The sequence below is a fragment of the Desulfitobacterium chlororespirans DSM 11544 genome (genome assembly GCF_900143285.1).
GTDB lineage: Bacteria > Bacillota > Desulfitobacteriia > Desulfitobacteriales > Desulfitobacteriaceae > Desulfitobacterium > Desulfitobacterium chlororespirans.
Genome location: NZ_FRDN01000003.1, coordinates 461,372 through 517,590, shown reverse-complemented (window position 1 = coordinate 517,590; position 56,219 = coordinate 461,372). Strand labels below are relative to the sequence as shown.

At 48.1% G+C, this 56,219-nt stretch carries 65 protein-coding genes, 2 tRNA genes and 2 other annotated features (2 of these 69 running past the window's edge); of the genes, 64 read left to right on the top strand and 3 right to left on the bottom strand.

From position 1 onward, the window contains the following. Positions 1 to 1,173, top strand: partial view of a DNA repair protein RadA gene (gene radA / locus BUA14_RS02315; protein ID WP_072771079.1) — the 3' portion only. The gene continues 177 nt to the left of window position 1, outside the view; the window shows 1,173 of its 1,350 coding nt (coding positions 178–1,350); its start codon lies off the left edge, out of view; it ends in the stop codon at positions 1,171 to 1,173. A 135-nt stretch (positions 1,174 to 1,308) separates the two neighbouring features. On the opposite strand, the gene BUA14_RS02310 is transcribed toward radA, so the two are convergent. Next, entirely contained in the window at positions 1,309 to 1,701 is a 393-nt protein-coding gene (locus BUA14_RS02310) for a nucleoside triphosphate pyrophosphohydrolase family protein (RefSeq protein WP_072771078.1), read from the bottom strand. Positions 1,702 to 1,902: 201 nt separating this feature from the next. On the opposite strand from BUA14_RS02310, the gene BUA14_RS02305 reads away from it, so the two are divergent. The 20 genes from BUA14_RS02305 to rplL all read left to right on the top strand — a co-directional run bounded on the left by BUA14_RS02305 (position 1,903) and on the right by rplL (position 15,993). Then, positions 1,903 to 2,379: a CarD family transcriptional regulator gene (locus BUA14_RS02305; protein WP_072771077.1), complete on the top strand. Its 477-nt coding sequence runs from the start codon at positions 1,903 to 1,905 to the stop codon at positions 2,377 to 2,379. Positions 2,380 to 2,460: 81 nt separating this feature from the next. Beyond that, positions 2,461 to 3,627, top strand: coding sequence for a PIN/TRAM domain-containing protein (locus BUA14_RS02300; RefSeq protein ID WP_072771076.1), 1,167 nt, complete (start codon positions 2,461 to 2,463; stop codon positions 3,625 to 3,627). Then, a complete protein-coding gene (ispD, locus tag BUA14_RS02295; RefSeq protein WP_072771075.1) occupies positions 3,620 to 4,327 on the top strand; it encodes a 2-C-methyl-D-erythritol 4-phosphate cytidylyltransferase in 708 nt (235 codons plus the stop codon). The genes BUA14_RS02300 and ispD overlap by 8 nt, the downstream gene beginning before the upstream one ends. Positions 4,328 to 4,450: 123 nt before the next feature. Then, complete coding sequence (ispF, locus tag BUA14_RS02290) at positions 4,451 to 4,927, top strand: 2-C-methyl-D-erythritol 2,4-cyclodiphosphate synthase (RefSeq protein WP_072771074.1); 477 nt, start codon at positions 4,451 to 4,453, stop codon at positions 4,925 to 4,927. 29 nt (positions 4,928 to 4,956) lie between these two features. Beyond that, positions 4,957 to 6,423, top strand: coding sequence for a glutamate--tRNA ligase (gltX, locus tag BUA14_RS02285; protein WP_072771073.1), 1,467 nt, complete (start codon positions 4,957 to 4,959; stop codon positions 6,421 to 6,423). 190 nt (positions 6,424 to 6,613) lie between these two features. After that, positions 6,614 to 6,819 (top strand) — a binding site (T-box leader). Between the two features lie 88 nt (positions 6,820 to 6,907). Continuing rightward, a complete protein-coding gene (gene cysE / locus BUA14_RS02280; RefSeq protein ID WP_072771072.1) occupies positions 6,908 to 7,579 on the top strand; it encodes a serine O-acetyltransferase in 672 nt (223 codons plus the stop codon). 5 nt (positions 7,580 to 7,584) lie between these two features. Beyond that, positions 7,585 to 9,018: a cysteine--tRNA ligase gene (gene cysS, locus BUA14_RS02275; protein ID WP_072771071.1), complete on the top strand. Its 1,434-nt coding sequence runs from the start codon at positions 7,585 to 7,587 to the stop codon at positions 9,016 to 9,018. Positions 9,019 to 9,048: 30 nt separating this feature from the next. Further along, positions 9,049 to 9,522: a Mini-ribonuclease 3 gene (locus BUA14_RS02270; protein WP_072771070.1), complete on the top strand. Its 474-nt coding sequence runs from the start codon at positions 9,049 to 9,051 to the stop codon at positions 9,520 to 9,522. Positions 9,523 to 9,553: 31 nt separating this feature from the next. Continuing rightward, positions 9,554 to 10,252 carry an FAD-dependent thymidylate synthase gene (gene thyX / locus BUA14_RS02265; protein ID WP_072771069.1) on the top strand — a complete coding sequence of 233 codons (699 nt, stop codon included), beginning with the start codon at positions 9,554 to 9,556 and terminating at the stop codon, positions 10,250 to 10,252. Further along, positions 10,249 to 10,989: a 23S rRNA (guanosine(2251)-2'-O)-methyltransferase RlmB gene (gene rlmB / locus BUA14_RS02260; protein ID WP_072771068.1), complete on the top strand. Its 741-nt coding sequence runs from the start codon at positions 10,249 to 10,251 to the stop codon at positions 10,987 to 10,989. Before thyX ends, rlmB begins: the two co-directional genes overlap by 4 nt. Before the next feature lie 261 nt (positions 10,990 to 11,250). Further along, positions 11,251 to 11,904, top strand: coding sequence for an RNA polymerase sporulation sigma factor SigH (gene sigH, locus BUA14_RS02255; RefSeq protein WP_015942746.1), 654 nt, complete (start codon positions 11,251 to 11,253; stop codon positions 11,902 to 11,904). Between the two features lie 141 nt (positions 11,905 to 12,045). After that, positions 12,046 to 12,129: transfer RNA gene (locus BUA14_RS02250), tRNA-Tyr, on the top strand. An 11-nt stretch (positions 12,130 to 12,140) separates the two neighbouring features. Continuing rightward, positions 12,141 to 12,215: transfer RNA gene (locus BUA14_RS02245), tRNA-Met, on the top strand. Positions 12,216 to 12,368: 153 nt separating this feature from the next. Beyond that, a complete protein-coding gene (rpmG, locus tag BUA14_RS02240; protein WP_005810204.1) occupies positions 12,369 to 12,518 on the top strand; it encodes a 50S ribosomal protein L33 in 150 nt (49 codons plus the stop codon). 109 nt (positions 12,519 to 12,627) lie between these two features. Next, a complete protein-coding gene (secE, locus tag BUA14_RS02235; RefSeq protein ID WP_072771067.1) occupies positions 12,628 to 12,846 on the top strand; it encodes a preprotein translocase subunit SecE in 219 nt (72 codons plus the stop codon). 119 nt (positions 12,847 to 12,965) lie between these two features. Next, positions 12,966 to 13,493, top strand: coding sequence for a transcription termination/antitermination protein NusG (gene nusG / locus BUA14_RS02230; RefSeq protein WP_005810198.1), 528 nt, complete (start codon positions 12,966 to 12,968; stop codon positions 13,491 to 13,493). A 47-nt stretch (positions 13,494 to 13,540) separates the two neighbouring features. Next, positions 13,541 to 13,969 carry a 50S ribosomal protein L11 gene (rplK, locus tag BUA14_RS02225; protein WP_005810197.1) on the top strand — a complete coding sequence of 143 codons (429 nt, stop codon included), beginning with the start codon at positions 13,541 to 13,543 and terminating at the stop codon, positions 13,967 to 13,969. A gap of 48 nt (positions 13,970 to 14,017) precedes the next feature. After that, positions 14,018 to 14,710, top strand: a complete 693-nt coding sequence (gene rplA / locus BUA14_RS02220; RefSeq protein ID WP_072771066.1) for a 50S ribosomal protein L1 — start codon at positions 14,018 to 14,020, stop codon at positions 14,708 to 14,710. A gap of 65 nt (positions 14,711 to 14,775) precedes the next feature. Then, positions 14,776 to 14,910, top strand: a sequence feature (ribosomal protein L10 leader region). Between the two features lie 27 nt (positions 14,911 to 14,937). Next, entirely contained in the window at positions 14,938 to 15,462 is a 525-nt protein-coding gene (gene rplJ / locus BUA14_RS02215) for a 50S ribosomal protein L10 (protein ID WP_005810195.1), read from the top strand. Positions 15,463 to 15,618: 156 nt separating this feature from the next. Continuing rightward, positions 15,619 to 15,993 (top strand): 50S ribosomal protein L7/L12, encoded by a 375-nt coding sequence (gene rplL, locus BUA14_RS02210; RefSeq protein WP_072771065.1) that lies wholly within the window; start codon positions 15,619 to 15,621, stop codon positions 15,991 to 15,993. Between the two features lie 74 nt (positions 15,994 to 16,067). Here the strand turns inward: rplL and BUA14_RS02205 are convergent, their stop codons facing one another. Both BUA14_RS02205 and BUA14_RS02200 read right to left on the bottom strand, forming a co-directional pair. After that, entirely contained in the window at positions 16,068 to 17,198 is a 1,131-nt protein-coding gene (locus BUA14_RS02205) for a response regulator (protein WP_072771064.1), read from the bottom strand. 57 nt (positions 17,199 to 17,255) lie between these two features. Beyond that, entirely contained in the window at positions 17,256 to 20,312 is a 3,057-nt protein-coding gene (locus BUA14_RS02200; protein WP_072771063.1) for an ATP-binding protein, read from the bottom strand. 205 nt (positions 20,313 to 20,517) lie between these two features. Between BUA14_RS02200 and BUA14_RS02195 the strand changes: the two genes are divergently transcribed. The 43 genes from BUA14_RS02195 to BUA14_RS01985 all read left to right on the top strand — a co-directional run. Then, positions 20,518 to 22,521, top strand: a complete 2,004-nt coding sequence (locus BUA14_RS02195) for a methyl-accepting chemotaxis protein (RefSeq protein ID WP_072771062.1) — start codon at positions 20,518 to 20,520, stop codon at positions 22,519 to 22,521. A 70-nt stretch (positions 22,522 to 22,591) separates the two neighbouring features. Next, a complete protein-coding gene (locus tag BUA14_RS02190) occupies positions 22,592 to 23,785 on the top strand; it encodes an EAL and HDOD domain-containing protein (RefSeq protein WP_072771061.1) in 1,194 nt (397 codons plus the stop codon). Positions 23,786 to 24,285: 500 nt separating this feature from the next. Further along, positions 24,286 to 27,633, top strand: a complete 3,348-nt coding sequence (gene rpoB / locus BUA14_RS02185; RefSeq protein WP_072771060.1) for a DNA-directed RNA polymerase subunit beta — start codon at positions 24,286 to 24,288, stop codon at positions 27,631 to 27,633. 24 nt (positions 27,634 to 27,657) lie between these two features. Further along, entirely contained in the window at positions 27,658 to 31,125 is a 3,468-nt protein-coding gene (gene rpoC / locus BUA14_RS02180; RefSeq protein ID WP_072771059.1) for a DNA-directed RNA polymerase subunit beta', read from the top strand. A gap of 93 nt (positions 31,126 to 31,218) precedes the next feature. Continuing rightward, complete coding sequence (locus tag BUA14_RS02175; RefSeq protein WP_072771058.1) at positions 31,219 to 31,470, top strand: ribosomal L7Ae/L30e/S12e/Gadd45 family protein; 252 nt, start codon at positions 31,219 to 31,221, stop codon at positions 31,468 to 31,470. Positions 31,471 to 31,570: 100 nt separating this feature from the next. Beyond that, positions 31,571 to 31,993, top strand: coding sequence for a 30S ribosomal protein S12 (rpsL, locus tag BUA14_RS02170; RefSeq protein WP_011459097.1), 423 nt, complete (start codon positions 31,571 to 31,573; stop codon positions 31,991 to 31,993). 51 nt (positions 31,994 to 32,044) lie between these two features. Beyond that, the gene (gene rpsG / locus BUA14_RS02165; protein ID WP_072771057.1) at positions 32,045 to 32,515 is read left to right on the top strand and encodes a 30S ribosomal protein S7; all 471 of its coding nucleotides are present in this window, start codon (positions 32,045 to 32,047) and stop codon (positions 32,513 to 32,515) included. 68 nt (positions 32,516 to 32,583) lie between these two features. Next, on the top strand, positions 32,584 to 34,662 hold the full coding sequence (fusA, locus tag BUA14_RS02160) for an elongation factor G (RefSeq protein WP_072771056.1): 2,079 nt from the start codon (positions 32,584 to 32,586) through the stop codon (positions 34,660 to 34,662). 122 nt (positions 34,663 to 34,784) lie between these two features. Beyond that, positions 34,785 to 35,987, top strand: coding sequence for an elongation factor Tu (gene tuf / locus BUA14_RS02155; protein ID WP_072771055.1), 1,203 nt, complete (start codon positions 34,785 to 34,787; stop codon positions 35,985 to 35,987). Positions 35,988 to 36,214: 227 nt separating this feature from the next. Continuing rightward, entirely contained in the window at positions 36,215 to 36,523 is a 309-nt protein-coding gene (gene rpsJ / locus BUA14_RS02150; protein WP_005810163.1) for a 30S ribosomal protein S10, read from the top strand. A gap of 256 nt (positions 36,524 to 36,779) precedes the next feature. After that, the gene (rplC, locus tag BUA14_RS02145) at positions 36,780 to 37,409 is read left to right on the top strand and encodes a 50S ribosomal protein L3 (protein WP_072771054.1); all 630 of its coding nucleotides are present in this window, start codon (positions 36,780 to 36,782) and stop codon (positions 37,407 to 37,409) included. 24 nt (positions 37,410 to 37,433) lie between these two features. After that, positions 37,434 to 38,057: a 50S ribosomal protein L4 gene (gene rplD / locus BUA14_RS02140; RefSeq protein WP_015942754.1), complete on the top strand. Its 624-nt coding sequence runs from the start codon at positions 37,434 to 37,436 to the stop codon at positions 38,055 to 38,057. After that, a complete protein-coding gene (locus BUA14_RS02135) occupies positions 38,057 to 38,344 on the top strand; it encodes a 50S ribosomal protein L23 (RefSeq protein ID WP_005810158.1) in 288 nt (95 codons plus the stop codon). Before rplD ends, BUA14_RS02135 begins: the two co-directional genes overlap by 1 nt. 24 nt (positions 38,345 to 38,368) lie before the next feature. Next, positions 38,369 to 39,199, top strand: coding sequence for a 50S ribosomal protein L2 (gene rplB / locus BUA14_RS02130; RefSeq protein ID WP_072771053.1), 831 nt, complete (start codon positions 38,369 to 38,371; stop codon positions 39,197 to 39,199). Between the two features lie 19 nt (positions 39,200 to 39,218). After that, positions 39,219 to 39,500: a 30S ribosomal protein S19 gene (rpsS, locus tag BUA14_RS02125; protein WP_005810155.1), complete on the top strand. Its 282-nt coding sequence runs from the start codon at positions 39,219 to 39,221 to the stop codon at positions 39,498 to 39,500. Between the two features lie 17 nt (positions 39,501 to 39,517). Then, complete coding sequence (gene rplV, locus BUA14_RS02120) at positions 39,518 to 39,862, top strand: 50S ribosomal protein L22 (protein WP_005810154.1); 345 nt, start codon at positions 39,518 to 39,520, stop codon at positions 39,860 to 39,862. A 3-nt stretch (positions 39,863 to 39,865) separates the two neighbouring features. Continuing rightward, positions 39,866 to 40,525 (top strand): 30S ribosomal protein S3, encoded by a 660-nt coding sequence (gene rpsC / locus BUA14_RS02115; RefSeq protein WP_072771052.1) that lies wholly within the window; start codon positions 39,866 to 39,868, stop codon positions 40,523 to 40,525. Continuing rightward, positions 40,526 to 40,963: a 50S ribosomal protein L16 gene (rplP, locus tag BUA14_RS02110; protein WP_005810150.1), complete on the top strand. Its 438-nt coding sequence runs from the start codon at positions 40,526 to 40,528 to the stop codon at positions 40,961 to 40,963. After that, the gene (rpmC, locus tag BUA14_RS02105) at positions 40,953 to 41,156 is read left to right on the top strand and encodes a 50S ribosomal protein L29 (protein ID WP_072771051.1); all 204 of its coding nucleotides are present in this window, start codon (positions 40,953 to 40,955) and stop codon (positions 41,154 to 41,156) included. The genes rplP and rpmC overlap by 11 nt, the downstream gene beginning before the upstream one ends. Before the next feature lie 23 nt (positions 41,157 to 41,179). Beyond that, a complete protein-coding gene (rpsQ, locus tag BUA14_RS02100) occupies positions 41,180 to 41,440 on the top strand; it encodes a 30S ribosomal protein S17 (protein WP_011459100.1) in 261 nt (86 codons plus the stop codon). 34 nt (positions 41,441 to 41,474) lie between these two features. Continuing rightward, positions 41,475 to 41,843: a 50S ribosomal protein L14 gene (gene rplN / locus BUA14_RS02095; RefSeq protein WP_011459101.1), complete on the top strand. Its 369-nt coding sequence runs from the start codon at positions 41,475 to 41,477 to the stop codon at positions 41,841 to 41,843. Positions 41,844 to 41,870: 27 nt separating this feature from the next. After that, positions 41,871 to 42,209 carry a 50S ribosomal protein L24 gene (rplX, locus tag BUA14_RS02090; RefSeq protein ID WP_011459102.1) on the top strand — a complete coding sequence of 113 codons (339 nt, stop codon included), beginning with the start codon at positions 41,871 to 41,873 and terminating at the stop codon, positions 42,207 to 42,209. 21 nt (positions 42,210 to 42,230) lie between these two features. Beyond that, complete coding sequence (rplE, locus tag BUA14_RS02085) at positions 42,231 to 42,770, top strand: 50S ribosomal protein L5 (RefSeq protein WP_011459103.1); 540 nt, start codon at positions 42,231 to 42,233, stop codon at positions 42,768 to 42,770. Between the two features lie 20 nt (positions 42,771 to 42,790). Further along, on the top strand, positions 42,791 to 42,976 hold the full coding sequence (locus BUA14_RS02080; protein WP_011459104.1) for a type Z 30S ribosomal protein S14: 186 nt from the start codon (positions 42,791 to 42,793) through the stop codon (positions 42,974 to 42,976). Between the two features lie 25 nt (positions 42,977 to 43,001). Further along, complete coding sequence (gene rpsH, locus BUA14_RS02075; protein WP_011459105.1) at positions 43,002 to 43,400, top strand: 30S ribosomal protein S8; 399 nt, start codon at positions 43,002 to 43,004, stop codon at positions 43,398 to 43,400. A gap of 24 nt (positions 43,401 to 43,424) precedes the next feature. Further along, on the top strand, positions 43,425 to 43,979 hold the full coding sequence (rplF, locus tag BUA14_RS02070) for a 50S ribosomal protein L6 (RefSeq protein ID WP_005810135.1): 555 nt from the start codon (positions 43,425 to 43,427) through the stop codon (positions 43,977 to 43,979). 52 nt (positions 43,980 to 44,031) lie between these two features. Continuing rightward, on the top strand, positions 44,032 to 44,400 hold the full coding sequence (rplR, locus tag BUA14_RS02065) for a 50S ribosomal protein L18 (RefSeq protein WP_072771050.1): 369 nt from the start codon (positions 44,032 to 44,034) through the stop codon (positions 44,398 to 44,400). 24 nt (positions 44,401 to 44,424) lie between these two features. Next, positions 44,425 to 44,925, top strand: a complete 501-nt coding sequence (gene rpsE / locus BUA14_RS02060; protein WP_005810132.1) for a 30S ribosomal protein S5 — start codon at positions 44,425 to 44,427, stop codon at positions 44,923 to 44,925. A gap of 11 nt (positions 44,926 to 44,936) precedes the next feature. Further along, the gene (gene rpmD / locus BUA14_RS02055; protein WP_072771049.1) at positions 44,937 to 45,119 is read left to right on the top strand and encodes a 50S ribosomal protein L30; all 183 of its coding nucleotides are present in this window, start codon (positions 44,937 to 44,939) and stop codon (positions 45,117 to 45,119) included. A gap of 18 nt (positions 45,120 to 45,137) precedes the next feature. Beyond that, the gene (gene rplO, locus BUA14_RS02050; RefSeq protein WP_015942765.1) at positions 45,138 to 45,581 is read left to right on the top strand and encodes a 50S ribosomal protein L15; all 444 of its coding nucleotides are present in this window, start codon (positions 45,138 to 45,140) and stop codon (positions 45,579 to 45,581) included. Between the two features lies 1 nt (position 45,582). After that, positions 45,583 to 46,872 carry a preprotein translocase subunit SecY gene (gene secY, locus BUA14_RS02045; protein ID WP_072771048.1) on the top strand — a complete coding sequence of 430 codons (1,290 nt, stop codon included), beginning with the start codon at positions 45,583 to 45,585 and terminating at the stop codon, positions 46,870 to 46,872. 13 nt (positions 46,873 to 46,885) lie between these two features. Further along, complete coding sequence (locus tag BUA14_RS02040; RefSeq protein ID WP_072771047.1) at positions 46,886 to 47,539, top strand: adenylate kinase; 654 nt, start codon at positions 46,886 to 46,888, stop codon at positions 47,537 to 47,539. Continuing rightward, complete coding sequence (gene map / locus BUA14_RS02035) at positions 47,532 to 48,278, top strand: type I methionyl aminopeptidase (protein ID WP_072771046.1); 747 nt, start codon at positions 47,532 to 47,534, stop codon at positions 48,276 to 48,278. Before BUA14_RS02040 ends, map begins: the two co-directional genes overlap by 8 nt. Before the next feature lie 34 nt (positions 48,279 to 48,312). Continuing rightward, complete coding sequence (infA, locus tag BUA14_RS02030) at positions 48,313 to 48,531, top strand: translation initiation factor IF-1 (protein ID WP_005810121.1); 219 nt, start codon at positions 48,313 to 48,315, stop codon at positions 48,529 to 48,531. Positions 48,532 to 48,553: 22 nt separating this feature from the next. Then, entirely contained in the window at positions 48,554 to 48,667 is a 114-nt protein-coding gene (rpmJ, locus tag BUA14_RS02025) for a 50S ribosomal protein L36 (RefSeq protein ID WP_005810119.1), read from the top strand. Between the two features lie 176 nt (positions 48,668 to 48,843). Then, positions 48,844 to 49,215 (top strand): 30S ribosomal protein S13, encoded by a 372-nt coding sequence (gene rpsM, locus BUA14_RS02020; RefSeq protein ID WP_005810116.1) that lies wholly within the window; start codon positions 48,844 to 48,846, stop codon positions 49,213 to 49,215. A 19-nt stretch (positions 49,216 to 49,234) separates the two neighbouring features. Next, a complete protein-coding gene (gene rpsK / locus BUA14_RS02015) occupies positions 49,235 to 49,624 on the top strand; it encodes a 30S ribosomal protein S11 (protein WP_072771045.1) in 390 nt (129 codons plus the stop codon). Between the two features lie 12 nt (positions 49,625 to 49,636). Next, positions 49,637 to 50,263, top strand: coding sequence for a 30S ribosomal protein S4 (gene rpsD / locus BUA14_RS02010; protein WP_072771044.1), 627 nt, complete (start codon positions 49,637 to 49,639; stop codon positions 50,261 to 50,263). A gap of 63 nt (positions 50,264 to 50,326) precedes the next feature. After that, complete coding sequence (locus BUA14_RS02005; RefSeq protein WP_005810110.1) at positions 50,327 to 51,274, top strand: DNA-directed RNA polymerase subunit alpha; 948 nt, start codon at positions 50,327 to 50,329, stop codon at positions 51,272 to 51,274. A gap of 26 nt (positions 51,275 to 51,300) precedes the next feature. Beyond that, a complete protein-coding gene (rplQ, locus tag BUA14_RS02000) occupies positions 51,301 to 51,639 on the top strand; it encodes a 50S ribosomal protein L17 (RefSeq protein ID WP_072771043.1) in 339 nt (112 codons plus the stop codon). Positions 51,640 to 52,154: 515 nt separating this feature from the next. Beyond that, positions 52,155 to 53,588 (top strand): glutamate synthase-related protein, encoded by a 1,434-nt coding sequence (locus BUA14_RS01995; RefSeq protein ID WP_207649521.1) that lies wholly within the window; start codon positions 52,155 to 52,157, stop codon positions 53,586 to 53,588. Between the two features lie 307 nt (positions 53,589 to 53,895). After that, positions 53,896 to 54,939, top strand: coding sequence for a 4Fe-4S binding protein (locus tag BUA14_RS01990; RefSeq protein WP_143153411.1), 1,044 nt, complete (start codon positions 53,896 to 53,898; stop codon positions 54,937 to 54,939). Between the two features lie 324 nt (positions 54,940 to 55,263). Next, positions 55,264 to 56,219, top strand: the 5' portion of a protein-coding gene (locus BUA14_RS01985; protein ID WP_072771040.1) for an ABC transporter substrate-binding protein. It continues 625 nt past the right edge of the window; the window shows 956 of its 1,581 coding nt (coding positions 1–956); its start codon is at positions 55,264 to 55,266; its stop codon lies off the right edge, out of view.

The following is a 56,219-nucleotide window of genomic DNA, read 5'->3' as shown; positions in this document are numbered from 1 at the left end:
ATCCGGGAGGAAGAACGGGTCAGCTCGGGCAGTCAGGAGCTGAATAGGGTCTTGGGTGGGGGAATCGTCCCCGGCTCCTTTGTTCTTCTGGGCGGTGAGCCGGGCATCGGCAAATCCACCCTGCTTCTGCAAACGGCGGGATTATTGGCCAAGGGCATGGATGTATTGTATATCTCCGGAGAAGAATCGGAGAAGCAGATTAAGTTGAGAGCAGAGCGGCTGGGCATTAAGGAATCCCGTTTGCATATTTTAACAGAGACCCGGCTGGAGGTGGTCCGGGACGTGGCTTTGGCTATGCGGCCGGGTCTCTTAATCGTCGACTCTATCCAAACCATGGTATTAGAAGAGCTGCAGGCCGCCGCAGGCAGTGTGAGCCAGGTGCGGGAGGGCGCGGCCTTTTTGATGCGGTTAGCCAAAGAGGAGGAGATCTCCATCTTTCTTGTCGGCCATGTGACCAAGGACGGAGCTATCGCCGGACCGAGAGTCCTTGAACATATTGTGGATACGGTGCTTTATTTTGAAGGGGACCGTCATCATGTTTATCGTTTGTTAAGGGCAGTGAAGAATCGTTTCGGCTCCACCAATGAGATCGGTGTTTTTGAGATGCATGAAGATGGTTTGGTGGAGGTTCCCAATCCCTCAAAAGTGTTCTTGGGAGAGAATTCAGCCACGGCGCCCGGCTCCTCGGTGGCGGTGATCGTGGAAGGTTCCCGGCCTTTGCTGGTGGAGATTCAGGCTCTCGTGACTCCCACCACCTATGGACCGCCTCGCCGTACGGCTACGGGAATCGACTACAACCGGATTTTAATGCTCCTGGCTGTTTTGGATAAAAAGGTAGGCCTTCATCTGGGAGCTCAGGATGTGTTTATCAATATTGCCGGCGGTATCCGCATCGATGAACCGGGAGTGGATCTGGCCTGCATTGCAGCTATTGCCTCCAGCCTGGGGGAACGACCGGTGAAGCGCTATGCTTTGATTGGGGAAGTGGGGCTTACCGGGGAAGTGCGCGGGATTTCTCAGATCGAGAATCGAGTGAAGGAAGCTGTGAAGCTGGGCTTTGAAGGCTGTATTATTCCCCGTATTAATGTCTCAGCGGTGAAGGTTCCCGGGAACTTTACGGTGATTCCGGTGAAGACGGTGGAGGAGGCTGTCCAGGTTATGTTTGAGCAGTAATCTTGCTGTGCTTGAAATGGATATAAAATAAGCCGCATCCTGAAGATACGGCTGTAACAGATTTTTCACTAAAAGTTAAGAGAATGTTTATGGTTTATTTAAGGTTCACATGGTAACATCAGAATTGAGCGGGTTCTAGGTGAGGTTAAAGATGGTCAGGGTAGCAAGTCGTGTTTCTTCTTTTTGGATGACGTCGTCAAGAGAAATTCCCAGGGTGTTTGCTAAGGCGGCTATGTAGAAGAGCTGCTTACCCAGTTCCGTTTCGATGATGTCTTTGCAGCTTTCGCAAAGCTCGCCGTCAAGCTGGCTGTCCAGCAAACTCTTTAAGTCGCTAAAACTCGCTTCTTCCGGGATAGGTTTCTTGCGGGCGTCTATGCTTAAGCAGCCACAATCGGTTACCGTCTTGACCACAGCCCGATTGACCCGAGCAGAGGCTTCCTGACCCTTGGTCAGGATATCCAAGACACTTTGGTGGCGGATTAAGAGAGATTCAACGAGTATTTGATAGCGATCCGTGAGATTTTCCATGAGTTATTTCCTCACTCCTTTCTGACACCTTAATTATAGCGAGCGGTTGGTGGAGTTGTCAATTTTCTACAATCCTCTAATTCCGATAAATAAAACTCGAAGAAAACAAGAAATTGACAGAATAGCTCGTCTGTGATATAATTAAAAAATTTTTGACCCCCTATTTAAATATTGCTATAATGAGTATAAGGGGGGATCTGAATGTTTGATATCGGAGATAGAGTAGTTTACCCTATGCACGGGGCAGGTGTCATCGAAGCTATCGAAGAGCGAGAAGTTCTTGGCGAGTCCCATCAGTACTATGTCATGAATATTCCGGTAGGGAATATGAAGGTTTATATACCTTTAAAAAATGTGAATCAATTGGGCATACGGGGGGTTATCTCTTCCGAAGAGGTGCCTCAGGTTTTGAAAATTCTAGAAAATGAAAGCACTCTGCCTGCTTTGGCCTGGAACAGAAGATACCGGGCCAATATGGATCGAATAAAAAGCGGGGATATATATTCTGTTGCGGAGGTGGTGCGCAGTCTTTCTCAGAGGGATAGGGAAAAGGGACTATCGACAGGTGAGAAGAAAATGTATGATAATGCTTATCAGATTCTCGTCAGCGAATTGATTCTGGCTGAGGGTGTGAAAGCAGATGAAATGTCTGAGAAAATTAAGGGACTTCTTGCCTAAATTTTAGAATTGAAAATATATGGTAATTTCTTGTATAATGAAAAAAGGTTTCAGCCAAAATATGATAAAGGAGGTGAAATGATGATTCGCAACATTGTGCGCGTTATCATCACGGTTTTAGCAGGTGCCATAGGTTTTTACCTTAATGTTATTCTTATGAGACTTGAGGTGCTCCAGTCTCTGGGATGGCAGATTTCTCCCATTTGGACTTTTGTGGCGATGATAGCAATTTTTGCTATTCTCGGCTTCCTGATTGCTCCGGCGAGCATGCGAGGTTTTTTGAAGATGATTTCCTGGTTCGATGCCCGCATGACTAAAGTGCCTACACACGATTTGATTGGTGGAGCAGTTGGTGTTATTATCGGACTTATAATTGCTAGTTTATTAAGCAGTGCCTTGAGGGGCATCCCCATTATCGGCTCTGTACTATCCATTATTTTAAGCGTTTCCTTTGGTTATTTAGGTTTGATCATTGGGGTAAAACGCAAAGAGGAGGTTTTGGGCTTCTTCACCTTTCTCCCGAAATTTAAAGGGGATAAAGGAGAGAAAGGCAAGGGTAAGGATGGCAATAGACAAAGTCTTGGAGCAGCTCTGCCCAATTATAAAATTTTGGATACCAGTGTGATTATCGATGGGCGTATTGCGGACATCGTTCAGACCGGCTTTCTTGAAGGCACACTTCTGATCCCGGGCTTTGTTCTGGAAGAGCTCCAGCATATCGCTGACTCCTCCGATCTGCTGAAGCGCAACCGCGGTCGTCGGGGCCTGGATATCTTAAACCAAATCTCCAAGGAAGAGTTGGCTAACAATGTGGAGATCATGGAAATAGATTTCGAAGATATTTCTGAAGTGGACAGCAAATTGGTCCGCTTAGGGCAGAATCTTGGCGCCCCTATTCTCACCAACGATTATAACCTTAATAAGGTAGCGGAACTGCAAGGGGTCAAGGTCCTCAATATCAATGAGCTGGCCAACGCAGTGAAACCCATTGTCCTTCCCGGAGAAGAAATGGAAGTTCAGGTGATGAAAGAGGGCAAGGAGCCGGGACAAGGGGTCGCCTATCTGGATGACGGCACCATGATCGTTGTGGATACCGGCCGGCGTTATATGGGGCAAACCATCACTGTGTTGGTAACAAGTGTACTGCAGACTGCCGCGGGACGGATGATCTTTGCTAAACCCAAAGCCCTTGTTGAAAAAAAGTCGATTGGCCTGTCAGGGACGAATGAGGTGAATGCGCTTGGTTAAGCTGGGTGTCATCATCCCTGCTGCAGGTCAAGGAAAACGCATGGGAGCCTCCGTCAATAAACAATTCCTCCCTTTGCAGGGACGCCCGCTTCTCGCCCATACTCTCTCGCTCTTTGAGCGGTCCGAGGCTGTCGCTGAGATTGTAATTGTTAGTTCAAAAGAGGATAGAGAACGAATCGGTGCATTGGTTCGTACAGAAGATTTTCAGAAGGTCTCCGCCATTGTCTTAGGCGGAGAAGAACGTCAGGAATCAGTATTTGCGGGAGTAAAGGCTCTTAGCTCGTTAATCCAAAGGGTGGCGGTCCATGATGGGGCCCGCCCCCTTTTGACTTGTCTGGAATTAAACCGGTTTTTTACAGAGGCGGAAAAGTTTGGGGCAGCCATTATGGCTGTTCCGGTCAAGGATACGATTAAACGAGTCGATGCCCAGGGTAAGGTCTTGGAGACACTTCCCCGGGAAACCCTAAGGGCTGTCCAGACTCCCCAAGTCTTTGACCGCTCTCTCCTGGAAGAAGCCCACCATAAAGCAAGAAAAGCAGGGTACCTCACCACGGACGATGCCGCTCTGATTGAATGGCTGGGTCACCCCGTCCAAACCCTGCCGGGCTCCCTGGAAAATATCAAAATCACCACTCCCGAAGACCTGGATCTGGCTGAAACAATTCTCGCCAAGCGTTTAAATTACGTGAACCATGAATGAATCACGGGGACAGGTCCCTTGATTCACTCTAGTTCATAGAACGAATGAAGTAAGTGAACCGCCCCCTAGCACGATAAATTAAATCAATAAAGTTAGATTAGCAAGTTCAAAAGGAGATAATCCATGCTAAGAGTAGGAATTGGCTATGACGTTCATGCCCTGGTGGCGGGACGTCCTCTGATACTGGCTGGAATAGACATCCCCCATGAAAAAGGATTGCTGGGTCATTCCGATGCCGATGTCTTAACCCATACCCTGATGGATGCCCTCTTAGGGGCCTTGGCACTGGGGGATTTGGGGAAGCATTTTCCGGATACTGATGAGCGATATCGGGGGATTTCCAGCATGAAGCTGCTTGAACAGGTTATGAAGCTGCTGGAGGAACGAGGCTATGCCATTGGCAATGTTGACTGCATTATCGCGGCCCAGCGGCCGAAGCTCGCTCCCTATATTCCCCAAATGCGGGAGAATCTCGCCCGTGCTCTCAAAACCGATCTGGAAAACGTTTCAGTAAAAGCAACCACCACGGAGCGCCTGGGTTTCGAAGGCCGTGAAGAAGGAATCAGTTCTCAGGCTATTGTGTGCCTGGTTAAGGTTTGAGTTAAACTATTTATTCGAGGAGGATACCTATGCTTAAAGTTCGTTTTGCCCCCAGCCCGACGGGCCCCTTACATATCGGCGGTGCGCGTTCCGCCCTCTTTAATTACCTGCTCGCCCGCAGAGAAGACGGGGTTTTTATCGTCCGCAGTGAGGATACCGATCTGGAGCGCTCCAGCCGGGAATCGGAACACAATATTATGGAGGCTCTGCGCTGGCTCAACATTCAATGGGATGAAGGACTCGAAGTCGGCGGCGACAACGGACCTTACCGCCAGACCGAGCGTCTGGCTCTTTATCAGGACTATACGGACAGGCTTTTAGCCAGTGGAGACGCCTATTATTGCTATTGTTCAGAAGAAGAGCTGGAGCAGGAACGCCAGGACTTGATGGCTAAAGGAGACACTCCCCGTTACCTGGGTAAATGCCGTCATCTTCCCGCAGAAGAGCGCCAAACATACGAAGCGGCGGGCCGTAAACCTGTGGTTCGTTTTCGGGTGCCTGAAGGCCGGCAGATTCTGATTAACGACCGGGTGCGGGGAGAAGTGGTCTTTGACAGCGATGGCATCGGCGATTATGTCATCGTTAAGTCCGATGGCATTCCCACCTATAATTTTGCCGTGGTCATCGACGATACCACTATGAATATCACCCATGTCATCCGTGGGGAAGAACATCTCTCCAATACTCCCCGTCAAGTGCTGATTTACCAGGCTTTAGGCCTCCCCACTCCGGAATTCGCTCATATCTCCCTGATCCTCAACACTGAAGGGAAAAAAATGAGCAAACGGGATGGGGATACAGCGGTTATTGATTATCAGGCCAAAGGATATCTGCCGGAGGCTGTGGTGAATTTCATTGCCCTGATGGGCTGGTCTCCCCCAGGGGAAGAAGAATTCTTTACCCTGGAGGAAATGACCCAAGCCTTCTCTTTGGAGCGGGTCTCCAAGAGTCCGGCGGTTTTTGACTTGAATAAATTAAACTATATGAACGCTCATTATATTAAGCAGGCGGACCCCGAGCGGCTCACAGATTTGGCTGTGCCTTATCTCCGGGAGATGGGAGCCATTTCCCAAGGAACCCTCTCCGAAGGGGAACGGGCCTGGGTGACTCACTACGTTCAGGCGATCATTAATCATCTTTCCTATATGGCTCAGGTTAAGGATTTCGTCCATTATGTACAAGGGGGAGAAGCCCCCGCTCCGGAAGGGGAAGCACTGGAGATCCTGCAAGGGGAACAAGTTCCGGCTGTTCTGGACCTCTTTGTGGAAAAATTAAAGAGCCTGGAGGCAATTCGTGTCGACACGGTGAAGCCTTTATTTAAGCAGATCACCAAAGAAACGAAGTTGGGCGGCAAACAAGTCTTCATGCCCATCCGGATCGCACTGACCGGACAAATGCATGGACCGGAGCTCTATGACATTGTCCCGCTGCTGGGGCTGGAGAATGTGCTGAGCCGCTTGGCGGGGACGAAGGCTTTGCTTGCTGGCAGCCGCTAATAGGATGTGGCTGCACTGAAAATAGACCCGTGAGTTTGGTCTCTAGGATTTTGATTTACACCGGTCGCTCCATAAGCTGCGCGGCCCAACTTACTTACTCTGTTGACAGGTTCTCAAGGATTCTCTATACTAACACCATGAGTTGCATTTGCATATAATGCAATAGATCCTTTTTGTTTGTGAATATGAAAGGTACGTCATGAAGGGAAAGAGTAGAAAGAGACCTTTGTCAAAGAGAGGATGGAAAAGGTGGAAGCCATCCCGAAGGAGCTTTTGAAGTGCGTCCTGGAGCGTTTGAAGGGTGAACAGATCCTTCCGTAAGGCTGCGTTAAGGCTATGAGTGGAGCAGGAAACTGTTCAATCAGAGTGGAACCGCGGAAATCCTTCGTCTCTGGACGGAGGGTTTCTTTTTATATTGAGTTATATTGAGTTGGTTTTCTGTGCCCTGTGGATTTAAGATGGATTTATCTGTAGAAGGTGATATGTGGTGTTTAGCCAAATTAAGCAAGACATTAAAGTGATTATTGAGAGAGATCCGGCGGCCAAAACGATAGTTGAGATTATCCTGTGCTATCCGGGTCTTCATGCGCTGATCGCCCATCGTCTGGCACACTGTCTGTATAAAAAGAATATGGTTTTAATCCCGCGATTAATCTCCCAGACCTCCCGTTTTTTTACAGGGATAGAAATTCATCCCGGTGCGGAAATCGGCCAGGGGCTCTTTATTGATCACGGGATGGGAGTGGTCATCGGGGAGACGGCCGAAGTGGGGGATAATGTGACCATCTACCAAGGGGTCACTCTGGGCGGAACAGGTAAAGAAAAAGGCAAAAGACACCCTACTGTTGGGAATAATGTTTTTATCGGTTCGGGAGCTAAAATATTAGGTTCCATTAAAATTGGAGATAATGTTAAAATCGGGGCAGGATCTGTGGTCACGAAGCCTGTTCCCAGCAATACCACGGTGGTGGGTGTTCCCGGAAAGGTTGTCTCCCGCCACGGAATGCCCTTAAAGGAATTGCATGTAGTTACGAAATCCGTATCTAATAAAGAGATCCGGGCAGAAGAAATGCCGGATCCTGTACAGGAAACATTGCAAATCCTCATGGAACGGATTAATTATCTGGAGAAAAAACTAGGGGAAAAGGAGAGCTGAATGCAATGGCGTTAAGGTTATTCAACACCATGAGCCACCAAAAAGAGGAGTTTAAGCCTCGGGAAGAAGGCAAAGTAGGCATGTACACCTGCGGCCCAACGGTATACAACTACTTCCATGTGGGCAATGGACGGATGCTTGTTGTTTTTGATATGATCCGCCGCTATCTTTTATATAAAGGCTATGATGTGACCTTCGTGCAAAACTTTACCGATATTGATGATAAGATTATCAAGCGGGGCCAGGAAGAGGGGAGAGATCCCCTGGAGCTGGCCCAGGGCTATATCGAAGAGTATTTTAAGGATGCCGGAGCTCTTAACCTGATGCCGGCCTCCATACATCCCAAAGCCACCGATCATATTCCAGAGATGATAGAGATTATTAAAGGCCTGGAAGAGCAAGGCTTAGCTTATGCTGTGGATGGGGATGTTTATTTTGCCGTGGACAAGCTTCCCGCTTATGGTAAGCTTTCCGGCCGGACGCTTGAGGATATGCAAGCAGGTGCCCGGGTGGAAGTAGGGGAACGCAAACGGAACCCCATGGATTTTGCACTGTGGAAAAATGCCAAACCCGGGGAGCCCTTCTGGGAAAGCCCTTGGGGAAAAGGCCGTCCCGGCTGGCATATTGAGTGTAGTGCCATGTCCTTGAAGTACTTAGGCTCCGGCTTTGATATTCACGGGGGAGGGGGAGATTTGGTCTTCCCTCACCATGAAAATGAAATTGCCCAAGCGGAAGGTTATCTTCATGGCGAGACCTTTGCCCGGTATTGGATGCATAATGCCTTTTTAACCATCAATCAACAGAAAATGTCTAAATCTCTGGGGAACTTTTTTACGGTTCGGGAGATTCTTGAACATTTCCCTGGGGAAGTGATTCGTTTTTATCTCTTGGGTACCCATTACCGCAGCCCTTTGGACTTTGATGATGAGAATCTGCGGATGGCTCAGAAAGGTCTGGAGCGTCTGCAGACCAGCATCCGCCTGGCCGACGAAGCACTGGGCCGACAAGGAAAAAATTCCGCAGATGCCGCCCCAGAGCAAAAGCTGAAGGCGGCGGCAGCAGAAGCCCGCCGGGAATTCGAAGAGGCTATGGATGACGACTTTAACTCCGCCCTGGCTTATGCCAGCCTCTTTGAGTTGGGGAAAGCCATTAACGCTCATGTGCAAGCTTATCCCTACAGCTCGGAAGGTCTGTTAAAGGCCAGAGCTACCCTTTGGGAGCTGGCTGATGTCCTGGGTTTTGATCTGGCTAAGCCTGCCAACCAAGCTGAAGCCGGCAACGAAAAACTGGATCAAGTCATGGAACTTCTCCTGGAAGTAAGAGCCATTGCCCGGAAAAAGAAAGATTGGGAAATGTCCGACCTGATCCGGGACCGGCTGAAAGATCTGGGAATTGTTCTGGAAGATACTCCTCAAGGGGCGCGTTGGACCCTGAAATAGAAAGGAGGGAAGGGCATTCTGCCCGCTCCCATGCCAAGATCCTGGCAGGAAATGAATGCCCTTACCCTGGCCTATCTGGGAGATGTGGTCTATGAGCTTTGGGTCAGGACCCATCTTCTCAATAATGGCTATGAAAAGGTTAATGAGCTTCACCGCCTGGCTACCCAATATGTCCGGGCGGGGACCCAAGCCAAACTTCTTCACCATATTCTCCCTCATCTCGATGAGCAGGAGCTCTCGGTGGTTCACCGGGGCAGAAATGCTAAAGGGGGCCACCCTAAAAGCACCGATGTCGTAACCTACCGCTATGCCACCGGCTTTGAAGCGCTGGTAGGCTATTGGCAGCTGACCGGCAGGACAGAGCGTATGCTGTGGGCCTTTGAGCAGGTGGACCAATTTGTTGGGGAAGAGGATGAAGGAAAAGGCAAGGGAGAAACAGTCAAGGAAGAAGAATCCATCACAGATGCATTGAGCTCGGCGGAGCAGTCAGAGAGGGACTGCTGAAGTCGAGGGAGGAATATAGGGGGAGAGAGAAGTGAATGTCGAACTGATTCAATACACACCGGATCCGGAAAAAGTCATTGCCGCCGCCGCTCGTTTATGCTATTCGCCTGATCCGGTTCCGGAGCTCATGGAAAAGTTGGATGAGGAAAAGGTAGCCAATTTTGTGCAGAAGCTTCGCGCCATGGGTCATCTTTCGCCCTTTGAGCATATTAGCTTTCAATTCTCGATCGATGGGGTATCTCGTGCGTTATCCCATCAATTGGTTCGCCATCGGATCGCAAGCTATTCTCAACGATCACAGCGGTATGTAAAAGAAGAGGGGTTTGACTTCGTCACCCCCCCGACCATACACCGTAATCCCCAAGCCTTGGAACGCTTCGAGAATATTATGGCTACGCTGCAAGAGGAATACCAAGCCCTGTTGGCGATGGTTCCCGCAGAGGATGCCCGTTATATCCTTCCCAATGCCTGCACCACCTCGTTGATGGCTACCTTTAATGCCCGCTCTTTAATGAATTTCTTCGAACATAGAACCTGCATGCGCGCCCAATGGGAAATCCGCATCCTGGCCGAAAAAATGCTGGAGCTGGTCCGGGGAGTTGCCCCTAATGTTTTTGGCCAAGCCGGGCCTACCTGCGTCACACAAGGGATTTGCCATGAAGGAGCTATGAGCTGCGGGCGGATTAAGGCGCTGAAGAAGGAAAAAGGAAAGGATGACCCCAACCTATGACAGATGAAATCGTATATGGACGCAACGCTGTTTGGGAACTTCTCCAATCGGGCAAACCCGTCAATAAGCTCCTCCTGCAAGGGGAAGGCACGGCCGGCCGCTTCCAGGACATAGTCAGCCATGCCCGGGCTCAGAAGATTCCCTTTCAATTCGTGGATAAAGCGGCTCTGGATCGTTTAACCGAAAAAGCCAAGCATCAAGGAATCCTGGCCTACGTCGCCCCCCGGGAATATGCCGATGTGGACGATATCCTCGCTTTGGCCGGAGAGAAAGGGGAAGATCCTTTTATCCTTGTTCTGGACGAAGTGGAAGATCCCCATAATCTGGGTGCCCTTATTCGGACAGCCGATGCTGCGGGAGTCCACGGGGTAATTATCCCCAAGCGGCGCAGTGTATCTCTGACCGCCACAGTAGCGAAGACCTCAGCTGGTGCCGTAGAGCATGTCCTGGTAGCCCGGGTAGGGAATCTGGTTCAGACCCTGAAGGACCTCCAAAAGGCAGGGTGCTGGGTCTCCGGGGCTGAAGCAGAGGGAACGGAAGTCTACCGCTCCGACCTCACAGGGGCGCGGGTCATCGTCATCGGAAGTGAAGGGAAGGGATTGAGCCGGCTGGTCAAGGAGACCTGTGATGAGATCGTCAGTCTGCCTATGAAGGGACGGATCAATTCATTAAATGCCAGTGTGGCGGGTTCCATTCTCATGTACGAGGTTCTTCGTCAGCGGGACGGCAGGAATTAGTTTATAAAGGATAAACCCATAATGGATTTGTATTGCAAAAATATTGTAAATCAACCTAAACTATGGGATAATTGGAGCCAATCATGCAAAGGGCCGGAGCCAAAAGCCCAAACCCGGCCTGTAGAGTGCATGAGACGACAGAACCTCTAAAACTTCGCCTTGACGCTTCCGTTTTTTTCAAGGTATAATGAGTATGTTCTTGAGGACAAGAGCGATAATCCATTACAACATCTTCATCACCATGATACGGGAGGGATCGCTTTGACACTTAACGCCCAACTTGAAGCGTTGGAAGAGTGCGACACGAATGAAGTCATAGTGGATGAAGAAGTGGTAGAGCTGGCCAAAAACGGTGATGCCGAAGCACAGGAATACTTAATTAATAAGTATAAGAACTTTGTCAGAGCAAAAGCAAGATCATACTTCCTGATTGGAGCAGATCGTGAAGATATTATCCAAGAAGGCATGATTGGACTCTACAAAGCGATTCGAGATTTCCGTGGTGATAAGCTCTCCTCGTTCCGAGCCTTTGCTGAGCTGTGTATTACAAGGCAGATTATTACCGCCATTAAGACGGCTACCCGGCAAAAGCATATTCCTTTGAATTCCTACGTGTCCTTAAATAAACCTATCTATGACGAAGATTCGGATAGAACCTTATTGGATGTGATTTCCGGTACCAGAATAACCGACCCTGAGGAATTGATCATCAGTCAGGAAGAGTTCGATGATATCGAGGAAAAGATGGGTGAGATCTTGAGTTCCTTGGAGTGGAAAGTCCTGATGGCTTACCTTGAAGGAAAATCCTATCAAGAGATTGCTGTAGACCTACATAGACATGTGAAATCCATTGATAATGCTCTTCAAAGAGTAAAAAGGAAGCTTGAGCGTTACTTAGAACGTCGTGATGGATAAGCTATGCTTTGCTGTGAGAGGATCATGTTGCCGGCTTGATGGAGTCGGTTTTTCATTTTCTGGTTCAACCGTTTGCTGTAGATTTTTTTTATAAAAAGGGTGTATTTTTTTAGCTTTTGGTATATAATGAATAAGTGACTTGGGTAGGTGGCCGAGTGGTTAAAGGCGGCAGACTGTAAATCTGTTCCGAAAGGTACGGTGGTTCGAATCCATTCCTGCCCACCACCACTAAACATCGCGGGATGGAGCAGCGGTAGCTCGTCGGGCTCATAACCCGAAGGTCGTCGGTTCAAATCCGGCTCCCGCAACCAAAGACGAAAATCCGCACGGCTAAAGCTCTGCGGTTTTTTTTATATTGCATACTAAATTTTTCAAATTCTTGACATGATAAATTACATATGATAATGTATTATGAGCATGGATTGAATGCGGATTTTTAGTTGTGCCCAGGGAGGTGTTCGTGAATGCGTGTTGGCATTACTTTAGCTTGTACCGAGTGCAAAAACCGGAATTATGCTTCCATAAAAAATAAGAAAAATAACCCGGATCGTTTGGAAGTTAAAAAGTATTGTAAGTTTTGCAAGTCCCACACAGCTCACAAAGAAACTAAGTAATTTATAGCTGGGCGTTGGGCGAATTGTCTTTATGTCTTGGCCCAAAAGTCTGTACGCCGGGCTGCGTTGTCAATGATGGTGGCTCAGAGTCTTGTAAGGATGTGATTGGATGGGCGCAGTTAAGAAGCAAACGAATGCTCCTGCAAAAGAAAAGTCGACAGAGTACTTTAAAGGAGTATGGAGTGAACTTAAAAAAGTACACTGGCCGGACCGCAAACAGCTATTGACTTATACAGGAGTGGTTCTCGTCGCTGTGGCTATTGTATCTGTCATGCTGTGGATTGTCGACAGCGGATTAAGCATTGTAATCACCAAGATTCTCGGATAGGTACTCAAACAGGTTGCCCCTGAAAGTATGGTGAATTATACTATTTACCGACCAAAACTTATACTTTCTGATAGTGCAAGTTAGTTTGGGGCCTTGTATTGGAGGTTCCTGTTCGAAATATGACTAAGAACTGGTATGTTATTCACACTTATTCCGGCTATGAGAATAAGGTGAAGACCAATCTTGAAAAGCGCGTAGAGTCCATGAATATGGAGGATAAAATCTTTCGTGTTCTTGTTCCCATGGAAGATGAGATTGAAATCAAAAATGGGAAGAAGAAGATCGCCAAGCGTAAAGTTTTCCCGGGCTATGTTCTGGTGGAAATGGATATGACGGACGATTCATGGTATGTGGTGCGCAATACTCCGGGTGTGACAGGTTTCGTCGGCACCGGAGCTAAGCCCATTCCCTTGCTGGATCATGAAGTACAAGCTATTCTAAAGCAAATGGGTGTGGAAGAAGTCCGTACACGTGTGGATTATACCGTGGGTCAAAACGTACGTGTAATATCAGGTCCTTTTAAGGATTTCATCGCTTCTGTTCGGGAAATCCTTGAAGATAAAGGGAAGCTGCGGGTATCTGTGTCCATGTTTGGACGGGAGACTCCGGTGGAACTTGATTTTGCTCAGGTCGAGAAAGTCGACTAGTGTCCTTTTCACTGGGCAGGAAATTACCCTATTAAGGAGGTGTAACTATGGCAAAGAAAGTCGTTGGTTTGGTTAAATTAGCTATCAACGCAGGTAAAGCAAATCCGGCACCTCCGGTTGGTCCGGCTCTTGGTCAGCACGGGGTCAATATCATGGCCTTCTGCAAAGAATACAACGAGCGTACAAAGGATCAAGCGGGATTGATTATTCCGGTTGAAATTACCGTTTATGAGGACCGTTCCTTTACCTTTATTACCAAAACTCCGCCGGCATCTATTCTATTGAAAAAAGCTGCGAACATTAATTCAGGTTCTTCAGAGCCTAACCGTAAAAAGGTGGCTCAGGTGAGCAAAACTAAAGTTCGTGAGATTGCTGAAACCAAGATGAAAGACCTCAATGCAGCAAGCGTTGAAGCGGCTATGAGTATGGTTGAAGGTACTGCGCGCAGTATGGGAATCACCATCGTCGAAGGTTAAGATTTTTGTGGGAGGGCTCGTCCCGAAGAACCACTAGGAGGTTAAAGAATGGCCAAAGTAGGTAAAAACTATCAAGAAGCGGTTAAAGCTTTTGACCGTGCTGCTCTTCATGAGCCTATGGAAGCTTTAGTAGTCGTTAAGAAGATCGCTAAAGCAAAGTTTGACGAAACTGTTGAAGTAGCATTCAAGCTCGGCATCGATACCCGTCATGCGGACCAACAAATCCGTGGAGCCCTTGTGCTTCCTCACGGAACCGGTAAAACCCGCAGTGTGTTAGTATTCGCTAAAGGCGATAAAGCTAAAGAAGCTGAGGCTGCCGGTGCAGATTTTGTTGGTGCGGAAGACATGATTGCGAAAATCGAGCAAGGTTGGTTTGGTTTCGATGTGGTTGTTGCTACACCGGATATGATGGGTATGGTCGGTAAACTGGGTCGTGTGCTTGGTCCTAAAGGACTTATGCCAAACCCCAAGACCGGTACCGTTACCTTTGATGTAGCCAAAGCTGTCAAAGAGATCAAAGCCGGTAAGATTGAATATCGTGCTGACAAAGCCGGTATCATTCATGCCCCCATCGGCAAAGTTTCCTTTAGCGAAGAACAACTCTATCAGAACTATAAGGTTCTGGTTGAGACCTTAGTTAAAGCGAAGCCGGCTGCTGCTAAGGGTCAGTATATCCGCAGCGTCACAGTGTCCTCTACTATGGGACCTGGAGTACGGATTAACCCGGTCAAAGCCAATTAATTGTATTCCAAAAAGTGTCTGGAATATTTCTTGACAGGTTTGCATAGATAAGCTATACTCTACTAGAATTGAATAGCCTTCCACTGTAGACAGCAGGTGCTCTTAGAGCTTAATGTCCTGCCGAGGTTGGAAAGATAGCCTTAAGTTATATTGGGCCTTCTTAACCTCTGCAGTCAAAGCGGGGGTTTTTCTATTAGTGTGGGTATTTCGGAAGGAGGTGGACTTAAGTGCCAAATATTGAAGAAAAAGCACAAGTGGTTGCGGAGATTAAGGAGCGATTCCAAAACTCCACAGGGGTCGTACTGGCTGATTATCGCGGCCTGACCGTTGCTCAAGTAACTCAACTGCGTGCTCAACTGCGTCAAGCCGGTGTCGAATACCATGTATTGAAAAATACCATGGTTCGCCGGGCAGCTCATGAAGTCGGTATCGAAGGTTTGGATGGATATCTGGAAGGACCTACAGCCGTTGCTTTCAGTGCTGATCCAGTGGCTGGAGCTAAAGTATTAGCTGATTTTGCTAAGACCTCGAAGACCTTTGCTATCAAAGCAGGCGTGGTTGAAGGGAAAGTTGTTGACGAAGCAGGAGTTAAAGCCCTTGCGGAACTTCCTTCTCGCGAAGTTCTCCTTGCTCAAGTCCTGCGAGGAATGCAAGCACCCCTCGTCGGCATGGCCAACGTACTTCAAGGACCAATCCGCAAAATGGGTTATGCCTTGGAAGAAGTGCGTAAGCTTAAAGAAGCTCAGGCGTAAGCGGGATTCAAAGCACTGCGCTGAGAATGGGAACTACGATGTTCGGGTTATGATGCGGGGCATGGTCCCCAAGACATCGTAACTGAATTATAATGATTTCCAGAATGGATTCCAAACAAAAATTAATTTTAAGTGATATTAGGGAGGAAAATTTCAATGTCTAAAACTGCTGAAATTCTCGAAGCCGTAAAAGGCTTAACCGTTCTCGAGCTTGCTGAGCTCGTCAAAGCTTTCGAAGAAGAATTTGGTGTTAGCGCTGCTGCTCCTGTTGCTGTAGCTGCTGCTCCTGGCGCTGCTGCTGCTCCTGTCGCTGAAGAGCAAACCGAATTCGATGTTGTTCTTATGAACGCTGGTGCCGGAAAAATCAACGTCATCAAAGTTGTTCGCGAAATCACCGGTCTTGGCCTGAAAGAAGCTAAAGAACTGGTTGACAGCGCTCCTAAGGCTGTTAAAGAAAAAGTCAGCAAAGATGATGCTGAAGCTATCAAAGCTAAGCTCGTTGAAGCTGGTGCAACTGTCGAAGTTAAATAAGTTTAGCCTATATAGTGCTTAAAGAAGGCGCCCTTCTCCCACCATTATGGTGGGAGGAGGGCGCCTTCTTTGGCTTAATCCATTTTCTTGAGAAGACGGTGATACAGGGTCTGTATGGACATTCCGGGCTCAATTCCCAATTCGGTTTGGAAAAGCTCCCATACAGTATGATAGTGGGTGATAAAGGCGGTCCGGTCCTTTTGGGTAAAATAGCAGGTTAAGAGCATTTCATGTACAGTTTCATCTAAAGGGCAGCGTTCTAAAATGCTGCTCAGAGTCTTCTCTGCTCTGACATAATCGCCTTGGGTCATATAGAATTTTACAACGGAAGAGGCCAGCTTGTAAAATTTCTGCCCATACTCGGCTTTTAGAGCCAAAGACCACAGATAGCCGTTTTCCTCCAAGTAATCCCCGGTATAAAGAGAAAGGGCCTGTTCGCATCTGGCAATGGTGCTTTGATTTACAGGGACGGAGGAAGCGATATGGGCATCAAACTCGACCTTATCAATGACTGCTTGGGGAAGGCTCAGCCAATAGCAACCGTTGCTAAAGCTTAAATCGAAAGGGATATTGGCCGAAGCTAATACTTTTTTTAGTTTGTACACGGTAGTATGGAGTTGAATATCCACTTTTTCGGTATCATATTCCGGCCAGAGAGCTTCGCAGATTCGCCACTTGGGAACTTCCTTTTCCAGATTTTGCACCAGATAGGCAAAAAGTTCTTCGGCCTTGGATGTCCGCCATTTCACTGGTTTCTTGCTGGCGGGGCCGTACACTGTAAATTTTCCGAAATAATGAATATTGGCTCCCAGAGGAGATTCGGGGGCGAAATCCTTGGCTAAGCCTTTTCTTTTGATAAGGCGTCTGACGGCTCTCTCCACATCTTCCGGGAGGAGGGGCTTTAATAAATAGTCTAAAGCATTGACCCGGAAGGCGTGCAAAGCATAGTGATCATAGGCGGTCACAAAGATGATTTCCACATCGCTGTCCATAGCCAGGATATGATTGGCTAGCTCCAGACCGCTTGTGTCAGGTATTTCAATATCCAGGAAAGCAACATCCGGTTTGGTTGCCTTTAGACTGGATAAAGCGTCTGCCGCCCTGAGAAAATTGCCGACAACCGTGATTTGACCGGTTTTTTCCAGAAGCATCTGCAGAATCTGAGTCGCCGGTTCTTCATTATCCACGATAATGGCTTTTAGCATCGATGCAGCTCCTTTCTAAAAGGCTGTAATTATGAGTGGCGGTAAGATATCTATCAATCAGGTTTTGGCCGGGATACGGAAAGAAACGGTTGTCCCGCGGTCTTCCACGCTGAAGATAGTTAAAGTGGTCCCATAGAATCGCAACAACCTGCGGCTGATATTGGTCAAACCAACTCCCCGGCCTTCGGATTTTGAATGGATCAAATCCTTCAGGACGGAAGCAGGGATACCGACACCGTTATCCACGACTTCTACCTGAATACAGTCTTCAGAGTGTGTCAGAGACAGAGTGACCTTTCCGCCCTGGCTTCTCTTCAGCAAGCCATGCCGGATTGAATTTTCAACGATGGGCTGGATCATGAGGGGAAGAATACAGAAATTTAATACAGAGGGATCAATGGCGTACTCCACTTCAAGTTGACTGCCGAACCTGGCTTCTTCAATAGCTACATAGGCTTTGACCAGTCTAAGTTCCTTTTCGATGGTAATCAGGGCAGCTGTACTGGAGAAATCAAAGCTGTTCCTTAGAAAAACTCCCAATTCGGCAAGCAGCTCCCCGGCCTTGGCGGGATTGGTATAACAAAAAGAGTAGATGGTATTCAGAGCATTAAATAGAAAATGAGGTCTGATTTGGGCCTGCAGAAAAGCGGTTTCTTTTTTCAGCAGCAGATCCATGGAGTTTTTCAATTGGACAAGAGTGCTGACCCGGCACTTGAGCTCCCTGACTTCAAAAGGTTTTTCGATAAAATCGTTGGCCCCCGCCCTGAAGCCTGCCTCCATATCCTCAGGTAAGGCCTTGGCAGTAAGCAGCAGGACCGGCAGCTCCAGGGGAGAATAGGTTTCCCTGATTTTCCGGCAAACTTCATAGCCACTGATACCCGGCATCATCACATCAAGAATGCAGAGATCGTAGTGAAAGGCTCCTTTAAGGAGATGCAGCGCCGCTTCCCCATTGATCGCCACGGTCACATTGTATTGACTGAGGGTCAGGATATTCATCAGAGCCTTTAGATTGGAGAATTCATCGTCAACCACAAGAATGGAGAATTCTCCTCCCACATGAACTGTCTGGGGAAGAGCTTCAGTGGATAAGGATTCAGACGCGTCATATCCTGCATAGTCCCCCGGTAATGCTTTCTGGGGCTTATTGTCTTTGGCAAGAGGTATTGAGAAGGTGAAGGAGGTTCCCTGACCAGGCTCGGAACGGGCAAAGATCTGTCCCCCATGCAGTTCAATCAGCTGTTGAGTTATGGTCAGCCCCAGCCCGATTCCGCTTTGGTTGGTCGATTGTTCCCCCAGTTGTTCATAGGGGGCGAAAATATCTTTGAACTTGTCGGCGGGGATGCCGATGCCTGTATCACTGACCTGGATCCATAGGAATCCTCCATCCTGCCGGCAGCTGAGGGAAATGCTCCCCAGCTCTGTGTATTTAAGGCTGTTATCCAGCAAATTGGAGAAGATCTGCTTTAACCGGTTCTCATCCGCCAAAATCAAATGCTGATTGGGCGGTATTTTATTTTCAAGGGTTATGGGTCTTCCTTTGATCAAATAACGGAAAATATCCACCGTCGATTCGGCAACCTGGTGCACGTCCAGACAAACAATATGCAATTGAATATCCATAACCTTTAATTTAGAATAATCCAGAATATCATAAACCAGGGTGGAGAGCCGTTTGCCGATGCTGGTGATCAAGCTGATATCTTCGGCTTGGGCCCGGCTTAAGCTGCCTCCCGCGCCATCCAGAAGGGACTGGGAAATATTGATGATGCCATTTAAGGGCGTTTTCAGCTCATGGGAGGTCTTAGCAAGGAAATCATCTTTTAATTTATCTAAAACCACCAGCCGGTCACTGAGTTTTTCAATGGTTTTGAAGGAGTTCTCATACTTTTCGGACATGTATAGGGCTAAAGACAAAACAAAAATCGGCTGAAAAACGGGAAGGAACAGATTGGATTCCCAGAGCAGAATAAAATTAGCGAGGATGGTCAGTAAGTGAATCAGGGAGCTTACGACAGCGGAGAAAAGATAATAACGGCCCTCACTGCCACCCCTGGTGTCTTTGGCGAGAAGGGAAATAAGTAAAAAAAGTACATAAATTTGACCGGCCAGAGCAACCGTATAGGTATATCCCCATAAGTAAAAATCGGTGAACCAATCCAGCAAGACAAAAAATAAGGTTATACCATCGATAGTCAGGTTAGCCCGGCGGGAAGAACCGCCTTCTTGGGCATGATAGAGAAACTTGATCAGGGCATAAAGACATAAAGTATAGGAAATGATCAGAATTTTTAAGGAAGTATTATAGGATAAAGCCGGGAGCGCATAATTTAATAGTGCTTCTGAACGAACAGAAGCTTGAAGTGATGAAACCAAGCAATAAAGGGCAAAAAACAGTACCTCGGCGCTTCGCTTTCTTTGCAGACCTAAACCAAAGAAGTAAAGGGCCAAAAAAGACATACCGGATATGAGGGATATATCAAGGAAAGAGTCATACATCCGCAAGGCGGCAATAGATTTTTGATCGCCAAAGTGAATTTCATAAAGGATGCCGCTGTTGACATAAGAAAAATCAGCCGCTTGAACAAGGATTTCTACCTCACCGTCATCTGTTTGGAAGTAGCCGGTATCTGCATAATATTTGTGGACAGTGGTTTCAGGTGAGTTTCCAGGGCTGCCGCATTCCAGAATTTGCTGACCATTGGCAAATATTCTGGCGGAGGCGGATATGCAGGTGATTTTAATCCCGAAGTTTCCTCCCTCAGCAGGAAGCAGGATTCTCAGGCGATAGGTGGCGCTTCCCTGAGGGGATAAACGTTCCTCTTCTATTTGATAAGAACCCCAACTGGCGGGCACATTTTGAATGGTTTTGCCTGAGGGTTCCTGGTTTTTAAAGTCTTCGGGAGTCAGAAGCTGTCCGAAATAAAATTCCCATTCGCCGCTCAATGTTACAGTTTTGTCTCGAACCCCGTCATAATCTCTTAGATCCAGGGTGCCCTTTACGGCTTTGGGGAGATCGGACAGGGAGAGGCGGAAGAGTGGCACTGCAATACTGGCAGTCATGATCAGCAACATGACGGCAAAAAAGGACTTTTGCATTTTGCTATTGTTCATAATAGAGAATCCTTCCGAGTTAGTAGCCTTTTCCCTTATTCTATATAAAGTGGGAAGGTTTTTATAGACATTTTTACGACAATTTTAAATGTTTTACTTTTAAAGAATTGTTCAGAAAATGTTCAGACTCCTTTGTTAAAATAATAATTAATTTTTAAATCATTTAAATTAAAGCTATATAGTTCGCATTAAAGGAGAGGCGGTCATGAAAATCCATAGTTTGTCGGGGAAAATATCGGTGTTAATGGCGGGATGTGTGGCGATTTTTATTATAGCGGTTTACTTTATTATTTCCTTAACAGTGGAAAGTGTTATTAACCAAAATATTGAGGATGAGGTAAGGGGCAAGGCCCTTGTTTTAAGCGAAGAACTCCAGAATAGGCAGCAAAGGGCTTTAAAGGCCACGGAATTATTGACAAGATCCCCCGGGCTGATCGAGTCGATCCGAACCGGGAACCGCCAAGGGGCGCTGGCCATCGGTCAGCAGGCGTTAAGAATATTGGAGCTTGATTTTTTGGTGGTTACCGACCAAGAAGGAAAAGTATTTGTGCGGACCCATGAGCCGGAAAAATACGGGGACAGTATTATTGACCAGGTCAATATCCAGAAGGCCCTGCAAGGGGAAGCCTCTGTCGGCATTGAAGAAGGGACGTCGGTAAACTATTCGATCCGGGCCGGTACGCCTCTGCAGGATGAGGAGGGCCGTATTTACGGTGCCGTATCCCTGGGATATGCTCTTTCAGGAAATGACTATGTGGATGCACAAAAGAAAATCTTCAATTGTGATGTGACGGTGTTTTTAGGCGATGAGAGAATTGCGACGACGATTATGGGCAAAAACGGCACTCGTCTCATCGGCACCAAAATGGAAGATCAGAGGATTATCGATACCGTTTTGAAGCAAGGAAAAGCTTATTATGGCTCAACGACCATTAACGGTTCAAAGTATTTTGTTGGTTATACACCGCTTACTGATGTTACAGGAAAAGTCAGCGGGATGCTTTTTCTTGGACAAAGCTATAATGTGGCCGCGATGCTGAGCCAAAAGCTGATCATGAATCAGGCGGTTTTTATGGCCGTTTTGGGAGTCTTCATGGGTTTTTGCGTGGTGTTTATGTTTCGGATTATGATCCTTCGTAAGATTAAGGCCATCACGGCCATGCTTAAAGACATCGCTGAGGGAGAAGGCAATTTGACCAAACGGGTGGTGATCTCAGCTCAAGATGAAATCGGGGAGATGTCCGATTACTTTAATTTATTTATAGAAAATATACATCAAGTGGTTAAAGGAATCATTGCGGAAACGAATAAGGTGAATACGGCGATCCTAGCCTCCCATCAAAATATAGCGGTTCTCACAGGTGAGCTGGAAAACGCGGCGGCAACCGTGCAGGAATTGTCAGCCGGAATGGAGGAAACTGCCTCCTCTACGGAAGAAATAACCGCAATTTCCACTGAAATTGCCAGCGCGGTGGAAGTCGTAGCCATAAAAGCTCAGGAAGGAGCCTCATCCGCTCATGAAATCAGCAAAAAAGCGGTCTCCTTAAAGGACAGCGCTTTCGAGCTGCAGGCCGAGGCGGATCAGACTCGTTCAGCTATCAAGAAAACAATGGATGCGGCCCTGGCAAAAACTACGGAAGTGGCCAAAATTAAAAGTTTATCCGAGGTTATTTTGCAGATAGCGGTGCAAACCAACCTATTGGCTTTAAATGCGGCTATTGAATCAGCCAGGGCCGGCGAAGCCGGGAAGGGTTTTTCGGTGGTTTCGGAAGAGATACGAAAATTAGCGGAAAACTCCCAGAATACGGTGAAAGAGATTCAAGATACATTAGGAGTTATTTTTGAAGTAGTGGAGAACCTGGCGGATACCTCCAGGCAGATGCTGGAATACATTGACACCAAAGTGGTTGAAAACTATAAGGAATCCGTCCTTGTGGGGGAAAACTACGATCATGACGCCCAAACCATTGATGGGTGGGCCGCGGAACTAAGCGCCACTTCCCAGGAGCTTCTTGCTTCAATCAAAACGGTAGCGGATGGGATTGCCGAGATAGCAAGAGCCACGGAATCCGGGTCAGAAGGAACGGCTCATGTCGCCGATCGAGTGGTCATGCTCAAAGATAGGGCGAATGAAATCAAAACGGAGACGGATATCGTTAAAGACAGTGCGGATAATCTGCAGGCTTTAGTAAGGAAATTTAAAATATAATTCAAGGGATAATCTGCTGCCGGCTTGAGTGGGAGGTGGATAAGCTCAGGTCAGCAAGGGGGTGCGGATAATGGATGCTTTTCTGGCGAGACAGCCTATTTTTGACAGAGGCCTGAAAATTTACGGCTATGAACTTTTGTACAGGCAGAGCAGTGATAACTTTTTTTCCGGCATCGACGACGACCAGGCCACCGCCGAATTAATTTACAACACCTTTCTTGTCATGGGACTCCAGGATTTGACTGATGGCAGCAATGCCTTTATCAATTTCTCAAAAAAACTGATTGACAGTGATATTCCTTTCTTGCTGCCCAAAGAAAATATTGTGGTGGAAATTCTGGAACGGGATCAAGTCACTCCGGCTACGGTAGAGGCCTGCAAAAAGATGAAGGATATGGGCTATAAGCTGGCTCTCGATGATTTTGTAGCCGATCAAAACAATCTGCCCTTAATCGAAATAGCTGATATTATCAAGATAGAATTTCCGGCTGTCAGTAAAGCTGAACAATCCAGCCTGATGAAACGCTGCGGTAAAAATGTAAAGTTTTTAGCAGAGAAGATTGAAACCAGGGAAGATTTCAGACAAGCGGCGGCTATGGGCTATGATCTGTTTCAGGGGTATTTTTTCAGTAAGCCCGCCATTATCCAGTCCAAAGAGGTGGTAACCCTTAACGTCAACCTTTTTAGTGTTCTTGAAGAGCTGAATTCACCGGAGCCCAGTTATGGAGCTATGGCCAATATTATAAAAAGTGATTTAGGGCTTTCCTATAAACTATTGAAGTTGGCTAATTCGGTGTATATGGGTTCAAAAAATAAGATTCAGTCCATTCCTCACGCGTTATCCTTTATCGGGATTAAAGAAATGCATCAATGGATTGCCCTGATGCTGTTAAAGGATATGCAGAATGTTGAAAATGCCGAATTGATTAAGCAGTCCTTGATCCGGGGAAAATTCATGGAACTCCTTGCCTCAGAACTTTACCCTCAGAGTGAAAGTTCCGGTTTTTTCTTCACAGGGATCTTCTCTGCCATTGATGTATTGCTCAACAGTCCGATGGAACAGGTGTTAAAGGGGCTCCCCCTATCCATACAGGTTAAACACGCCTTACTGGGGGCCGAAAATGAGCAACGGAAACTGTTGAATTTTGTGACGGCTTGGGAAAAAGGTCACTGGGAAAAAGCTGCGAATCGGTTTACCACGTCGCGAAAGTTTATGGAACTGTATTTGGAAGCCTTGAAATGGACGCAAAAACTCAATTACTGACGGGCTTTCCGGAAAACAGGCAGCGGCTGTCTCCCTAAAAGGGGCAGCCGCTTTATATGATCAGGAGCATTCCGTCCAGAAAAATTTTCTTAAGCAAGTCCGTCGGATTATTGTTTTGGAGATAAATTTGCTATAATCTACTTAGTGGCAAGGGGTTCCCGGAAAAGAATTTTCCGGGAAGGACATAAAACTGCAAAAAAAGAAATATTTCTCCTTGACAATAGTAGATAATCTTGGTATCCTTAGTAATTGTTACTGTACATAAAATGGACGAATTATCCAGACTATTCCAAACAGTAACTTAGGACGCCGATAGAACTTTCTATCGGATCGTACTAAAGGTGACGATGGGGAGATTGTCATTTGATTAATTCGATCACGAAAGAGGGATCTCCATAAACAACGAAGCGAGGTTTTGCATATGAGGCCTTGCTTTTGGCTGTTTATGTCATAATACTATCCTCGGGGCGAGGACATCACACTTGAGGGGTGAAGCGTACATGTTCTATCCTGTTAAGGTAGGGACGCGGGAACGCTGGAGTTATTCCAGAATTCGAGAAGTTCTCGACATGCCAAATCTAATTGAAATTCAGCAAAACTCTTATCAGTGGTTTCTTGATGAAGGGTTAAGGGAAATGTTCAGGGATATTTCCCCTATTCAAGATTTCACAGGCAACCTCGTATTGGAATTTATCGACTATAGCTTAGGAGAGCCTAAATACGAGGTGGAAGAGTGTAAGGAACGCGACGTAACGTATGCGGCACCTCTGCGAGTTAAAGTTCGTCTCATTAATAAAGAGACAGGGGAAGTGAAGGAACAAGAGGTCTTCATGGGTGATTTCCCGCTGATGACCACCAAAGGAACCTTCATTATTAACGGAGCAGAACGGGTTATCGTCAGTCAGTTGGTTCGTTCTCCCGGTGTTTATTATTCCGAAAGCATCGACCCCAGCGGGAAGAAAATCTTCGGAGCGACGGTTATTCCTAACCGTGGAGCTTGGTTAGAGTTTGAAACGGACGTTAATGATAATATTTTTGTTCGTGTGGATAGAACTCGTAAACTTCCGGCCACCGTATTGATTCGGGCTTTGGGCTATGCTACCAATGGGCAGATCGCCGAGCTTTTCGATGATAACGAGCACATTCGTATTACCCTGGAGCGGGATAATACGGAGTCGGCAGAGGAAGCCCTGGTGGAAATCTACAAGCGTCTGCGCCCGGGAGAACCCCCCACTGTGGACAGTGCGCGCTCTCTATTAGAAGCATTATTTTTTGATCCCAAGCGTTATGATCTGGCCAAAGTAGGCCGCTATAAACTCAATAAAAAGCTGAAGCTGAATGTTCCTACTGATGTGCATCATTTGACCAAGGAAGATATCGTGGCTTCCCTGCGGCAAATGCTGACCCTGATGAGCGGAGAAGGACATAAGGATGATATCGATCATCTGGGCAATCGCCGCCTTCGTTCCGTGGGAGAGCTTCTGCAGAACCAATTCCGGATCGGTTTATCCCGTATGGAGCGGGTGGTCCGGGAACGGATGACCATTCAGGATGTGGATGTGATCACACCTCAGGTTCTGATCAATATCCGTCCTGTAGTGGCTGCCATTAAGGAATTCTTCGGCAGCAGTCAGTTGTCCCAATTTATGGACCAAACCAATCCTTTGGCTGAACTGACTCATAAGCGTCGTCTCAGTGCCCTGGGACCCGGTGGTTTAAGCCGTGAACGGGCCGGCTTTGAGGTGCGTGACGTTCACCACTCTCACTATGGCCGGATGTGTCCCATCGAGACTCCTGAAGGTCCGAACATCGGTTTGATCGGCTCCTTAAGTACCTATGGCCGGATTAATCCCTATGGATTTATTGAAGCTCCTTACCGTAAAGTGAACAATGGCCAGGTTACGGATCAGATTGATTACCTGACCGCTGACGAAGAAGAGAAATTCGTCGTAGCTCAGGCCAATGCCCCTCTGACGGATGACGGGCATTTCATTGAAGAGAAGATCGATGGACGTCATGGTCCCGACTTCGTTTTGGTTGCGCCGGAGCGGATTGACTATATGGACGTTTCTCCGAAACAAATGGTATCCATCGCGACGGCTTTGATTCCCTTCCTGGAGCACGACGACGCCAACCGTGCCTTGATGGGTGCCAACATGCAGCGGCAGGCTGTGCCCCTTTTGCGTACCGATGCTCCCTATGTGGGAACAGGGATGGAGTACAAAGCGGCCAAGGATTCCGGAGTCTGTGTCTTAGCTTCTAAAGACGGCACTGTGGAGCGGGCTACAGCCGAGGATATCATCATCCGCCATGATGACGGAACCCTGGAGAAGCATAAACTCTTAAAGTACCTGCGCTCCAACCAGGGAACCTGCATCAACCAGCGTCCTATCGTGATGAAGAATGAGCGGGTGGAAGCCGGTCAGATCATCGCTGATGGTCCCTCTACGGATCATGGTGAGCTGGCTCTTGGCCGCAACGTTTTGATCGCTTTTATGACCTGGGAAGGCTATAACTACGAGGATGCTATCTTAATCAGCGAAAAGCTGGTTAAGGAAGATTATTATACTTCCATCCATATTGAAGAGTATGAAGCCGATGCCCGGGACACTAAGCTGGGACCGGAAGAAATTACCCGGGATATTCCTAACGTCGGGGAAGATGTGCTGAAAGATTTGGATGAGCGGGGTATTATCCGCATCGGTGCGGAAGTCAGCACCGGGGATATTCTGGTGGGTAAAGTTACTCCTAAAGGTGAAACAGAGCTTACCGCGGAAGAGCGCCTCCTCAGAGCCATTTTCGGCGAAAAAGCCCGGGAAGTGCGGGATACCTCCCTCCGTGTACCTCACGGGGAAGCCGGCAAGATCGTGGATGTCAAAGTCTTTACCCGGGAAAACGGGGATGAACTGGCTCCCGGGGTCAACGAGCTGGTACGGGTCTATATCGCCCAAAAACGGAAAATCTCCGTGGGGGATAAAATGGCCGGGCGCCACGGCAACAAAGGGGTTATCTCCCGCATCATGAAGCAGGAAGATATGCCTTTCCTGCCTGATGGCACTCCGGTGGAAATCGTCTTGAACCCCCTGGGTGTTCCTTCCCGGATGAACATCGGTCAGGTGATGGAGACCCATTTAGGCTGGGCGGCGAAAGCTCTCGGACTTCGTTTGGCCACACCGGTCTTTGACGGAGCCCAGGAAGAGGATGTCTTTGCCACCCTTAGAAAAGCCGGACTTCCTGAGACCGGCAAAACCGTACTTTACGATGGACGGACAGGAGATCCCTTCGATAATCAGATTACCGTCGGCTATATGTACTTCCTGAAGCTCCACCATCTGGTGGACGACAAGATTCACGCCCGGTCCACCGGACCTTACAGCTTGGTTACTCAGCAGCCTTTGGGCGGTAAAGCCCAATTCGGCGGTCAGCGTTTCGGGGAGATGGAGGTTTGGGCTCTGGAGGCTTATGGAGCAGCCTATACTCTCCAGGAGATTCTTACCGTCAAGTCTGACGATGTGGTGGGACGGGTTAAGACTTATGAAGCCATTGTTAAAGGTGAAAACATCCCTGAACCGGGAGTTCCGGAATCCTTTAAGGTTCTCATCAAAGAATTGCAAAGCTTAGGGCTTGATGTCCGTGTTCTCTCCGAAGACGATGAAGAAATCGAAATTCGTGAGATTGACGAGGATGTGACCGAGACGGCGAAAGAGCTGGGCATCGATCTTCATGAAGACCTCCCGGCGCCTGTCATCCATGAAGCCGGTGAAGGTGAGGATGATGAGTATTTCGAAGAGGACGAAGAAGCTGTCGATGATGAGCCGATGACCTTTGATGAAGGCGATATGGAATAGACCCGGGTGAAAGGAGAGAGAACCGTGCTAGACGTCAACAATTTCGACCGGATGCGTATTGGTTTGGCTTCTCCGACGATGATCCGTGAGTGGTCTCATGGAGAAGTCAGGAAGCCGGAAACGATTAACTATAGAACCCTGAAACCGGAGCGGGAAGGACTCTTTTGCGAAAAGATCTTTGGACCAACCCGTGACTGGGAATGCCATTGCGGAAAATACAAACGGGTTCGCTATAAAGGAATTGTCTGTGACCGCTGCGGTGTGGAAGTCACCCGTTCCAAGGTGCGCAGAGAGCGCATGGGCCATATTGAGCTGGCGGCTCCTGTCTCCCATATCTGGTACTTCAAGGGTATTCCCAGCCGGATGGGACTTCTTCTGGATATGTCTCCCCGTTCCTTGGAAAAGGTTCTTTATTTCGTATCCTACATCGTGACCGATGCCGGGGATACCTCATTAATGAAAAAACAGCTCCTTACAGAAACCGAATATCGGGAATACCGTGATAAATACGGCAGCCGCTTCAAAGCCAGCATGGGTGCGGAAGCTATTAAGATGCTTCTCGAGGAAATGGACCTGGATAAGCTTAATGACGAGCTCCGGGTTGAATTGAAAGAAGTCTCCGGTCAAAGGAAGATCAGGGCCATCCGCCGCCTGGAAGTGGTGGAAGCCTTTAAGGAATCGGGAAACCGTCCGGATTGGATGATTATGGATGTCGTTCCCGTTATTCCGCCGGAGCTTCGCCCCATGGTGCAGCTGGATGGCGGACGGTTTGCCACCTCTGACCTCAACGACCTTTACCGTCGGGTGATCAACAGAAATAACCGTCTCAAGCGTCTTTTGGATTTGGGAGCGCCGGATATCATTGTCCGCAATGAAAAACGGATGCTCCAGGAGGCCGTGGATGCCTTGATCGACAATGGCCGGCGGGGACGCCCCGTGACCGGCCCCGGCAATCGTCCCTTAAAGTCCTTAAGCGATATGCTCAAAGGCAAACAAGGACGCTTCCGTCAGAACCTGCTGGGAAAACGGGTGGACTATTCCGGTCGTTCCGTTATCGTAGTGGGACCGAATTTGAGGCTCCATCAATGCGGCCTGCCTAAAGAAATGGCTTTGGAGCTTTTCAAGCCTTTCGTTATGAAAAAACTGGTCAAGGAAGGCCATGCCCATAATATCAAGAGTGCCAAGCGGATGGTGGAACGAGTTCGCTCGGAAGTCTGGGACGTTTTGGAAGAAGTGATCACCGAACATCCTGTGCTGCTGAACCGTGCGCCAACCCTTCACCGTTTAGGGATTCAGGCTTTTGAGCCTGTTCTGGTTGAAGGCCGTGCCCTGCAGATTCATCCTTTAGTCTGTACCGCTTACAATGCGGACTTCGACGGGGACCAAATGGCTGTTCACGTACCTCTCTCCGCAGAAGCTCAAGCTGAAGCAAGACTGCTGATGCTCTCCGCTCATAATATTTTGAATCCTAAAGACGGCCGCCCCGTCGCTTCCCCTACACAGGACATGGTTTTAGGCTCCTACTACCTGACCATGGAGCGTCCGGGAGCTCTTGGGGAAGGTAAGATCTTTAAAAATCGGGATGAAGCGGTGTTGGCCTATGATACCAAGCAGGCAAACCTCCAGGCGATGATTAAAGTCCGCCAGCCCAGCGGAGAACTTTTGGAAACGACGATTGGCCGCCTCATCTTTAACTCGGTGATTCCGCCGGAGGTAGGCTATATCAACGAAGTGGCCGGGAAAAAGGCCCTTAACAATATCGTGGCCAAATGCTACCGCCTCGGCGGCTATAAAGCAACGGCCCAACTCCTGGACGGAATCAAGAGTTTAGGGTTCAAATATTCCACCCGTGCCGGAATGACCGTTGGTCTTGCCGATATTACCGTACCTGAAGAGAAGAGGCAGATTCTTGCCGATGCCGACGGTATGGTCAATAAAACGGAGCAACAATTCCGCCGTGGTTTGATTACCGACGAAGAGCGTTATGAGAAGGTTATCGAGATCTGGACCAAAGCTACGAACACCGTGACCAAAGCTCTGATGCACTCTTTGGATAAATTCAATCCAGTGTACATGATGGCTACTTCCGGAGCCCGGGGTAACATTCAACAGCTCCGTCAGCTGGCCGGGATGCGGGGATTGATGGCGGATCCTTCGGGACGAACCATTGAGTTGCCCATTAAAGCCAACTTCCGTGAAGGTCTCACCGTTTTGGAGTATTTCATCTCCTCCCACGGAGCGCGGAAAGGTTTGGCCGATACGGCACTGCGGACCGCTGACTCCGGTTATCTTACCCGCCGTCTTGTGGATGTATCTCAGGATGTCATCGTCCGGGATGAAGATTGCGGCACCACCCAAGGTATTATGGTCGATGACGTCAAGGATGGCCCGGAAGTTATCGAAAAGCTGGAGGAGCGTCTCGTGGGCCGCTTCCTTTTGGAAGACCTGAAGCATCCTGAGACCGGGGAAATCCTGGCTACTGCCGATAGTGAGATTACGGAAGAACAAGCTCATGACATCGCTGCTGCTTACGATAAAGTCACCATTCGCTCCGTGCTCACCTGCAAAACCCGCTATGGAGTGTGCCGCAAGTGCTACGGACGGAATCTGGCCACAGGCCATCATGTGGAAATGGGAGAAGCCGTAGGTATCATCGCTGCCCAATCCATCGGTGAGCCGGGAACTCAGCTGACCATGCGTACTTTCCATACCGGCGGTGTGGCCGGGGACGATATCACCCAAGGTTTGCCTCGTGTTGAAGAGCTTTTCGAAGCCCGTAAACCCAAAGGTCAAGCCATCATCTCGGAAAACGACGGCATCGTCGCCATCCGTGAAGTCAAAGGCCGCCGTGAAGTGGATGTCATCAGTGACACTGAAGAACGGATGACGTATACTATACCCTATGGCTCCCGTTTGAAGGTTCGCGAAGGTCACCGGATTGAAGCCGGAGATGAACTGACCGAAGGAAGCATCAACCCTCATGATATGCTCAAGGTCAAAGGAATCCGCGGTGTTCAGGTCTATCTCCTGGGCGAAGTGCAAAAGGTTTACCGTCTGCAGGGTGTGGATATTAACGATAAACACATCGAGGTTATGGTTCGTCAGATGCTCCGCAAAGTCAAGGTGGAAGAGGCCGGAGATACAGCTCTCCTGCCCGGCGGCCTGATTGATGTCTTTGATTTCGAAGAAGAGAATACCAAGGTGATTGCCAGCGGCGGCGAGCCTGCTGTAGCAAGACCGGTGCTCCTGGGCATCACCAAAGCTTCTCTGGCCACGGATTCCTTCCTTTCCGCAGCGTCCTTCCAGGAAACCACCCGTGTTCTTACGGAAGCAGCGATTAAAGGAAAAGTGGATCCCCTCTTGGGACTCAAAGAAAACGTCATCATCGGGAAACTTATTCCGGCAGGTACGGGAATGTCCCGCTATCGGAATGTAAAAGTTATTAATCTTGATGAAGAGCAGGTTGAAAATCTTGACAGTGTAAATTCATGATGATAAAATACTATAGTGTGATTTAACGGTTTTGGGAAAAATATGTAGGTTCTTCACCAATCACCGCTAATCTTTGAGGAGGAAAGCATCTTAATGCTTGATGAAGCCTTAAAAAAGTCAAAAAACAGAACCGTTGGAGTCAAGCAAACTCTGCGGGCCCTGGAAAAAGGGAGTTTAATCTGTGTCTATGTGGCTAAGGATGCGGAAAGTCATGTGATTCGTCCCATCCTTGAGCAGTGCCGGAACAAAGGGATTCCAGTTCAGGAAGTTCAGACGATGCTTGAGCTGGGCAAAGCCTGCGGGATTGAAGTAGGCTCTGCTGTGGCGGCCTTGTTATCCGAATAGACAGTGAAGCTCCGAAATGTGTTAGTTTTGGGGATTGCTTGCTTTATGCTGAAGCAAGCAATTCCTTTGATATGTTCTTTCTTGGGAAGGAGGTGTAGTTATGCCGACGATTAATCAATTGATTCGCAATGGCCGCTCGAAGATTGCAAAGAAATCAACAGCTCCAGCTATGCAATGGGGCTATAACTCTTTACAACGTAAACAATTCGCCTCTGGGGGATCACCTCAAAAGCGTGGAGTTTGCACCAGGGTTTACACGACAACTCCAAAGAAGCCGAACTCTGCTCTCCGTAAAGTTGCCCGTGTGCGTTTAACCAATACGATTGAAGTATCATCATACATCCCAGGCATCGGGCACAACCTGCAGGAGCACAGTGTTGTTCTTGTCCGTGGTGGCCGTGTTAAAGACCTTCCGGGTGTTCGTTACCACATTGTTCGTGGGGCCCTTGATACTCAAGGTGTTCAGAAACGGATGCAAGCTCGTTCCAAGTACGGTGCCAAACGTCCTAAGAAAGGGAAGTAAGCCGTAGGCAACGAGGGGAATACGAATTGCGCTGTAAAGGAGGGAAATGATTTGCCACGTAAAGGTTATATTGCTAAACGTGAGATTCTGCCGGATCCGATTTATAAGAACCGGGTGCTGACCAAATTTATCAACCAAATTATGTTGGATGGTAAAAAAGGCACTGCAGAATCCATTTGCTATAATGCATTTGAGATCATTCAAGAGAAGTCCGGGAAAGATCCTATTGAAGTGTTCGAAACCGCTCTCAAGAATGTCATGCCTGTATTGGAAGTAAAAGCACGCCGGGTTGGTGGTGCCAACTACCAAGTACCCATCGAAGTTCGCACTGATCGCCGTCAAACTTTGGGATTGCGCTGGCTTGTAGGCTATGCCCGCAAACGCAGTGAAAAGACCATGGAAGAGAGAATCGCAGGTGAACTGATGGATGCAGCCAATAACACTGGCGGCTCTATTAAGAAAAAAGAAGACACTCATAAGATGGCCGAAGCCAATAAGGCTTTTGCGCATTACCGTTGGTAGGATGATCAAAGCGTATGCTTAAAATCATCCACAATGGGGAATGACTACGGCAGAAAGGGGGATTATCAGTGGCAAGGCAATTTCCATTAGAGAAAACGCGGAATATCGGGATTATGGCCCATATTGATGCGGGTAAAACGACCACGACCGAGCGTATTTTGTTCTATACCGGGCGTGTTCATAAGATCGGGGAAGTTCATGATGGTGCAGCGACCATGGACTGGATGGTTCAAGAGCAGGAGCGTGGAATTACCATTACTTCTGCAGCGACGACAGCCCAATGGAAAGGTCATCGTATTAACATCATTGATACACCAGGGCACGTGGACTTTACCGTCGAGGTAGAGCGCAGCTTGCGTGTACTCGACGGTGCTGTAGCAGTATTCTGTTCAGTTGGCGGTGTTGAGCCTCAATCTGAAACAGTATGGCGGCAGGCGGACAAGTATGGTGTACCCCGTATCGCCTATATTAACAAAATGGACCGTATGGGTGCAGATTTCTTCCGGGGAGTATCTATGATTGCTGACCGGTTAGGTGCAAACCCTGTACCGCTCCAAATTCCGATTGGCGCCGAGGATCAATTCAAAGGAATTATCGACCTCGTGACCATGAAGGCTATGGTTTATACGGACGATTTAGGCACCACCAGTGACGTTGCCGATATCCCCGGAGACTTAGTCGACCAAGCCAATGAATATCGTGAGAAGCTTCTGGAAGCAGTTGCTGATACAGATGAAGAGCTCATGATGAAATATCTCGAAGGTGAAGAACTGACCGAAGAAGAGATTCGTAACGGAATCCGTAAAGGAACAATTGGGCTGAAGTTTATCCCAGTGGTCTGTGGCTCTTCGTTCAAGAATAAAGGGGTGCAACCATTACTTGATGCGGTTGTAGAGTATATGCCAGCCCCAACTGATGTACCGAATATTAAAGGGGTGCATCCGGAGACCGGTGAAGCTGATGAGCGCCATTCCAGCGATAAAGATCCGTTCTCTGCCTTGGCCTTTAAGATCATGGCTGACCCTTATGTGGGTAAATTGGCATTTTTCCGGGTATACTCGGGAGTCCTGAGTTCGGGATCCTATGTTTACAACTCAACCAAAGGCAAACGGGAGAGAATCGGCCGGATTCTCCAAATGCATGCCAACCACCGGGAGGAAATCCCTGAGGTTTATGCTGGAGATATCGCAGCCGCCGTGGGCTTGAAAGATACCACCACCGGGGACACCCTCTGTGATGACAAAGCCCCTATCATTCTCGAATCCATGACCTTCCCTGATCCTGTGATCAACGTGGCTATTGAGCCGAAGACGAAACAAGACCAGGAGAAGATGGGTACAGCCCTGGCTCGTTTGGCTGAAGAGGATCCTACCTTTAAAATGCATACCGACCAGGATAGCGGGCAAACCATCATCGAGGGAATGGGTGAGCTTCACCTGGAAATCATCGTTGACCGTTTGCAGCGTGAATTTAAAGTCGAGTGCAATGTGGGTCGTCCTCAGGTTGCTTACAAAGAAACCATCCGCCGTGCAGTTAAAGCTGAAGGTAAGTTCGTTCGTCAATCCGGTGGACGTGGACAATACGGACACTGCTGGATCGAGATTGAACCCCTGGAGCAAGGCAGCGGTTTCGAGTTCGTCAACAAAATCGTGGGCGGCGTGATTCCCAGAGAATACATCGCTCCCATCGGTCAAGGGATCGAAGAAGCATTGCAAAATGGTATCCAGGCAGGCTATCCTGTTATGGATATCCGGGCCACAGTCTATGACGGTTCTTACCATGATGTAGACTCCTCCGAAATGGCCTTTAAGATCGCCGGCTCCATGGCCTTCAAGGCTGGTGCAGCGAAAGCTGATCCTGCCATCATCGAGCCCGTTATGAAGGTAGAGGTTACTGTACCTGAGGAGTATATGGGTGATGTCATTGGCGACATGAACTCCCGTCGGGGACGGATCGAGGGCATGGAAGCCACAGGAACAGCACAAGTCGTTCGCGGGTTTGTCCCGCTTTCCGAAATGTTTGGCTATGCCACCGACCTTCGTTCCAAGACCCAAGGGCGCGGTGTCTATGTCATGATGTTTGACCACTACGAGGAAGTGCCCAAGAATATTGCTGAAGGCATTGTTGCTAAACGCGCCGGCGCTTAATCTCAGTAATGGTTTACGGTGCGGGGTTCGAAGTTCAGGGATCTCCTTGTCAGCGGACCTCGCTCAAATAAAAGGAAACTTCTATTGCTTACTTTATTATTTAGAGGGAGTGAAAATTTAAAATGGCAAAGCAAAAATTCGAACGTACTAAACCCCACGTTAACGTTGGAACCATCGGACACGTTGACCATGGTAAAACCACCTCTACTGCTGCTATCACCTTAGTTCTTTCCAAAGCCGGCGGTGCAGTGGCCCAAGCATTTGACCAAATCGACAAGGCTCCGGAAGAGAGAGAACGTGGAATCACCATTTCCACTTCCCACGTTGAGTATGAAACCGCTAACCGCCACTATGCTCACGTTGACTGCCCAGGCCACGCCGACTATGTTAAAAACATGATCACCGGTGCTGCCCAAATGGACGGAGCTATCCTGGTTGTATCCGCTGCTGACGGCCCTATGCCCCAAACCCGTGAGCACATCCTGCTTGCCCGTCAGGTAGGTGTTCCTTACATCGTGGTTTGGCTGAACAAAGCCGACATGGTCGATGATCCGGAACTCATGGAACTGGTTGAAATGGAAATTCGCGAACTTCTCTCCGAATACGAATTCCCTGGCGACGATATTCCCATCATTCCCGGTTCCGGCCTGAAGGCTCTCCAATGCGGTTGCGGATCCCGCGATTGCGAATGGTGCGGCAAGATTTGGAATCTGATGGATGCTGTTGATTCCTATATTCCAACTCCAGAGCGTGCTACCGACAAGCCTTTCCTTATGCCTGTGGAGGACGTGTTCACCATCACTGGCCGTGGTACAGTTGCTACCGGTCGTGTCGAGCGCGGTGTGATTAAAGTCGGTGACGAGATTGAAATCGTTGGCTTGACTGAAGCTCCTCGCAAGAGTGTTTGCACCGGTGTGGAAATGTTCCGTAAGCTCCTTGACCAAGCTCAAGCTGGGGACAACATCGGGGCGCTTCTCCGCGGTGTGGATCGTAAAGATATCGAGCGCGGTCAAGTTCTTGCTAAACCCGGTTCCATCAAACCTCACACCAAATTTGTCGGCGAAGTCTTCGTACTGAGCAAAGAAGAAGGCGGACGTCATACTCCTTTCTTCAACAACTATCGCCCTCAGTTCTACTTCCGTACAACCGACGTTACCGGTGTGGTAACCCTTCCTGAAGGAACGGAAATGGTTATGCCTGGGGACCGTGTTACCATCAATTGCGAAATTATCTCCCCTATCGCTATGGAAGAAGGACTTCGTTTCGCTATTCGTGAAGGTGGCCGTACCGTTGGTGCCGGCGTTGTCGTCAGCATCGTCGAATAATAGGCTTTAGTCCTTAGTATTATGCAGGCATAGACTTAGCGTCTATTGATAAAGGATGCCACAGATTCACTGTGGCATCCTGCCTCGTTTCCACTGCTGGGATGCTGTGGAAATATATCTCGGGTCTCTGGTGCAGAAGGTTGCTGATGGAAGTGTCTCCGCTGATCATCGGGGAATTTCTGGACCCAGTACATCCGTTAAACGGAATTATTAGGAGGTTTTTTTTAATGAGCAGTCAAAAAATTCGTATCCGCCTGAAAGCGTTTGATCACAAAACATTGGATCAATCGGCAGAGAAAATTGTTGAAACAGCAAAGAGAACAGGTGCCCGTGTCAGTGGACCGATTCCCCTTCCCACTGAAAAAAGCATTTATACCATTCTTCGTTCTCCTCACGTTAACAAGGATTCTCGCGAGCAATTCGAAATGCGGACTCATAAACGCCTGATCGATATCCTGGAGCCAACTTCCAAAACGGTAGATGCTCTGATGCGTTTAGATCTTCCCGCTGGCGTTGATATCGAAATCAAACTCTAATTTGGCGAATCATAAAACCTGAGCAACAAACGCTGGTTTTAATCGCATGTCTGAAAGATTAAAGATTCAGACAGACGAAAAAACTAGCGTTCATTTGGGGTTTATGATATAATATTTTTGTTTGTGGCGCGAAACACCCGGCACTGTGGATTGGTGCTCAGGGTCAACTCGCTTCAAAATATCAATTCAAATTTGGAACACTCTCGTGCTCTGGACCAGAGCCGGCGCACTTCAAAGTGTTCAGGAGGTGGCAATCGTGTCGAAAGGAATTTTGGGTAAAAAAGTGGGTATGACCCAGGTTTTCACGGAAGAAGGACATCTTATTCCGGTGACTGTGGTCGAAGCAGGTCCTTGCTATGTCATCCAAAAGAAAACAAAAGCAACGGATGGCTACAATGCGATCCAGGTTGGCTTTGGTGCTTTACGGGAAAGACTGGCGAACAAGCCGCAAAAAGGACATGTTGCAAAAGCTTCTGTGAAGCCGATGCGCTACATTCGTGAGTTCCGCGTGGACGATGTGGAGGCTTACGAAATCGGACAGGAAATCACGGCTGAACTGTTTGCTGCAGGTGATGCAGTGGATGTGGTCGGAATCTCCAAGGGTAAAGGCTTTGCCGGGATGATTAAACGTCATGGCGCCAGCCGCGGACCTATGAAGCATGGCTCCAAGTATCATCGCCGTACCGGTTCCCTCGGCGCGAAAGGCCCGGCTCGTGTATTTAAGGGCCGCAACCTGCCAGGGCGTATGGGTGGCGAGCGGGTTACCGTTCAAAACCTGAAGGTCGTTCGGGTGGATGCGGATAAGAATATGATTCTTGTTAAAGGCGCTGTACCCGGCGCGAAAAAGTCATTGCTCATTCTGAAGCCTTCCGTTAAGGCGAAGTAACTTGTAAGAAAGGAGGAATAAGCAATGCCAAAGGTTCAAGTAGTTAATATGCAAGGTTCTCCCGTTGGAGAGCTGGAGCTGGATGAATATGTATTCGGTATTGAACCCAATACTCATGTCATGCACCAGGCAGTGGTAGGACAACTGGCCAGCCAAAGACGTGGTACTCACTCCACTTTACTCCGTGGAGAAGTTCGCGGAGGCGGCCGCAAACCCTGGCGTCAAAAAGGCACCGGCCGGGCTCGTGCAGGCAGCATTCGTTCCCCTCTATGGAGAGGCGGCGCTGTGCTTTTCGGACCCAAACCCCGCAAATATGGCTTCAGCCTGCCTAAGAAGGTTCGCCGCCTGGCTTTGCGTTCAGCCCTTTCTTCCAAGGTCAACGAACAAAAACTGATCGTATTGGAAGATTTGAGCTTGAACGAAGCAAAAACCCGGGAAATGGTTAAAGTTCTGCAGGCCCTCAATGTCGGCAAAAAAGCTTTAATCGTTACAGATGAATTTATGGAAACCATCGATCGTTCTGCCCGCAATATTGCTGGGATCAAAACCACTGCAGTAGAAGGCATGAATATTTACGATCTTCTCAATTCCGATGTCATCGTCATGACCAAAGCAGCGGTAACGAAAACGGAGGAGGTGTTAGCGTAATGCGCGATGCTCGTGATGTACTCAAACGTCCAGTGATTTCCGAGAAGTCTGTTGGACTTATTGAGGAAAACAAGTACTCCTTCTGGGTAGACACAGCGGCCAACAAGATTGAGATCAAAGCAGCTGTGGAAAAGATGTTTAAAGTTAAAGTCGTTGATGTTCGTACTATCAACGTCGATGGTAAAAAGAAACGTGTCGGAAAACACGTAGGTAGAACAGCAGACCGTAAAAAGGCGATTGTTACGCTTAAAGCTGGAGATCGCATTGAAGGCTTTGCTGGCCTGTAAGCTTGATGCAAAGGAGGGAAACCCATGCCAGTTAAAGGATTTAAACCGTATTCTCCTGGTCGTCGTCAAATGACAGTGTCGACTTTTGAAGAAATTACGAAAACAACACCGGAGCGTTCTTTGCTCGCACCGTTAAAAAGCAAAGCCGGCCGCAACAATCAAGGTAAACTGACTGTGCGTCACCAAGGCGGCGGACATAAACGGAAATATCGTTTGATTGACTTCAAACGCAATAAGGATAGTGTGCCGGCGAAAGTCGCTGCTATTGAATATGACCCTAACCGTTCCGCGAATATTGCCCTGCTCCACTACTTGGATGGTCATAAAGCTTATATTCTGGCTCCTAACGGCCTGCAAGTGGGACAAATGGTCGTATCCGGACCGGATGCCGACATTAAAGTAGGGAATGCTCTGCCGATTAAAAACATTCCTGTGGGTACCCTGCTCCATAATATCGAAATGAAGCCTGGCAAAGGGGCTCAACTGGTCCGCTCTGCGGGCGGTTCGGCTCAGCTCATGGCTAAAGAAGGAAAGTATGCGACCTTGAGACTTCCTTCCGGTGAAATGCGCATGGTTCATATCGACTGCCGGGCCACTATCGGCCAAGTGGGCAATCTGGAACATGAGAACATCAACATCGGTAAAGCAGGTCGTTCACGCTGGTTAGGCATCCGCCCCACAGTTCGTGGTGCGGTTATGAACCCCAACGATCACCCACACGGCGGTGGTGAAGGCCGTAACCCAATCGGCCGCAACCCGGTTACACCTTGGGGTAAACCTGCCCTTGGAGCGAAGACCCGTAAGAAGAAACATCCTTCTAACCGCTTCATCGTGAAACGACGTGGCAAGAAGTAATCGAAAGGAGGCCAATTAAATGAGTCGATCTCTGAAAAAAGGGCCTTATGTAGAAGGACGCTTGCTCGCACGTGTGGAAAAAATGAATGCCGCCAATGAGAAGCGCGTCCTGAAGACTTGGTCCAGAAGTTCAACAATATTCCCGCAAATGGTGGGACACACCATTGCGGTTCATGAGGGCCGGAAACACATTCCCATCTATATTACCGAAGATATGGTAGGACACAAACTCGGTGAGTTTGCTCCTACACGCACCTACAAAGGGCATGCTGGCAGTGAAAAGTCCAGCGGCCTGCGCTAAAAGGAGGAGTAAAAGAAATGCAACAAGCAAAAGCAATTGCAAGATACGTGCGGATCTCTCCTCGTAAGGTGCGCCAAGTCGTCGATCTCATTCGCGGCAAGAATGTCAGTGACGCTCTCGCGATTCTTCAATTCACCCCTAAAGGGGCTACAGAGCCTGTAACCAAAGTTCTTCAATCGGCAGTAGCCAATGCAGAACACAACTACGAGATGGATACAGACGCTTTGATTGTTAAAGAAATCTACGTGGATGAAGGACCGACTTTGAAGCGCATTAAACCTCGAGCCATGGGACGTGCGGATCAGATCCGGAAACGGACCAGTCACATCACCGTGGTTGTGGTTGAAAAGAAGGAGGGTTAAAACGTGGGTCAAAAAGTAAATCCGAAAGGCCTCCGGGTCGGAATTATCCGTGACTGGGAAGGCCGCTGGTTTGCAGATAAAAACTACCTGGAACTCCTTCATGAAGATTTGAAGGTTCGCAAATTTGTGAAGAAGAAATTACATCAAGCAGGTGTTCCTAAGGTTGAGATTGAACGGGCAGCGAATCGGGTTAAGGTTTCGATTCATGCGGCTAAGCCGGGAATCGTGATCGGCCGCGGTGGTACCGAGGTAGAAAATCTCCGCAAACAATTAGAAGCTATGACAGGTAAACAAGTGGCCGTCAACATCGTGGAAATTAAAAAACCGGAGTTTGACGCACAGCTGGTTGCCGAGAGCATTGCTCAACAATTGGAGAAACGTGTATCTTTCCGCCGGGCTATGAAACAAACCGTTCAACGCACCATGCGTCAAGGCGGTCAAGGTATTAAGATCTCCTGCAGCGGCCGTTTGGGCGGTGCGGAAATTGCGCGGACCGAGTGGTACAGCGAAGGGAAAGTTCCCCTTCATACCCTCCGTGCCGACATTGATTATGGATTTGCTGAAGCAAATACCACCTATGGAAAGATTGGCGTAAAAGTCTGGATATATAAAGGAGAGGTTCTTCCCGCCAAGAAGGTCGCTCAGGTGGAAGGAGGAAAATAAATGCTAGTCCCAACCAGAGTAAAGCACCGGAAACAACATCGTGGCCGGATGCACGGAAAAGCAACTCGCGGTAACACGATTACCTTCGGCGAGTATGGATTAGTGGCTTTGGAGCCAGCATGGATTACCAATCGCCAAATTGAAGCAGCCCGTATTGCGATGACTCGTTACATCAAACGGGGCGGTAAAGTTTGGATTAAGATTTTCCCGGATAAGCCGATTACGGCGAAACCGGCTGAAACCCGTATGGGTAGTGGTAAAGGTTCCCCGGAGTATTGGGTAGCCGTCGTCAAACCCGGTCGTGTGATGTTTGAATTGGCTGGCGTGCCTGAAGAGATTGCTAAAGAAGCGCTTCGCCTTGCTATGCATAAACTTCCGGTTAAGTGTAAGATTGTACGCCGCGAGGAATTAGAAGGAGGTGACGCAAATGAAAACTAAAGATTTCCGTGATATGACCGATGAAGAGCTCCTCAAGGAGATTGATGGATACAAAACGGAATTGTTCAATTTGCGTTTCCAACTGGCCACCGGACAACTGGACAATCCTGCCAGAATCCGGGAAGTCAGGAAAGGGATTGCCCGTGGCAAGACCATTCTCCGTGAGCGCGAACTAAAAATTAACCGTGCTTAAGGTTGGAAAGGAGACTTTTTAACATGGAAAGAACCCAACGCAAAGTCAGAATGGGCAAAGTCGTAAGCGACAAGATGGATAAAACGGTCGTTGTTGCCGTCGAGATGAAAGTCCGCCATCCCCTTTACCATAGAACCATTACTCAAACCAAGAAATTTAAGGCTCATGATGAAAACAACGAAGCCAAGACCGGCGATACCGTTGTCATCATGGAGACTCGTCCTCTCAGCAAGGACAAACGCTGGCGCCTCATAGAGATCACAGAAAGAGCTGTGGCTCTCTAAGACTGAACTTTTAATGCGGAAGGAGGGTCAACAGATGATCCAAGTTCAAACTCGCCTCAGAGTCGGAGACAATTCTGGAGCTAAAGAACTGATGTGCATCAAGGTGCTTGGCGGTTCAATGCGCCGCTATGCATCGATTGGAGATATAATCGTCGCTTCTGTTAAAGAAGCAACACCTGGCGGCGTTGTCAAAAAGGGAGATGTCGTCAAAGCGGTTGTTGTTCGCACCAAGAAAGAAATTAAACGTAAAGACGGCACTTATATCCGTTTCAGCGAAAATGCTGCCGTTGTAATTAAAGATGATAGAAGCCCGCGGGGAACTCGTATTTTCGGACCCGTTGCCCGGGAATTGCGTGATAAGGATTTTATGAAAATCATCTCTCTCGCACCGGAAGTAATCTAAGACCCCATACCAGTGGAGGTGAATGAAGTGGCTGCTGTAAAGCAAAAGATGCACGTCAAAAAAGGCGATATGGTTATGGTCATTACAGGCAAAGATGCCGGCAAGAAAGGCAAAGTCCTGGAAGTGTTCCCGAAAAAGGGTCGTGTGGTTATTGAGAAAGTCAACATTGTCAAGCGTCACACCAAACCCAGTCAAAGCATGCCCCAAGGTGGGATCTTTGAGAAAGAAGCACCTATCGCCAGCTCAAATGTCATGCTGTATTGCACCGAGTGCAACAAAGTGACCCGGGTCAGCGTGAAGGAAACTGAGGCTGGAAAAGTCCGTGTTTGCAAAAAATGCGGTGTGAACCTGCCCGACAAAAAATAATCGAGAAGGGAGGGACCTTAGTTGGCTCGTCTAAAAGATAAGTTCAGCAATGAAATAGCTCCTGCATTACAGCAGAAGTTCAACTATAAAAATGTGATGCAAATTCCCAAGCTCGAAAAAGTGGTTATCAATGTGGGCGTTGGGGAAGCCATCCAAAACTCAAAAGCTATCGACGCTGCCGTCGGCGATCTGAGCAAAATCACCGGACAAAAACCTGTCGTAACCCGGGCGAAGAAATCCATCGCCGCTTTCAAACTCCGTACGGGAATGCCCATCGGCACGAAAGTGACCTTGCGGGGCGACCGCATGTATGAGTTCGTTGATCGTTTAATGAACGTAGCATTACCTCGTGTTCGTGACTTCCACGGTGTATCCGATAAGGCATTTGACGGACGTGGTAACTATACGCTCGGTATTAAAGAGCAACTCATCTTCCCGGAAATCGAATACGATAAGATCGATAAGGTCCGTGGTATGGATATTATTTTCGTTACAACGGCGAAAACCGATGAGGAAGCTCGTGAATTACTCGGAATGCTGGGAATGCCGTTCCGCAAGTAGAAAAAGGAGGGTCCTAGAGCGTGGCTAAAAAGTCTATGATCGTGCGCAATGCACGTCAACCGAAATATGCAGTTCGTCACCATAACCGTTGCAAACTCTGCGGCCGTCCCCATGCGTATATCCGCAAGTTCGGAATATGCAGGATTTGCTTCAGGGAGTTAGCTTACAAAGGCGAGCTTCCTGGCGTGAAGAAGGCCAGTTGGTAAGGCGTAAGGAAGGGGGAAGACTCAAGTGGCAATGTCAGATCCAATTGCAGATTTCTTGACCCGCATTCGTAATGCAGGCATGGTTTATCATGATAAAGTTGAAGTACCTGCTTCCAATGTCAAGAAAGCGATTGCTGAAATCCTTAAAGAAGAGGGTTTCATCAAAGATGTTGAATATATTTCCGATAACAAACAAGGAGTGATCCGTTGTTATCTGAAATACGGCCAAAATCGTGAGCGTGTCATTACCGGACTGAAGCGGATCAGCCGTCCCGGACTGCGCGTCTATGCGAAAAAAGATGAAGTACCGAAGGTTCTCGGCGGCCTGGGCGTGGCGATACTTTCCACATCCAAAGGCCTTATGACCGACAAGCGGGCTCGTCAAGAAGGTCTTGGCGGAGAAGTGCTCTGCTACATTTGGTAATCACACACTACGGAGGTGCAGAGAATGTCCAGAATTGGCAAGCGGCCCATTAGTATCCCTGGTGGCGTCGACGTCAACATAGAGGGCAATGTTGTGACTGTTAAAGGACCTAAGGGAACTTTAACGAAAGAAATGCATTCACTGATCAACATTGCCGTGGAAGAACAACAAATCGTCGTGACTCGTCCTGACGATCAACCTCTCAGCCGCTCCTTGCATGGTTTAACCCGTACACTGGTTGCCAACATGGTTGAAGGTGTTACGAAGGGTTTCAGCAAGAGCCTGGATATGGTAGGGGTAGGATACCGTGCTGCGAAGCAGGGGAACAAGCTCGTTCTCTCAGTCGGTAAATCCCATCCCGTGGAATTGATTCCCTTCGAGGGAATCGAAGTGGAAGTCCCTGCCCAGAACAAAATCATTGTTAAAGGCATGGACAAAGAACTGGTCGGTGATTTTGCCGCCGAGATTCGCAAGGAACGTCCACCTGAGCCTTACAAAGGCAAAGGAATCAAGTATGAAAACGAAGTCGTCCGTCGTAAAGCCGGTAAGACCGGTGCTAAAAAAGGCGGTAAAAAGTAAGACGTAAGGCAAGGGCAAAAACTCTTGCATAAATGAAAGGAGTGAGTTTCCTTTGATCACGCAAATTGACCGCAAAGCAATTCGCATGAAGAAGCATAAGCGAGTCCGGAAGGGCGTTTTCGGCACAGCAGAACGTCCCCGTTTGGCTGTATTCCGGAGTCTCAATCATATTTATGCCCAAGTGATTAATGATGAGCTTGGCGTGACTTTAGCAACCGCTTCATCTTTAGACTCCGAGTTTAAAGCTGCCGAGCTGGCCGGAGGCAATGTTGAAGGCGCCAAAAAAGTCGGCGAACTGGTTGCCAAACGAGCACTGGAAAAGGGTGTTTCCAAAGTGGTTTTCGATCGTGGCGGAAACATTTACCACGGACGGATCGCGGCTGTTGCAGAAGCAGCTCGTGAAGCCGGTCTGGAGTTCTAAGACACGGTAAAGGAGGGAAAATCATTGGCGAAAATCGATGCGAGTAAGTTAGAGTTGACTGAAAAAGTCGTTCATATTGCCCGCGTGGCAAAAGTTGTCAAAGGGGGACGCCGCTTCAGCTTCAGCGCCCTGGTCGTCGTCGGAGACGGCCAAGGCAATGTGGGAGCTGGACTCGGTAAAGCCGGAGAGGTACCTGAAGCCATTCGCAAAGGCATGGAAGATGCTAAAAAGAATATGGTATCGGTACCCTTGATCGGCACGACCATTCCCCATGCAATCTTAGGAAACTACGGAGCGGGAAGCGTTTTGCTCAAGCCTGCAACAAAAGGTACTGGAGTTATCGCCGGCGGAGCAGTCCGTGCCGTTCTTGAAGCTGCCGGTGTATCCGATATTCTCACCAAATCCTTGGGATCGGCGAATCCTCACAACATGGTGAATGCTACGATGGCTGCCTTAAAATCTTTGAAACGGGCGGAAGACGTTGCTAAACTCCGCGGTAAAACCGTAGAAGAAATTCTGGGTTAGGAGGGTTGGCAGTGAAAATTAAAGTAACACTCGTAAAAAGCCCCATCGGGTATTCAGAAAACCAACGCAAAGTCCTTAAGTCTCTTGGCTTAGGAAAAATGGGCTCCAGTGTAGTTCATGACGATACCCCCAGTATCCAAGGGATGATTCGCAAATGCGCGCACTTGGTTGCGGTGGCAAACGTCGCAGAATAAAAGGAGGTGTTGACGAGCATGAAATTGCATGAACTTAAGCCTGCACAAGGTTCAACGAAAGCTCCTAAGCGTTTAGGCCGTGGAATTGGCTCCGGAACCGGAAAAACTTCCGGTAAAGGCCATAAGGGTCAAAAAGCCCGTGCCGGCGGCGGCGTACGTCCCGGCTTCGAAGGCGGCCAACAGCCTCTTTCCCGCCGGATGCCCAAACGCGGTTTTACGAACATCTTCAAGAAAGAATATGTTGTCTTGAATGTCCGTGATTTGGAAGAACGCTTTGAAAATGGCGCGGTAGTCGGTTATGAGAGCCTCTTTGAAGTAGGCCTCATCAAAACGATTAAAGATGGCGTAAAGATACTGGGAACAGGAGAACTGACCAAAGCTTTGACAGTCCAGGTGGACAAAGTCAGCCAAACCGCGGCAGAGAAGATTGTAGCTGCCGGTGGAAAAGTCGAGGTGGAATAAGATGATTGTCGATTCCCTGAAAAATGCCTGGAAATTGCCAGAAATCAGGACAAAAATCGGATTCACCTTACTCATGTTTCTTATTTTCCGTATCGGTGCTCATATCCCGATTCCCTTCATCAACCATGACATTTTGTCGAATATCCTGGGATCGGGAACTTTGTATGATTTCTTAGATACCTTCTCCGGTGGATCCTTTAGGAGATTCTCGGTCTTTGCGCTGAGTATCACCCCTTATATTACGGCATCGATTATTCTTCAGCTTTTGACCATCGTCATCCCCTCCCTGGAGCGTCTTGCTAAAGAAGGGGAATTCGGACGGAAGAAAATCACCCAGTATACCCGTTATGGAACCGTCATCCTTGGCTTCATCCAAGGTTTTGGTATGACCTTTGGATTGCGTGGTGCCCTCATCATTCCCAAGCCGGGCATGGAATGGGCTATCTATCTCTTAGTGGCTTTGATCCTCACCGCCGGAACAGCGTTCCTGATGTGGCTGGGAGAACGAATCACTGAGAGTGGGATCGGTAACGGGATCTCGTTGATCATCTTCGCCGGGATCGTGGCCGGAGTACCGGATGCGATTAAACGTATCGCCGGACTCCTCAGTGTTGGAGAGATCCATGTTTTCTCCGTACTTGGACTTATCGTGATTGGTCTGGGCATCATTGCCGGAGTTGTCTTTATTCAGGAAGGTCAACGCAGAGTCCAGGTTCAGTACGCTAAGCGTGTGGTTGGGCGCCGCGTTTATGGAGGTCAATCCTCCCATATCCCTATGAAAGTCAACCAAGCCGGGGTTATTCCCATCATTTTTGCGATTAGCTTGCTCGCTTTCCCGAGCACTATCGCCACCTGGATGGACCCAGCCTCCGCCTATGTACGATTTGTTAACACGTGGTTTGTCATGAACGGCTCGCTGACTTCGATCCCTTACCTGATCGTGTATGCGATGCTGATCATCTTCTTCACTTACTTCTACACAGCCGTCAGCTTTAATCCGGTGGATGTGGCAGATAACCTGAAGAAGTATGGCGGGTTCATTCCTGGACTTCGTCCAGGCCGTGCTACCTCTGACTATCTTTCCAAAATTTTAAGCCGGCTTACTTTAGCCGGGGGAACCTTCCTCGCCATGATTGCGGTTCTTCCGAGTTTAGTCATCGGGCTGACTGGAATTCCCAACATCACTCTGGGCGGAACCTCATTGCTGATTGTAGTGAGCGTTGCGCTGGAAACCATGAAACAGTTGGAGTCCATGCTGATGCAGCGGCACTACCAAGGGTTCATGAAGTAAGGAGGACTACCTGATGAGAGCAATCCTCATGGGGCCCCCTGGGGCAGGCAAAGGAACACAAGCTGCCGATTTAATTACACGGTATCACATCCCTCATATTTCTACCGGGGATATGTTCCGGGCTGCGATTAAAGCAGGAACTGCCCTGGGAATGAAAGCTAAGGAATATATGGATGCCGGTTCTCTCGTCCCTGACGAGGTAACCATCGGGATCGTTGCTGAGCGATTGGCAGAACCCGATTGCAGCAAAGGATTCTTGTTGGATGGTTTTCCACGGACAGTCGCTCAGGCGGACGCTTTAGACAAGATTCTCACTCAGCTCAAGATGAATCTTGACGGCGTGATCAATATCGAAGTTCCTGAAGCAAAACTCCTTGAGCGCCTGACAGGCCGCCGGATTTGCCGGCAGTGTGGAGGGACCTACCATATGGTTTTCAATCCACCCGCAGCAGAAGCGGTTTGCGATAAATGCGGTGGAGAGCTTTATCAACGCAGCGATGACACTTTGGAAACCGCCAAGAACCGGTTGCAGGTCTATAATGATCAAACTCAGCCCCTTATCGATTACTATCGGGAAAAGGGCCTGCTGAAGGAGATCAACGGGGACCAGGATATTGCCCAGGTGTTGCAGGATATTGTGGACGCTATGGAGCATAAGCATGATTGAGTTGAAAAATCCTTCTCAGATTGCCGTGATGCGCAAAGCGGGGAAGATTGTGGCTGACACTCTCCAGCTGATGCGTGAAAACGTTAGGCCGGGAATCACCACGGGGGAGTTGGATCGAATCGCTGAGGACTATATCCGTAAATGCGGTGCTGTTCCTGCCTTCAAAGGGTACAACGGATTTCCCTCCTCTCTCTGCACTTCCGTCAATGAACAAGTGGTTCATGGTTTCCCCGGTTTAAGGACCCTGAAATCTGGAGATATTATCAGTATTGACTGTGGTGCGATCTTTGATGGCTATGTGGGAGATGCAGCAATTACCTTACCTGTAGGCGAAATTTCCGAAGAGCTGCAGCTGCTGCTGCGGGTTACGGAAGAATCTTTAATGAAGGGTATACCCCAAGCCATTAAAGGCAACCGCCTTCAGGATATATCCCACGCCGTACAAACCCATGTAGAGGCCCATGGCCTATCTGTTGTACGAGACTATGTCGGCCATGGAATTGGTCGGGCAATGCATGAGGATCCGCAGATCCCTAACTACGGTAAGCCAGGCCGAGGGCCACGACTCGAAATCGGGATGGTTTTGGCTATCGAACCCATGGTTAACTTAGGAACTTATGAAGTCAAAGTACTGAGTGACCATTGGACTGTCGTGACGAAGGATGGTAAAGCATCTGCCCATTTCGAACACACAGTAGCCATTACAGAAAATGGCCCTGAGATATTAACTCGGAGTTAAGTACACCCGATAGAGTGCCGGAGGAGGGCTGAACATGTCAAAAGAAGACGTTATTGAAGTTGAAGGAAAAGTCCTGGAACCACTGCCCAATGCCATGTTTTTAGTGGAATTATCCAATGGGCATAAGGTATTGGCACATGTATCCGGGAAGATTCGCATGAATTTTATACGTATTCTGCCGGGAGACCGGGTCACTGTGGAGCTTTCTCCCTATGACTTATCTCGCGGGCGGATCGTGTATCGGTTTAAGTAAGGACCAAAGGGAGGGGATTACGGTGAAAGTAAGGCCTTCTGTGAAAAAAATCTGTGAAAAATGCAAGGTCATTAAGCGCCATGGCAAAGTCATGGTGATATGTGAAAACCCGAAACACAAACAAAGGCAAGGATAAGACATTAAGCCCACCGTTGCGCGGCTGATTGGTTCTAGAGCTAGATCCAATGTAGCGGGAGCTGTCACCTTGCATAACTAGAGTTTGTTGCGGATGGTTTGTTTATTGGAATGAATGTAACAGCCATGGGATGTCTGTCCCAATGGTGTAACAGCTTATGGGGGTGTAAAGTTTAGATGGCACGTATCGCTGGAGTAGATTTACCGCGGGAAAAACGTGTTGAAGTGGGCCTGACCTATATCTATGGTATTGGGCTTCCCACCGCACAAAAGATCCTCGCCAGAACCGGCGTCAACCCGGAAACCCGTATTCGTGACTTATCCGAAGAGGAAGTGAACCGCCTCCGGGAAGTTATCGATAAAGAAATTAAAGTTGAAGGTGACTTGCGTCGGGAAGTATCCCTTAATATTAAGCGCTTGATGGAAATCGGCTGCTACCGTGGATTACGTCATCGTCGTGGGCTTCCTGTACGGGGTCAACGTACCAAGACGAATGCTCGTACCCGTAAAGGTCCGATCAAGACTGTTGGCGCAAAACGTAAAAAGTAATTAAGGGGGGATTACCGAGATGGCGCGTAAAGTTGTACGCACAAAACGCCGTGAGCGTAAAAACATCGCTACTGGCGTTGCCCATATTAAGTCCACATTTAACAATAGTATGGTCACCATTACCGATACAAAAGGCAATGTGATCTCTTGGTCCAGTGCGGGAGCCCTCGGCTTCAAAGGATCTCGTAAGAGCACTCCTTATGCTGCCCAAATGGCTGCCGAAACGGCTGCCAAAGCGGCCATGGAACATGGACTGAAAGAAGTTGAATGCTTTGTTAAGGGACCGGGTGCCGGCCGTGAGGCTGCTATCCGTGCTCTTCAAGCTGCCGGCTTGGAAGTTAATATGATTAAAGACGTGACGCCGATTCCGCATAATGGTTGTCGGCCTCCGAAACGTAGAAGGGTATAAGGAGGTGTCATCATGGCAAGATATACAGGCCCTGTTTGTCGTTTATGCCGCCGGGAAGGTATGAAGCTTTTCCTTAAGGGAGATCGTTGTTATACAGGCAAATGCGCGATCGATCGTCGTGCCTATGCCCCTGGTCAGCACGGCCAAAGCCGTGGCAAGAAGCCAACTGAATATGGTATTCAGTTGCGTGAAAAACAAAAAGTCCGTCGGATCTATGGCGTTCAGGAAAAACAATTCCGCAGTTACTATGATAAGGCCAACCGCCAAAAAGGGATCGTGGGTGAAAACCTGCTTCGTCTCTTGGAGCGTCGCCTTGACAATGTAGTATTCCAACTGGGATTTGCTACATCCCGTCCGGAAGCTCGCCAACTGGTGCGTCATGGTCACTTTACCGTGAATGGCCGCCGTGTTGATATTCCTTCTTTCCTCGTTCGTGTGGGGGACATCGTTGGTGTCAAAGAAGCCAGCAAAGCTTCACCACGCCTGAAGGAAATCCTGTCCTCTTTGGACCGGACTCCACCGAAATGGATGAGCTTGGATGCTAATGCTGCAACCGGAACAATCATCGCACTACCTGATCGAGAAGATATTCAAATGCCCATCCAAGAACATCTCATCGTTGAAAAATACTCCCGTTAACCCTAATCATGAGCTTAGGATGGCTTGTTGATATCAAGTTCCCGAGAAAGAAGGTGCATTCCGATGTTAGAAATCGAGAAGCCCAAGATTGAATGTGTCGAACGTACAGACGATAATTCCTACGCTAAATTTGTCGTTGAGCCTCTCGAAAGAGGATATGGGATTACCTTAGGTAACTCCCTGAGAAGAATTCTTCTCTCCTCTCTTCCGGGGACGGCAGTCACATCAGTAAAGATCGAAGGGGTACTCCACGAGTTTTCTACTGTACCAGGGGTTTTGGAAGATGTTACAGACATTATTCTCAACCTGAAGAGCCTTGCATTAAAAGGACATACGGATGAACCCAAAGTTCTCCGTCTGGAAGCCGAAGGAGAAGGAGTCATCAAGGCCGGCGACATCATCACTGATGCCGATATTGAGATACTCAATCCGGACTTGAAGATCGCGACTTTGGATAAGGATGGTCGTCTTTTCATGGAGATGACTGCCGAAAGAGGACGGGGCTATGTTTCGGCTGATAAGAACAAAAAGCCAGACCAAGCCATCGGAATCATTCCCATCGACTCCATTTTCGCACCCATCTATAAGGTCAATTATACCGTTGAAGATACTCGTGTCGGCATGGTCACAGACTATGACAAGCTCACCCTGGAGGTCTGGTCCAACGGCAGTATCACACCGGAAGAAGCGACCAGCCTGGCTGCGAAAATTCTCAGTGAGCACTTGCGTCTCTTTATCGGCCTCACCGATAAGCTCAACAATGTTGAGATCATGGTTGAGAAAGAAGAAGAAGCGAAAGACAAAATCCTGGAGATGACGATTGAAGATCTTGACCTCTCAGTCCGCTCATACAATTGTCTGAAACGGGCCGGCATTAACTCAGTAGAAGAACTGACCCAGAAGACGGAAGAGGATATGATCAAGGTGCGCAACCTCGGTCGTAAATCCTTGGAAGAAGTGGAGTCTAAGTTAAAAGAGCTCGGCTTGGGGTTCCGCAAAGCCGATGACTAATTCGGTGCAAAAGGAGGGGAACAACATTGGCTTACCGTAAATTGGGAAGAAACACAGGTCACAGAGGCTCCATGCTTCGCAACCTGGCTACCTCCCTTTTAAAACACGAGCGCATCCAAACCACAGAAGCCCGTGCCAAAGAGGTTAACGCGATTGCTGAGAAGATGATTACTCTCGGCAAGCAAGGGGATCTCGCTGCACGCAGAAATGCACTGTCTTATCTGTTGGAAGAAGATGTGGTCACTAAACTGTTTACAGAAATTGCTCCAAAGTATGCTGAGCGCCAAGGTGGATATACCCGGATCATTAAGGTCGGGCCTCGCCGCGGAGACGCTGCGGAAATGGTTCTTATTGAACTGGTATAACAAAAAGGGGCTGTCTCAGTGAGACAGTCATAAATAACCAAAGAGGGCGACCGGCAGATGCCGGTCGTCCTCTTTGGCGTGCGTAAACCATAGGTTGCGCAAACTATAGGTTAAAAGGTAAGGTTAGTTATATAAAATTATTGAACTTTAGCTTGACAAAGTTACCTTACGGTGATAAATTTTTGCTAGTATCCAAAGATGGAAGATATTATCAATGATATTTTAAAAGCGGATTAAAAAATAAAGAAATTAGAAATTCCCCTTCTCTTGTGAAATTTATATCAAATGGGTTGAGAGAAAACTCAAGGTTGCTCCTCACGGTGTAAGGAATCCGAAGAATTCCAGTTTAGCTATTGATAAAAACCAAAATTTAGCGGATTAACCATCATAAATAATAATATAACAAAGAAAGCAGGGAGAATATTATGTCTTTTAGTCCTGTATTAAGCTCCGTGTTCAATCAAACTAAAATGAGAGATCCATCACATCTCTGTTCCTTTTCCGGGATGTGTGCCATGTGTACTGCGGATTGTATAGGTACATGTGAAATTGGTCTGTCGGCAGTATTGGGAATGGACGCTGTCTATCCCAATACAACAGGAGATAACCAAATCGCCTCGGAAAAGAACTATCCTCTTGACTATTCTCATTTTAATATTAATGGCCGGGTTTTTGGGGCCATGGGAGCTCCGGAGGATGCGGATAAAGCCAATGTATATCATGTGAATTTAGAAACAACTATTGGCAAAAGAAACCCGGTAAAGCTGAAGTTGCCGATGGTGCTTCCTGCTCTGATCAAATTGAATTGGCAGGATTACTATGGCGGGGCGGCAATGGCGGGCGTGCTGACAGTTATCGGCGAAGGTGCGGTTAGTAAGGATCCACAGCTGCGTTATGAAAACGGTAAAGTAGTTCATGCTCCCAAGTTAAAGAAATTTTTGGGAGCGTTTCAGCAATATTACCACGGATATGGCCAGATTATCTTGCAGAATAATTATGATGATGACCAACAGGGTGTTGCGGAGTATGCTATCAAAGAATGTGGTGCGGAAGCGATTGAATTTAAGTTTGGTCAATCAGCCAAAGGAACACAACCGGCGGTGCGCATAAAGACTATCGAAGAAGCTTTAAAACATCAGGAAAAGGGTTTTTTGGTACATCCGGACCCTACAGATCCGACAGTTCGAGAGGCTTATGAGCGAAAAGCTTCGCCAGCCTTCTATTCCTACGGTCGTTTGCCCATGTGGAAGGAATCCTATTTGGTAGAACGCATTGACTATCTGCGTAGTTTGGGTATGAAGAATGTCTATTTCAAAATGGCCGGCTTTGATCCGGAGGATTTGGAACGTGTTTTACGCTTGGCAGTGACTTGTGGTGTAGATATGGTTACTTTCGATGGTGCAGGAGGCGGCTCCGGTTATAGTCCTTGTAAAATGATGAATGAATGGTGCCTGCCTACCGTATGCATGGAAAGTATCCTGGTCAGGATATTACAAAAACTGCAAGCCGAAGGGCTGGATCTTCCTAAGGTGGCCATAACCGGCGGGCTGGTCATGGAGGACCAGGTTTACAAAGCCCTTGCCCTCGGAGCGCCTTATATTTCCATCGCCGGCATCTGCCGGGGGGCAATGGCTGCTGCCATGAGCGCCCAAAAAATTGGGGAATTGATTAAATCCGGGGTAGTGCCAAAAGCCTATACTAAGTATGGGACGAGTATTGAGGAGATATTCCTGGACCTTCCGGAATTAAGAGGGATTTATGGCGATAAGGCTGATACATTTTCCTTAGGGGCCGTTGGCGTGTATTCTTATCTAAATCGCCTTAGCTTTGGGCTAAAGCATTTTGCAGCTTTGAACAGAAAATTTTCTCTGGAACACATTAACAAAAGGGATGTCTTTCCTCTGACCAGGGAGGCTAAAGAAGTATATGACGGTGTGTGGGGACTCTAGATTCTAGTGAAAGATTAGGGGGTTTTTGGTTTCTGTGAGAAGAGCCAGGCTGTATTGAAAGCCTGGCTTTTTGAGTTCCCGTTCTATTATTTTTTTCCAAAAAGCCCGGAAAGTCTTACAAGCAGGTTGTCCAGAGTTTTAGGTTTGAGCAGTACGGATACAAGACAGTTATCCGACCCGAGTCGTTTTCCAGCCTCTGCTGAAACACTATTAAGTGATTGTAATCACACTCTGATGGGGAATTTTTAAGTAAAATAAGATGTATGCCAAAAAGATGAGTAAAGATGGTGCAAGAAGGATGGACGGTATGAATATTAAAAAAGAGGAAAAAAGCAGATTGAATCTGCTCAATCAAGACCGGGCACCCCTGAAGCGGAGGGCGGTGCAGTTTTTATTTGGGTTGATTATTTTGCTGATCGGCATTCAATTTATTCGCTTTGTCAACTCTTATGCCGATCCTAATGCCACCTTGCTGGTTCACCGTCCGGCCGGAGTAGAAGCTTTTCTGCCCATCAGTGCCTTGGTGGCTCTGAAATCCTGGCTGTACACAGGGATATTTGATATTATCCATCCTGCGGGACTTGTCATCCTACTCTTGGCTATGGCCCTTTCCCTTGTATTCAAACGAAGCTTCTGCTCTTGGATCTGTCCCATTGGCACCTTATCCGAGGGATTGGCTATCGTCGGCCGGAAGCTTTGGGGCAGGAATTTTGTTCCGCCCCGTTGGCTGGATTACCCTTTGCGTTCTCTGAAATATATTCTTCTCAGCTTTTTCCTGGTCTTTATCCTGATCTTCATGGATGGCCCCAGTGCCTATGGTTTTCTGCAGACTCCTTATAATATGATCGCTGATGTTAAAATGCTGGATTTTTTTAAAAACCTTACCGTGACGGGCATGACCGTTATTGCAGTTCTTGCTTTGCTTTCGGTAGTTATCCAGAACTTCTGGTGCAGATATCTTTGTCCCTATGGTGCGCTGATGAGCTTGCTCAGTATCTTCAGCCCTTGGAAGATCCGTAGAAATGGGGATACATGCATCTCCTGCCAAAAATGTACGGCTGTCTGCCCTAATCAACTCAAAGTAGCTGAAGCAAAAGATATTTGGTCACCGGAGTGCTCCGGGTGTCTGAACTGTGTCAAAAGTTGTCCAGTTAAAGGAACCTTAGCATTCAGTTCACCTTCATCCGGTGGGAAAAGACTGGCCTTCGACCCCAAAAGGACGGCTATTGCCCTTATCGTGGTCTGGTTTATGGTGGTTGGGTTGGCAAAGTTCACGGGACATTGGGAAACCAGTATTCCCCCGGAAATGTATAAGGTCCTGATTCCCCAGGCGGAACAGCTTAACCATTAGGAGAAACAAATTGCTCATTCTGTTCAGGTTATTTTACCAATCTCCCGCAAAGTTCACCTTTGCGGGAGATTTTCCATGTCCAGCATAACCTGGCCCAGCCGATTTGTTCTTAGAAGAATTTAAATCGTACCAAGAAGCGCTGATAATTCCTGAGATCTGCACCTGTTTTTTCAAATACTTAAGAAATATCATATCTTAACTGAATATTCCTTAGATCTGCCTAAAAGTTTTATAATCTAGAAAAGATTTAGATTATTGACAGAATCCTATTGAGTGATAGAATAAAATAAGGTTAACTAATATATAACAAAGGGGAGAAGAAAGTTGAAAAAAGGAAAACGGTTTATTGCCCTTGCCTTGACGGCGCTTTTGGTCAGCGTTTCTATCGCCGGTTGCGGTGGAGGCAGCAAAAGTACAGGGAGCCCTGACTCAGGAGAAAAAGTGGACAAAGCAAAAGAAACATTAATCTATGCTCAGGGTGCCGAGCCCAGAGGACTGGACCCAGCCCTTGTCGATGATGGAGAATCGGCAAAGGTCATGATCAATATTTATGAAGGCCTCCTGCAGTACAATAAGGATTCAACAAAGGTTGAACCTTCTTTGGCTAAAAAGTGGGATGTAAGTGAAGATGGCCTTTCGTACACTTTCTATCTTCAAGAGGGCGTCAAGTTCCATGACGGAACAGACTTCAATGCCGAAGCTGTGAAGTTCAATATCGACCGTCAAATTCCGCCTCAGGCCACTCCTGATATGGCGTATGGTTCCTTTGTTTATGGATCGGTAAAAAATGTAGAAGTTGTGGATACCAACACTGTTAAAATTAACTTAACAGATCCCAGTACTCCTTTCCTCAATAACCTGGCTATGGTTATGAGTGCTCCTATGGTCAGCCCTAAGGCTTTACAGGAGAAAAATAACAACGTGAACCAAGATCCTGTAGGCACAGGCCCATACAAATTTGTAAGCTGGGCTAAGGATGAAAACATTGTGCTGGTTCGCAATGATGAATACTGGGGCGAAAAAGCGTTGACCAAGAATGTCATCTTCAAATTCATCAAAGATAACTCAGCCCGTGTGGTTGCCTTAAATAATGGCGAAGCCGATATGATCGATGGCATCGATGCTACAGTCGTTGAGCAAATCACCGGTGCAGGGAATAAAGTCTTCCAAGCTCCCGGCATGAATGTCAATTACATGGCTTATAACACTTCAAGAGCACCTTTTAATGATGCTAAAGCCCGCAAAGCTGTTTCTCAAGCTATTAATGTTCCGGAATTAGT

Excerpts from the sequence above, each read along its gene's own strand:
- gltX (WP_072771073.1), top strand. The coding sequence starts at position 4,957 with ATGCTTAAAGTTCGTTTTGCCCCCAGCCCGACGGGCCCCTTACATATC.
- rplF (WP_005810135.1), top strand. The coding sequence starts at position 43,425 with ATGTCCAGAATTGGCAAGCGGCCCATTAGTATCCCTGGTGGCGTCGAC.
- rpoB (WP_072771060.1), top strand. The coding sequence starts at position 24,286 with ATGTTCTATCCTGTTAAGGTAGGGACGCGGGAACGCTGGAGTTATTCC.
- rplV (WP_005810154.1), top strand. The coding sequence starts at position 39,518 with ATGCAACAAGCAAAAGCAATTGCAAGATACGTGCGGATCTCTCCTCGT.
- map (WP_072771046.1), top strand. The coding sequence starts at position 47,532 with ATGATTGAGTTGAAAAATCCTTCTCAGATTGCCGTGATGCGCAAAGCG.
- secE (WP_072771067.1), top strand. The coding sequence starts at position 12,628 with ATGGGCGCAGTTAAGAAGCAAACGAATGCTCCTGCAAAAGAAAAGTCG.
- rplN (WP_011459101.1), top strand. The coding sequence starts at position 41,475 with ATGATCCAAGTTCAAACTCGCCTCAGAGTCGGAGACAATTCTGGAGCT.
- infA (WP_005810121.1), top strand. The coding sequence starts at position 48,313 with ATGTCAAAAGAAGACGTTATTGAAGTTGAAGGAAAAGTCCTGGAACCA.
- tuf (WP_072771055.1), top strand. The coding sequence starts at position 34,785 with ATGGCAAAGCAAAAATTCGAACGTACTAAACCCCACGTTAACGTTGGA.
- rplK (WP_005810197.1), top strand. The coding sequence starts at position 13,541 with ATGGCAAAGAAAGTCGTTGGTTTGGTTAAATTAGCTATCAACGCAGGT.
- rpsD (WP_072771044.1), top strand. The coding sequence starts at position 49,637 with ATGGCAAGATATACAGGCCCTGTTTGTCGTTTATGCCGCCGGGAAGGT.
- BUA14_RS02190 (WP_072771061.1), top strand. The coding sequence starts at position 22,592 with ATGGATGCTTTTCTGGCGAGACAGCCTATTTTTGACAGAGGCCTGAAA.
- rpsJ (WP_005810163.1), top strand. The coding sequence starts at position 36,215 with ATGAGCAGTCAAAAAATTCGTATCCGCCTGAAAGCGTTTGATCACAAA.
- ispF (WP_072771074.1), top strand. The coding sequence starts at position 4,451 with ATGCTAAGAGTAGGAATTGGCTATGACGTTCATGCCCTGGTGGCGGGA.
- BUA14_RS01990 (WP_143153411.1), top strand. The coding sequence starts at position 53,896 with ATGAATATTAAAAAAGAGGAAAAAAGCAGATTGAATCTGCTCAATCAA.
- rplL (WP_072771065.1), top strand. The coding sequence starts at position 15,619 with ATGTCTAAAACTGCTGAAATTCTCGAAGCCGTAAAAGGCTTAACCGTT.
- cysS (WP_072771071.1), top strand. The coding sequence starts at position 7,585 with ATGGCGTTAAGGTTATTCAACACCATGAGCCACCAAAAAGAGGAGTTT.
- BUA14_RS02040 (WP_072771047.1), top strand. The coding sequence starts at position 46,886 with ATGAGAGCAATCCTCATGGGGCCCCCTGGGGCAGGCAAAGGAACACAA.
- nusG (WP_005810198.1), top strand. The coding sequence starts at position 12,966 with ATGACTAAGAACTGGTATGTTATTCACACTTATTCCGGCTATGAGAAT.
- BUA14_RS02005 (WP_005810110.1), top strand. The coding sequence starts at position 50,327 with ATGTTAGAAATCGAGAAGCCCAAGATTGAATGTGTCGAACGTACAGAC.
- BUA14_RS02270 (WP_072771070.1), top strand. The coding sequence starts at position 9,049 with ATGCCAAGATCCTGGCAGGAAATGAATGCCCTTACCCTGGCCTATCTG.
- BUA14_RS02135 (WP_005810158.1), top strand. The coding sequence starts at position 38,057 with ATGCGCGATGCTCGTGATGTACTCAAACGTCCAGTGATTTCCGAGAAG.
- BUA14_RS02205 (WP_072771064.1), bottom strand. The coding sequence starts at position 17,198 with ATGCTAAAAGCCATTATCGTGGATAATGAAGAACCGGCGACTCAGATT.
- BUA14_RS02300 (WP_072771076.1), top strand. The coding sequence starts at position 2,461 with ATGATTCGCAACATTGTGCGCGTTATCATCACGGTTTTAGCAGGTGCC.
- rplO (WP_015942765.1), top strand. The coding sequence starts at position 45,138 with ATGAAATTGCATGAACTTAAGCCTGCACAAGGTTCAACGAAAGCTCCT.
- rplD (WP_015942754.1), top strand. The coding sequence starts at position 37,434 with ATGCCAAAGGTTCAAGTAGTTAATATGCAAGGTTCTCCCGTTGGAGAG.
- BUA14_RS02175 (WP_072771058.1), top strand. The coding sequence starts at position 31,219 with ATGCTTGATGAAGCCTTAAAAAAGTCAAAAAACAGAACCGTTGGAGTC.
- rplA (WP_072771066.1), top strand. The coding sequence starts at position 14,018 with ATGGCCAAAGTAGGTAAAAACTATCAAGAAGCGGTTAAAGCTTTTGAC.
- BUA14_RS02305 (WP_072771077.1), top strand. The coding sequence starts at position 1,903 with ATGTTTGATATCGGAGATAGAGTAGTTTACCCTATGCACGGGGCAGGT.
- rpmC (WP_072771051.1), top strand. The coding sequence starts at position 40,953 with ATGAAAACTAAAGATTTCCGTGATATGACCGATGAAGAGCTCCTCAAG.
- BUA14_RS02200 (WP_072771063.1), bottom strand. The coding sequence starts at position 20,312 with ATGAACAATAGCAAAATGCAAAAGTCCTTTTTTGCCGTCATGTTGCTG.
- rpmG (WP_005810204.1), top strand. The coding sequence starts at position 12,369 with ATGCGTGTTGGCATTACTTTAGCTTGTACCGAGTGCAAAAACCGGAAT.
- BUA14_RS01995 (WP_207649521.1), top strand. The coding sequence starts at position 52,155 with ATGTGTACTGCGGATTGTATAGGTACATGTGAAATTGGTCTGTCGGCA.
- BUA14_RS02310 (WP_072771078.1), bottom strand. The coding sequence starts at position 1,701 with ATGGAAAATCTCACGGATCGCTATCAAATACTCGTTGAATCTCTCTTA.
- rpsL (WP_011459097.1), top strand. The coding sequence starts at position 31,571 with ATGCCGACGATTAATCAATTGATTCGCAATGGCCGCTCGAAGATTGCA.
- secY (WP_072771048.1), top strand. The coding sequence starts at position 45,583 with ATGATTGTCGATTCCCTGAAAAATGCCTGGAAATTGCCAGAAATCAGG.
- rplP (WP_005810150.1), top strand. The coding sequence starts at position 40,526 with ATGCTAGTCCCAACCAGAGTAAAGCACCGGAAACAACATCGTGGCCGG.
- BUA14_RS02195 (WP_072771062.1), top strand. The coding sequence starts at position 20,518 with ATGAAAATCCATAGTTTGTCGGGGAAAATATCGGTGTTAATGGCGGGA.
- rpsS (WP_005810155.1), top strand. The coding sequence starts at position 39,219 with ATGAGTCGATCTCTGAAAAAAGGGCCTTATGTAGAAGGACGCTTGCTC.
- rplB (WP_072771053.1), top strand. The coding sequence starts at position 38,369 with ATGCCAGTTAAAGGATTTAAACCGTATTCTCCTGGTCGTCGTCAAATG.
- rpsK (WP_072771045.1), top strand. The coding sequence starts at position 49,235 with ATGGCGCGTAAAGTTGTACGCACAAAACGCCGTGAGCGTAAAAACATC.
- rlmB (WP_072771068.1), top strand. The coding sequence starts at position 10,249 with ATGACAGATGAAATCGTATATGGACGCAACGCTGTTTGGGAACTTCTC.
- rpsM (WP_005810116.1), top strand. The coding sequence starts at position 48,844 with ATGGCACGTATCGCTGGAGTAGATTTACCGCGGGAAAAACGTGTTGAA.
- rpsQ (WP_011459100.1), top strand. The coding sequence starts at position 41,180 with ATGGAAAGAACCCAACGCAAAGTCAGAATGGGCAAAGTCGTAAGCGAC.